The organism is Micromonospora citrea (assembly GCF_049629545.1).
Lineage (GTDB): Bacteria > Actinomycetota > Actinomycetes > Mycobacteriales > Micromonosporaceae > Micromonospora > Micromonospora citrea_A.
The window spans coordinates 1-56,365 of sequence record NZ_JBNADX010000025.1 but is presented as its reverse complement, the minus strand read 5'-3'; the positions used below and the strand labels follow the sequence as shown (position 1 = coordinate 56,365).

51 protein-coding genes, 2 tRNA genes, 2 pseudogenes and 1 riboswitch (1 of these 56 cut by a window edge) are annotated in these 56,365 nt (G+C 72.7%); of the genes and pseudogenes, 23 read left to right on the top strand and 32 right to left on the bottom strand.

The window, feature by feature from the left end; all coding sequences use genetic code 11:
- Positions 1–159, top strand: partial view of a phosphoribosyltransferase gene (locus ACPFP2_RS23640; protein ID WP_424091498.1) — the 3' end only. 390 nt of this gene lie to the left of the window's left edge; 159 of the gene's 549 nt are visible here — the last part of the coding sequence; the start codon falls outside the window, past its left edge; it ends in the stop codon at positions 157–159.
- Here ACPFP2_RS23640 and ACPFP2_RS23635 read toward each other — a convergent pair.
- The gene (locus ACPFP2_RS23635) at positions 147–683 is read right to left on the bottom strand and encodes an alpha/beta hydrolase (protein ID WP_424091496.1); all 537 of its coding nucleotides are present in this window, start codon (positions 681–683) and stop codon (positions 147–149) included. The genes ACPFP2_RS23640 and ACPFP2_RS23635 overlap by 13 nt on opposite strands.
- Before the next feature lie 86 nt (positions 684–769).
- Between ACPFP2_RS23635 and ACPFP2_RS23630 the strand changes: the two genes are divergently transcribed.
- The gene (locus tag ACPFP2_RS23630) at positions 770–1,201 is read left to right on the top strand and encodes an ASCH domain-containing protein (protein WP_424091495.1); all 432 of its coding nucleotides are present in this window, start codon (positions 770–772) and stop codon (positions 1,199–1,201) included.
- Positions 1,202–1,221: 20 nt separating this feature from the next.
- Here the strand turns inward: ACPFP2_RS23630 and ACPFP2_RS23625 are convergent, their stop codons facing one another.
- The gene (locus tag ACPFP2_RS23625) at positions 1,222–2,103 is read right to left on the bottom strand and encodes an LLM class flavin-dependent oxidoreductase (RefSeq protein WP_424091493.1); all 882 of its coding nucleotides are present in this window, start codon (positions 2,101–2,103) and stop codon (positions 1,222–1,224) included.
- Between ACPFP2_RS23625 and ACPFP2_RS23620 the strand changes: the two genes are divergently transcribed.
- Entirely contained in the window at positions 2,102–2,773 is a 672-nt protein-coding gene (locus ACPFP2_RS23620; protein ID WP_424091491.1) for a hypothetical protein, read from the top strand. The two genes, ACPFP2_RS23625 and ACPFP2_RS23620, sit on opposite strands and share 2 nt — an antisense overlap.
- 10 nt (positions 2,774–2,783) lie before the next feature.
- Here ACPFP2_RS23620 and ACPFP2_RS23615 read toward each other — a convergent pair whose 3' ends face one another.
- Complete coding sequence (locus ACPFP2_RS23615; protein WP_424091489.1) at positions 2,784–3,668, bottom strand: LysR family transcriptional regulator; 885 nt, start codon at positions 3,666–3,668, stop codon at positions 2,784–2,786.
- Positions 3,669–3,784: 116 nt separating this feature from the next.
- On the opposite strand from ACPFP2_RS23615, the gene ACPFP2_RS23610 reads away from it, so the two are divergent.
- The 6 genes from ACPFP2_RS23610 to ACPFP2_RS23585 all read left to right on the top strand — a co-directional run bounded on the left by ACPFP2_RS23610 (position 3,785) and on the right by ACPFP2_RS23585 (position 9,793).
- The gene (locus tag ACPFP2_RS23610; protein WP_424091487.1) at positions 3,785–4,150 is read left to right on the top strand and encodes a DUF1801 domain-containing protein; all 366 of its coding nucleotides are present in this window, start codon (positions 3,785–3,787) and stop codon (positions 4,148–4,150) included.
- A gap of 5 nt (positions 4,151–4,155) precedes the next feature.
- Complete coding sequence (locus ACPFP2_RS23605) at positions 4,156–4,539, top strand: VOC family protein (protein WP_424091562.1); 384 nt, start codon at positions 4,156–4,158, stop codon at positions 4,537–4,539.
- 99 nt (positions 4,540–4,638) lie between these two features.
- Positions 4,639–5,211, top strand: a complete 573-nt coding sequence (locus ACPFP2_RS23600; RefSeq protein WP_424091485.1) for a GNAT family N-acetyltransferase — start codon at positions 4,639–4,641, stop codon at positions 5,209–5,211.
- A gap of 158 nt (positions 5,212–5,369) precedes the next feature.
- Complete coding sequence (locus ACPFP2_RS23595) at positions 5,370–6,098, top strand: DUF899 family protein (RefSeq protein ID WP_424091483.1); 729 nt, start codon at positions 5,370–5,372, stop codon at positions 6,096–6,098.
- Between the two features lie 317 nt (positions 6,099–6,415).
- Positions 6,416–8,071, top strand: coding sequence for a hypothetical protein (locus ACPFP2_RS23590; RefSeq protein WP_424091481.1), 1,656 nt, complete (start codon positions 6,416–6,418; stop codon positions 8,069–8,071).
- A 534-nt stretch (positions 8,072–8,605) separates the two neighbouring features.
- Positions 8,606–9,793, top strand: coding sequence for an MFS transporter (locus tag ACPFP2_RS23585; protein ID WP_424091479.1), 1,188 nt, complete (start codon positions 8,606–8,608; stop codon positions 9,791–9,793).
- Positions 9,794–10,127: 334 nt separating this feature from the next.
- On the opposite strand, the gene ACPFP2_RS23580 is transcribed toward ACPFP2_RS23585, so the two are convergent.
- Positions 10,128–10,201: transfer RNA gene (locus ACPFP2_RS23580), tRNA-Gly, on the bottom strand.
- A gap of 235 nt (positions 10,202–10,436) precedes the next feature.
- On the opposite strand from ACPFP2_RS23580, the gene ACPFP2_RS23575 reads away from it, so the two are divergent.
- Positions 10,437–11,429, top strand: coding sequence for a zinc metalloprotease (locus ACPFP2_RS23575; protein ID WP_424091478.1), 993 nt, complete (start codon positions 10,437–10,439; stop codon positions 11,427–11,429).
- 64 nt (positions 11,430–11,493) lie between these two features.
- Here the strand turns inward: ACPFP2_RS23575 and ACPFP2_RS23570 are convergent, their stop codons facing one another.
- Entirely contained in the window at positions 11,494–12,060 is a 567-nt protein-coding gene (locus ACPFP2_RS23570) for a pyridoxamine 5'-phosphate oxidase family protein (RefSeq protein WP_424091476.1), read from the bottom strand.
- 78 nt (positions 12,061–12,138) lie between these two features.
- Here ACPFP2_RS23570 and dcd point away from each other — a divergent pair, with 78 nt between their 5' ends.
- Positions 12,139–12,717: a dCTP deaminase gene (dcd, locus tag ACPFP2_RS23565; protein ID WP_424091474.1), complete on the top strand. Its 579-nt coding sequence runs from the start codon at positions 12,139–12,141 to the stop codon at positions 12,715–12,717.
- Between the two features lie 37 nt (positions 12,718–12,754).
- Here the strand turns inward: dcd and ACPFP2_RS23560 are convergent, their stop codons facing one another.
- From ACPFP2_RS23560 to ACPFP2_RS23535, 6 genes are all read right to left on the bottom strand, one after another.
- Positions 12,755–13,795 carry an NlpC/P60 family protein gene (locus ACPFP2_RS23560; protein WP_424091472.1) on the bottom strand — a complete coding sequence of 347 codons (1,041 nt, stop codon included), beginning with the start codon at positions 13,793–13,795 and terminating at the stop codon, positions 12,755–12,757.
- Between the two features lie 12 nt (positions 13,796–13,807).
- A riboswitch (cyclic di-AMP (ydaO/yuaA leader) is annotated at positions 13,808–13,944 on the bottom strand.
- A gap of 153 nt (positions 13,945–14,097) precedes the next feature.
- Complete coding sequence (locus ACPFP2_RS23555; RefSeq protein WP_424091470.1) at positions 14,098–15,114, bottom strand: NlpC/P60 family protein; 1,017 nt, start codon at positions 15,112–15,114, stop codon at positions 14,098–14,100.
- A 161-nt stretch (positions 15,115–15,275) separates the two neighbouring features.
- Entirely contained in the window at positions 15,276–16,280 is a 1,005-nt protein-coding gene (locus ACPFP2_RS23550; RefSeq protein ID WP_424091469.1) for a hemolysin family protein, read from the bottom strand.
- A complete protein-coding gene (locus ACPFP2_RS23545) occupies positions 16,273–17,580 on the bottom strand; it encodes a hemolysin family protein (RefSeq protein WP_424091560.1) in 1,308 nt (435 codons plus the stop codon). The genes ACPFP2_RS23550 and ACPFP2_RS23545 overlap by 8 nt, the downstream gene beginning before the upstream one ends.
- Before the next feature lie 179 nt (positions 17,581–17,759).
- Complete coding sequence (locus tag ACPFP2_RS23540) at positions 17,760–19,958, bottom strand: heterodisulfide reductase-related iron-sulfur binding cluster (RefSeq protein ID WP_424091467.1); 2,199 nt, start codon at positions 19,956–19,958, stop codon at positions 17,760–17,762.
- 295 nt (positions 19,959–20,253) lie between these two features.
- Entirely contained in the window at positions 20,254–20,517 is a 264-nt protein-coding gene (locus ACPFP2_RS23535; protein ID WP_088976769.1) for a cell division protein CrgA, read from the bottom strand.
- 229 nt (positions 20,518–20,746) lie between these two features.
- Here ACPFP2_RS23535 and ACPFP2_RS23530 point away from each other — a divergent pair, with 229 nt between their 5' ends.
- The 4 genes from ACPFP2_RS23530 to ACPFP2_RS23515 are packed head-to-tail and all read left to right on the top strand — an operon-like array spanning position 20,747 to position 24,298.
- Positions 20,747–21,553, top strand: coding sequence for a DUF881 domain-containing protein (locus ACPFP2_RS23530; RefSeq protein ID WP_424091465.1), 807 nt, complete (start codon positions 20,747–20,749; stop codon positions 21,551–21,553).
- The gene (locus ACPFP2_RS23525; protein WP_424091463.1) at positions 21,550–23,349 is read left to right on the top strand and encodes a class E sortase; all 1,800 of its coding nucleotides are present in this window, start codon (positions 21,550–21,552) and stop codon (positions 23,347–23,349) included. The genes ACPFP2_RS23530 and ACPFP2_RS23525 overlap by 4 nt, the downstream gene beginning before the upstream one ends.
- A 2-nt stretch (positions 23,350–23,351) precedes the next feature.
- Positions 23,352–23,642, top strand: a complete 291-nt coding sequence (locus ACPFP2_RS23520) for a hypothetical protein (protein WP_424091461.1) — start codon at positions 23,352–23,354, stop codon at positions 23,640–23,642.
- Between the two features lie 5 nt (positions 23,643–23,647).
- Entirely contained in the window at positions 23,648–24,298 is a 651-nt protein-coding gene (locus ACPFP2_RS23515) for an aminodeoxychorismate/anthranilate synthase component II (protein ID WP_424091460.1), read from the top strand.
- Between the two features lie 65 nt (positions 24,299–24,363).
- On the opposite strand, the gene pknB is transcribed toward ACPFP2_RS23515, so the two are convergent.
- The 7 genes from pknB to ACPFP2_RS23480 form a co-directional block, all read right to left on the bottom strand.
- Complete coding sequence (pknB, locus tag ACPFP2_RS23510; RefSeq protein WP_424091459.1) at positions 24,364–26,175, bottom strand: Stk1 family PASTA domain-containing Ser/Thr kinase; 1,812 nt, start codon at positions 26,173–26,175, stop codon at positions 24,364–24,366.
- Positions 26,172–27,620, bottom strand: coding sequence for a protein kinase domain-containing protein (locus ACPFP2_RS23505; RefSeq protein WP_424091457.1), 1,449 nt, complete (start codon positions 27,618–27,620; stop codon positions 26,172–26,174). Before ACPFP2_RS23505 ends, pknB begins: the two co-directional genes overlap by 4 nt.
- A gap of 1 nt (position 27,621) precedes the next feature.
- Positions 27,622–29,127, bottom strand: a complete 1,506-nt coding sequence (locus tag ACPFP2_RS23500; RefSeq protein WP_424091455.1) for a peptidoglycan D,D-transpeptidase FtsI family protein — start codon at positions 29,125–29,127, stop codon at positions 27,622–27,624.
- On the bottom strand, positions 29,124–30,557 hold the full coding sequence (locus ACPFP2_RS23495) for an FtsW/RodA/SpoVE family cell cycle protein (RefSeq protein WP_424091558.1): 1,434 nt from the start codon (positions 30,555–30,557) through the stop codon (positions 29,124–29,126). Before ACPFP2_RS23495 ends, ACPFP2_RS23500 begins: the two co-directional genes overlap by 4 nt.
- 86 nt (positions 30,558–30,643) lie before the next feature.
- On the bottom strand, positions 30,644–32,071 hold the full coding sequence (locus ACPFP2_RS23490) for a protein phosphatase 2C domain-containing protein (RefSeq protein ID WP_424091453.1): 1,428 nt from the start codon (positions 32,069–32,071) through the stop codon (positions 30,644–30,646).
- On the bottom strand, positions 32,068–32,553 hold the full coding sequence (locus ACPFP2_RS23485; protein WP_363870858.1) for an FHA domain-containing protein FhaB/FipA: 486 nt from the start codon (positions 32,551–32,553) through the stop codon (positions 32,068–32,070). Before ACPFP2_RS23485 ends, ACPFP2_RS23490 begins: the two co-directional genes overlap by 4 nt.
- A 6-nt stretch (positions 32,554–32,559) precedes the next feature.
- Complete coding sequence (locus ACPFP2_RS23480) at positions 32,560–33,351, bottom strand: FhaA domain-containing protein (protein ID WP_088976758.1); 792 nt, start codon at positions 33,349–33,351, stop codon at positions 32,560–32,562.
- A 225-nt stretch (positions 33,352–33,576) separates the two neighbouring features.
- Here ACPFP2_RS23480 and ACPFP2_RS23475 point away from each other — a divergent pair.
- The 3 genes from ACPFP2_RS23475 to ACPFP2_RS23465 all read left to right on the top strand — a co-directional run bounded on the left by ACPFP2_RS23475 (position 33,577) and on the right by ACPFP2_RS23465 (position 35,666).
- Positions 33,577–33,662: transfer RNA gene (locus tag ACPFP2_RS23475), tRNA-Leu, on the top strand.
- A gap of 127 nt (positions 33,663–33,789) precedes the next feature.
- Positions 33,790–34,863: an NAD-dependent epimerase/dehydratase family protein gene (locus ACPFP2_RS23470; RefSeq protein WP_424091451.1), complete on the top strand. Its 1,074-nt coding sequence runs from the start codon at positions 33,790–33,792 to the stop codon at positions 34,861–34,863.
- Positions 34,860–35,666 (top strand): WecB/TagA/CpsF family glycosyltransferase, encoded by an 807-nt coding sequence (locus ACPFP2_RS23465; protein ID WP_424091449.1) that lies wholly within the window; start codon positions 34,860–34,862, stop codon positions 35,664–35,666. The genes ACPFP2_RS23470 and ACPFP2_RS23465 overlap by 4 nt, the downstream gene beginning before the upstream one ends.
- A gap of 63 nt (positions 35,667–35,729) precedes the next feature.
- Here the strand turns inward: ACPFP2_RS23465 and ACPFP2_RS23460 are convergent, their stop codons facing one another.
- On the bottom strand, positions 35,730–37,592 hold the full coding sequence (locus tag ACPFP2_RS23460; protein WP_424091447.1) for a S8 family peptidase: 1,863 nt from the start codon (positions 37,590–37,592) through the stop codon (positions 35,730–35,732).
- 216 nt (positions 37,593–37,808) lie between these two features.
- Between ACPFP2_RS23460 and ACPFP2_RS23455 the strand changes: the two genes are divergently transcribed.
- The gene (locus ACPFP2_RS23455; protein WP_424091445.1) at positions 37,809–38,417 is read left to right on the top strand and encodes a hypothetical protein; all 609 of its coding nucleotides are present in this window, start codon (positions 37,809–37,811) and stop codon (positions 38,415–38,417) included.
- Here the strand turns inward: ACPFP2_RS23455 and ACPFP2_RS23450 are convergent.
- From ACPFP2_RS23450 to ACPFP2_RS23440, 3 genes are all read right to left on the bottom strand, one after another.
- Positions 38,385–38,789 carry a hypothetical protein gene (locus ACPFP2_RS23450; protein ID WP_424091443.1) on the bottom strand — a complete coding sequence of 135 codons (405 nt, stop codon included), beginning with the start codon at positions 38,787–38,789 and terminating at the stop codon, positions 38,385–38,387. The genes ACPFP2_RS23455 and ACPFP2_RS23450 overlap by 33 nt on opposite strands.
- A 147-nt stretch (positions 38,790–38,936) precedes the next feature.
- Positions 38,937–39,158, bottom strand: a complete 222-nt coding sequence (locus ACPFP2_RS23445; RefSeq protein ID WP_424091441.1) for a DUF397 domain-containing protein — start codon at positions 39,156–39,158, stop codon at positions 38,937–38,939.
- Positions 39,128–40,009: a helix-turn-helix domain-containing protein gene (locus tag ACPFP2_RS23440; RefSeq protein WP_424091439.1), complete on the bottom strand. Its 882-nt coding sequence runs from the start codon at positions 40,007–40,009 to the stop codon at positions 39,128–39,130. Before ACPFP2_RS23440 ends, ACPFP2_RS23445 begins: the two co-directional genes overlap by 31 nt.
- A 624-nt stretch (positions 40,010–40,633) precedes the next feature.
- Here ACPFP2_RS23440 and ACPFP2_RS23435 point away from each other — a divergent pair.
- Positions 40,634–40,918, top strand: coding sequence for a hypothetical protein (locus ACPFP2_RS23435; RefSeq protein WP_088976751.1), 285 nt, complete (start codon positions 40,634–40,636; stop codon positions 40,916–40,918).
- 102 nt (positions 40,919–41,020) lie between these two features.
- The gene (locus ACPFP2_RS23430; protein ID WP_424091437.1) at positions 41,021–41,518 is read left to right on the top strand and encodes a hypothetical protein; all 498 of its coding nucleotides are present in this window, start codon (positions 41,021–41,023) and stop codon (positions 41,516–41,518) included.
- 33 nt (positions 41,519–41,551) lie between these two features.
- On the opposite strand, the gene ACPFP2_RS23425 is transcribed toward ACPFP2_RS23430, so the two are convergent.
- Together ACPFP2_RS23425 and ACPFP2_RS23420 are read right to left on the bottom strand one after the other, a co-directional pair.
- Positions 41,552–42,322 (bottom strand): PASTA domain-containing protein, encoded by a 771-nt coding sequence (locus ACPFP2_RS23425; protein ID WP_424091435.1) that lies wholly within the window; start codon positions 42,320–42,322, stop codon positions 41,552–41,554.
- Between the two features lie 114 nt (positions 42,323–42,436).
- Positions 42,437–43,099, bottom strand: a complete 663-nt coding sequence (locus ACPFP2_RS23420) for a PASTA domain-containing protein (protein ID WP_424091433.1) — start codon at positions 43,097–43,099, stop codon at positions 42,437–42,439.
- A gap of 114 nt (positions 43,100–43,213) precedes the next feature.
- Between ACPFP2_RS23420 and ACPFP2_RS23415 the strand changes: the two genes are divergently transcribed.
- Positions 43,214–44,566 (top strand): hypothetical protein, encoded by a 1,353-nt coding sequence (locus ACPFP2_RS23415; RefSeq protein ID WP_424091431.1) that lies wholly within the window; start codon positions 43,214–43,216, stop codon positions 44,564–44,566.
- A 28-nt stretch (positions 44,567–44,594) separates the two neighbouring features.
- Here the strand turns inward: ACPFP2_RS23415 and ACPFP2_RS23410 are convergent, their stop codons facing one another.
- Positions 44,595–46,073 (bottom strand): glutamate--cysteine ligase, encoded by a 1,479-nt coding sequence (locus ACPFP2_RS23410; RefSeq protein ID WP_424091430.1) that lies wholly within the window; start codon positions 46,071–46,073, stop codon positions 44,595–44,597.
- Positions 46,074–46,316: 243 nt separating this feature from the next.
- Complete coding sequence (locus ACPFP2_RS23405; protein WP_424091428.1) at positions 46,317–46,895, bottom strand: YceI family protein; 579 nt, start codon at positions 46,893–46,895, stop codon at positions 46,317–46,319.
- Positions 46,896–46,995: 100 nt separating this feature from the next.
- Here ACPFP2_RS23405 and ACPFP2_RS23400 point away from each other — a divergent pair, with 100 nt between their 5' ends.
- Positions 46,996–47,505, top strand: a complete 510-nt coding sequence (locus ACPFP2_RS23400; RefSeq protein ID WP_424091426.1) for a MarR family winged helix-turn-helix transcriptional regulator — start codon at positions 46,996–46,998, stop codon at positions 47,503–47,505.
- A 209-nt stretch (positions 47,506–47,714) separates the two neighbouring features.
- On the opposite strand, the pseudogene ACPFP2_RS23395 reads toward ACPFP2_RS23400, so the two are convergent.
- The 6 genes and pseudogenes from ACPFP2_RS23395 to ACPFP2_RS23370 form a co-directional block, all read right to left on the bottom strand.
- A pseudogene (locus tag ACPFP2_RS23395) lies at positions 47,715–50,093 on the bottom strand (ATP-binding protein); the annotation flags it as partial.
- A gap of 95 nt (positions 50,094–50,188) precedes the next feature.
- Positions 50,189–50,435, bottom strand: a pseudogene (locus ACPFP2_RS23390) (helix-turn-helix domain-containing protein); the annotation flags it as partial.
- 117 nt (positions 50,436–50,552) lie between these two features.
- Positions 50,553–51,707 carry an acyl-CoA dehydrogenase family protein gene (locus tag ACPFP2_RS23385; protein ID WP_424091424.1) on the bottom strand — a complete coding sequence of 385 codons (1,155 nt, stop codon included), beginning with the start codon at positions 51,705–51,707 and terminating at the stop codon, positions 50,553–50,555.
- Positions 51,708–51,886: 179 nt separating this feature from the next.
- Complete coding sequence (locus ACPFP2_RS23380; RefSeq protein WP_424091423.1) at positions 51,887–53,419, bottom strand: acyl-CoA carboxylase subunit beta; 1,533 nt, start codon at positions 53,417–53,419, stop codon at positions 51,887–51,889.
- Between the two features lie 278 nt (positions 53,420–53,697).
- Positions 53,698–54,609 carry a hydroxymethylglutaryl-CoA lyase gene (locus tag ACPFP2_RS23375; protein ID WP_424091556.1) on the bottom strand — a complete coding sequence of 304 codons (912 nt, stop codon included), beginning with the start codon at positions 54,607–54,609 and terminating at the stop codon, positions 53,698–53,700.
- A gap of 204 nt (positions 54,610–54,813) precedes the next feature.
- The gene (locus ACPFP2_RS23370; RefSeq protein WP_424091421.1) at positions 54,814–56,151 is read right to left on the bottom strand and encodes an acetyl-CoA carboxylase biotin carboxylase subunit; all 1,338 of its coding nucleotides are present in this window, start codon (positions 56,149–56,151) and stop codon (positions 54,814–54,816) included.
- Positions 56,152–56,365: the final 214 nt, after the last annotated feature.

Here is a 56,365-nt window from a genome sequence, read left to right as displayed (position 1 = left end):
TGGGTGGCCACCGGCGCGCAGGCGCAGGCCGTACGCGAGATCTGCGCGACGCGCGGCGCGGACTGGGTCGGCGTCGCCGCCGTGGTCGCCGACTGCCCGCCCGAGGTCGCCGACGAGCTGAGGGTACGCGGACTGCTCGACGCCGCTCAGCTGCGCTGAACGAACTGCTCCACCGCCGTGCAGACCCGACCCAGCACCTCGGCGGAGCGGGCCAGCGAGCCGGGCACCAGCAGCCCGTGGTCGGCGTCCGGGATCTCCAGCACGTGCGGGGTGAGCCGGCGGGCCACCGCACCGTCCCACGAGGGGTCGGCCGCGCCTCCCACCAGCAGGAACGGCGCTTGCGCCCGACCCAGCGCGTCGACCACCTCGGGCCCGTGCAGCAGCGGGGTGAGCCAGACCGCGGGGAGCTTCCGGTCGGCGGCGAGCGGGGCGGCCATCGAGCCGAGCGACTTGCCGACCAGCAGGCGGGTCGGCGCGTCCAGGGTCGGCTCCACCTGACCCGCGACCCACTCCAGGGCGGCGCCGGGGCCGTCGGCGTCCGGCCCGAAACGATCGGGTACCTGCCAGCTGATCTCGTGGACGTCGAAGCCCGTCCGCCGCAGCGCCTCCCCGACGTACGCGAAGAGCGGGTACCGGGTGTCGTAGCCCCGCCCGGGGATGAGCACCGCGCGCCGGTCCGCCATGGTCGTCTCCTTCCGCCTCCGCTCACCGTAGGCGGGTGGGCGCAATTCCGACGACCGGAAATCGCCCGGTGGGTACCCTCGGCAGGATGTGGCCCCGGATCGGTGGACTTCGCACGCTCGCCCTCGGCACCCCGGGGGAGCTGCGCGCCAGACTCAACACGCTGGTGCTGGCCGGGGTGAAGACCGCCACCGCCGGCCTGGTCACCGAGTACGCCGAGGAGGGCGAGGAACTGGAGCACGTCGGCGAGCGGCTGGCCCTGGTCGACGACGACGACCGGCTGGTCGGGGTCGTCGAGATCACCGGTGTCGAGACCGTGCGCTTCGCCGACGTCGGGTGGGAGTTCGCCCGCTCAGAGGGGGAGGGCGACCGCTCGATCGCCGAGTGGCGGGAGGGGCACGCGGCCTACTGGGCGCGGGTCGGCACCCCGGTCACCGACGACAGCGAGATCGTCTGCCTCCGCTTCCGGCTGGTCTCCGCCGGCGACGGCGGCATCACCACCGGAGACCTCGGCACCTGAAGTACGTTCTTTCGCCCCGCTCAGGCGGAACGCAGCTCCGGCAGCAGCCGCGTCGCCACGTCGACCAGCACCGCCTCGTCGCCCGCGTACCAACTGCTGGCCCGGGGCCAGTGCGTAATCACGTCGGTGAAGCCGAGGGCCGCCGCCCGGGCCACCTGCTCGGCGAAGAAGTCGGCGCTGCTCAACGAGAAGACCGGCGCCGAGTCCAGCGACAGGTACCGGTCCAGGGTGGCCGGGTCCCGCCCGGCCGCCGCCAGGGTGGCGTCGAGCCGGGCGCACACCGCCGCGACCCCGTCCCACCAACTCGTCAGGTCCTCCTCACCGGTGCCGGTGGTGACCCAGCCCTGGCCGAAGCGGGCGACCAGGCGCATCGAGCGCGGGCCGTTCGCCGCCATCACGAACGGCACCCGGGGCTGCTGCACACAGCCGGGGTTGTTGCGGGCGTCCACCGCGCTGAACCACTCACCCCGCCAGGTGGCGCCGTCCTGGCGCAGGATCAGGTCGAGCAGCTCGGCGAACTCGGCGAACCGGTCCACCCGCTGCCGGGGCGGCAGGGTCTCGCCGCCGAGCACGGCGGAGTCGAAGCCGATGCCGCCGGCCCCGAGCCCGAGCAGCACCCGGCCGGCGGAGATGTCGTCGAGGGCGGTGACCTGCCGGGCGAACGCCGCCGGGTGCCGGAAGTTCGGCGAGGCGACCAGCGTGCCGAGCCGGATCCGCGAGGTCACCGTCGCGGCGGCGGTCAGCGTGGCCATGGAGTCGAACCAGGGGCCGTCGACCAGGTCGCGCCAGCCCAGGTGGTCGTACGTCCAGGCGTGGTCGAAGCCCCACTCCTCCACCTGCCGCCACCGGCGCTGCGACTGCGACCAGCGCTGGTCGGGCAGGATCACGATGCCAATCCGCATGATCGCCAGCGTACGGCCCTCAGTCGTCCGGGCACCCGGCCAGAACGCCCAGACCACCGCCGAAGCCTGGTCGCGGGACCTCCCACCGATCCCCTACGAGCAGACCGTGGCCACCGCCCAGCGCCGGCTCGCGGAGACCGGCTGGCGGCTGGACGCGGTGACCACGGGCGAATGGTCCTCCTCCGGCGAGCCGGTCCGGACGACCACGCTCGACGCCCGGCGGGGCGACACCGTGCTCGTGGTGACGGTCAATTCGCGGATGACCACGGAGTCGCCGTACCTCTCGATGACCCTGTGGCGGACCACCCCGCCCGCGGTGGCCCCGGCGGCGGTGGCCGGCGGGCTGCTCGGCGCGCTCGCCGGCTGGCTGGTCTTCGGCTGGGCGAGCCGGCGCACCGAGCGGCCGCACCCGGCCGTCGCGCCGGTGAAGGTCCTGGCCGGGGTGACGCTCTTTCTGTGGTCGGTGCCCGCCCTGTTCGCTCTCCCGCTGATGGCCGTCCACCACCACGACGAGCGGCACGCCCAGTGGCACCCGTTCTGGGAGTGGCTCGGCCAGCCGGTCTACTCGCTGTTCCTCCTGGTCGGGGCGGTGAGCGCACTGATCGGCCTGGCGCTGGCCGCGCTGCCCCGGCGGGACGCCGACCCGATCTCGACCCTCGCCGCCGGCTGACCGGAGCAGGTCAGGAGCGGGCGACATCGGCGGCGGCGCGGACGAACTCGCGTACCCGCTCGGTGGTGTTGGTCTCCCGCCAGACCGGGCCGCGCCGGATCGGCGGCGCGTCGTGGATCGGCACGTACGCCACGTCGGGGCGCGGGTAGTAGCGGCGGGTGTGCTCGCCCACCGGCAGCACGCCCCGCCCCATCGCCACCAGGGAGAGCATCTCCGAGAAGGTGGCGCCCGAGGGACCCTTCGGCACCGGCCGGCCGGACGGCGTCCGCTCGGGTGTGCGGTCGCGCTTGAACGCCGCCGAGGTCACCGCCGGGTACTGCACCACCGGGTGGTCGGCCAGCACCTCCAGGGAGACCGACTCCCGCCCGGCCAGCGGATGCCCCGCCGGCACCGCCAGCATCCGGGCCTCCGACAGCAGCGCCGGGCCGTTCGCCATCCCGTCGAACGGGTACGACGCGATGAGCACGTCGATCGAACCGTCCTCCAGACTCGACCGGGTGGTGGCGAGCTGCGCCTCGCGCACGTGCACCTCGCAGTCGGGGTGCCGCTCGCGGAACAGGGCGACCGCGCGCAGCAGCACCGGCGCGGTCCACTCGCCGAGGAAGGCCACCCGCAGCTCGCCGGTGACGCCGCGCCCCGCCTCGACGGCCCGCCGTACCGCGTCCTCCATCCCGGCGACCAGCGGCCGCAGGTCGTCGGCGAGCCGGCGACCGATCGGGGTGAGGCGGACGACCCGGCTGGTGCGCTCGAACAGCGGCGCGCCGATCCGCCGTTCCAGCTTCTTCACCACGTGGCTGATCCGCCCGGTGGTGACCCCGAGCCGCTCGGCGGTCCGCCCGAAGTGCAACTCCTCGACGAGAGTCAGGAAGGTCTCGACCTCGTGCCGCTCCAGCACCCAGGGCTCCCGTCGTTGAATCCGGCTCAACGATCGTAGTCCGATCGTGGCTTGGTCCGGATCCCCGCCGCGACCAGGCTGGAGGGCGTACTGATCACTTCGGTAGAGGAGCGCCGATGACCACCGTCACCGACTATCTCGACGGACTGGACGAACCACTGCGGGAGATCGGCGCGCGGCTGCGCCCCGTCATCGAGGACGCGCTGCCCGGGGCGACCGGCGCGATGTGGCACGGCCACCCGGTCTGGGGACGGGGTGACCGCCCCGGCCGGGACCCGGTCTGCCTGGTGAAGGCGTACCCGTCGTACCTGACCTTCGGGCTGTGGCAGGGGCGGGAGGTGGACGACCCGTCGGGACGGCTGACGCCCGGCGCGCGGTCGATGGCCTCGGTGCAGCTGCGTACCGCCGACGAGGTCGACCCGGTGCTCTTCGCCGACTGGCTGCGCCAGGCGTACGCGGGCGCCGGACGGGAGGCGGCGTGACCACCATGCGCGTCACCGGCTTCGACCACCTCGTGCTCACCGTGGCCGACGTCGAGCGGTCCCTGGCCTTCTACTGCGGCCCGCTCGGCCTCGCCCCGGTACGCGTCGACGAGTGGCGGGCCGGCCGGGTGCCGTTCCCCTCGGTGCGGATCGACCCGCACACCATCATCGACCTGGTGCGCGGCGAGCGGGGCGAGTCGAACGTCGACCACTTCTGCCTGGTGGTGGCCCCGCTCGACTGGGCGGAGGTGATCGCCACCGGGGACCTCGACGTGGTGGAGGGACCGGTGGGACGGTTCGGCGCGCGGGGCTCGGCCACCTCGGTCTACGTACGCGACCCGGACGGCAACGTGGTGGAGCTGCGCTGGTACCCGCAGGACGCCGCCTAGCCGGCCCGGCTCAGCGGCGCTGGACGAACTGGACCCGGTTGCCGTCCGGGTCGGCGGCCGACGGCCCGCCCTGCGCCGTACGGACTAGCGTCGGACGACGTGACAGCGCCTGAGATCACCATCGCCACCCCGGCGGACCGGGACCGGGTCGTCGGCTCGCTGGTCGCCGCGTTCCCGGCGGATCCCGTCCTGCGGTACCTGTTCCCGGACGACGCGACCTACCCGGGGTACGCCGCCGCCTTCTTCGGACACCTCTTCGACAAGCGGGTGCACCGGGGGTCGATCTGGACGATCGGAGGCGGCGCGTCCGTCGCGATCTGGGAGCCACCCACGGCCGGGGGCGGAGCGTCGGACGACCCGCTCGCCGCGCACCTCCCCGCCGACGTGCTGGCCCGCGTCCACGCGTACGACGAGGCCGTGCACGACGCGCTGCCGACCGACCCGTACTGGTACCTCGGCGTGCTGGGCACCCACCCGGACAGCACGGGTCGACGCTGGGGACACGCGGTCATGCGGGCCGGCCTGCGCCGGGCCGCCGAGGACGGCCTGCCGGCGGTCCTGGAGACCAGCAACCCCGGCAACGTCGCGATGTACCGCCGCGCCGGGTGGGAGGTGGTACGCGCCCTGCCCCGGCCGGTGCCCACCTGGATCATGCGCCGGCCGGCAGGGTGACCGAGCGGTCGCCACGCGTCGCGACCGGGTCGACGGCGGCGCGTCACGGGCACCGATCACCGGCCGGGTCCGGGGTCCGAAACGGGGCGACCGATGACGATCGCCCCGTCCGCTCGTCCATACCTGTGACGGACTCCGACTCCGCGAAGGAGACAGCCTTGACGGTCACCCCAGCCCGCAGCGCCGCCATACCCCCGGTCGTCGACCGGCAGACCTGGCTGCGTGAGCGCGAGGAACTGCTGGCCCGGGAGAAGGCACACACCCGCGAGGGGGACGCGATCGCCGCCGCGCGCCGGCAACTGCCGATGACGCTGATGCCGCCGGTGACGGTGCGCGGCCCGGGTGGGGAGACCCCGTTGGTGGACGTGTTCGAGGGCCGCCGGATGCTGATGGCCTACTTCCACATGTGGCACGACGGCAAGCCGTACGAGGACCAGTGCGAGGGGTGCACCTTCGCGACCTGCCACATGCAGATGCTCGACTACCTGCACGCCCGGGACGTCACCTACGCCGTGTTCTGCCAGGGCTCGTACGAGGAGAGCGCCCCGTTCGCCGAGTTCATGGGCTACCCGTTCCCCTGGTACTCGGCGAAGGACTCCGACCCGGCGCTGGTGGACGGGCGCGGCTTCGGGCTGATCGCCTGCTACCTGCGCGACGGCGACCAGGTCTACGAGACGTACTGGACCACCGGGCGGGGTACGGAGGCGTTGATGACCAGCTACCACGCCCTCGACCTCACCGTGTACGGCCGGCAGGAGCCCTGGGAGGACGCACCCGAGGGCTGGCCGAAGGTCAGCGGGCACCCGTGGCGGGTCGACGGCCGCCCGACCGCGCAGTGGAACCGCCCGGGCGTCGCGTCGGCGCAGTCGTGCTGCGGGCAGTGCTGACGACGGCGGAAGCGGCGCGGTTCACCGAGACGTGACCGCGAAGGAGCGGTCCGCGCGGCGCGGCGATGACGCAGACCGAGGCCCCGGCGGGACGCCGGTCCCGACCGGGGCCCCGGTTCTCACCGCGGGCGCGGCGCGCGTCTCCTCGCGGGGACCGCGCTCCACTGTGTAACGGCTTCGGTTACGAGATCGCCTCAATCACCGAGGCGGCGATCTTGTCGCCCGCCCGGCGTCGACGCCCCACCAACGGGCCGTCGACCTGCTGTGGCATCACGGGGTAGCCAACCGAAGGGAGACCGCACGTGCGGTTTCGCACAGTGATCGGTTCAGTTCTGGCGTCGACGCTGGCCGCGGGGGCCGGCCTCCTCGCCACCACCGCGCCGGCCGCCGCGAGGGACACCACGACGCTGATCGAGGGTGTCACCAGTCTCGCCGACACCGCCGCCGCCGGCGGCAGGGTCTTCGTCTCCGCGAACGACCGGATCGTGATCGCCGACGGCCGCGGCACGATCACCGGCACCGTCACCGGCCTGGCCGATCCGACCGGCCTGGCCGTCACGCCCGACGGCGCCCGGCTCTACGCGGCGTTGACCGGCTCCGACGAGGTGGCCGAGATCGACACGACCACCCGCACCCTCACCCGACGGATCAGCCTGGCCGGGTATCCGTCCCCGGAGAACCTGTCGCTGGCCGGCGACCGGCTCTGGGTCGGCTACGGCGTCAAGGGCAGCTTCGACGGTGGCGTGCTCAGCCTCGACCTGTCCGTGCCGGCTCCCGCTCCGGTCCCGATCGCGACCCGAATGTACGGCGCACCCATGGTCGCCGCCGGCGGTGACACCGTGGTGGCCGGCGAGGCCGGGATCAACCCGGGCAGCCTGCGGGTCTACGACGTGCGCAGCACCCCCGCGACGCTGCGCGGCACCATCAGCGGATCCGAGCACGGCCTGTCCAACCTGACCGACCTCACCGTCACCCCCGACGGCACGACGGCGATCTCCGTCTTCGCCACCTCGGGCTTCGACGTCTGGGACACCACCACCCTGGCGAAGGTGCGCACCTACGGCTCCGATGCGGAGTACCCGGGCAGCCCGGGCGCGGTCGCCCTCAGCGCCGACGGCGCACACGTCGCCGGGGCCTTCTACGGCTCGATGTACAGCCCGTACGCCACGGTGTACGACGCCACCACGGCGGAGAGGACCTACCAGACCAACGTCACCAACAATGCCTCGCTGCGGACCGGCAGCCTCTCCGTCCTGGGGGACGACCTGTTCGCCCTCCAGGAGGACCGGCAGCGCAACCGGTACTACCTGTGGCGGGTGGAGGGCGCCACCCTCCCCGCGTCCACCCTGGTCCTGACGGCGACGACCGGGGCGACGGCACTCGAACCGTTCGCGCTCACCGGCCGGCTCGCCTTCGCCGACGGCTCGGCGCCGGGCACGCAGCCGCTGGAGATCACCCGGACGCTGCCCGACGGCACGACCACCACCCTGCCCGGCGTGACGACCGCCGCTGACGGCACCTTCCGCGTGACCGACACCCCGCCGGTCGGCGGCGCCGTCACCTACGGCGCGCTCTGGGACGGCAGCCCCACGTTCCGCTGGAGCACGGTGACGACCACGGTGGACGTGGCCCGCCACGGCACCGCGCTGACCCTGACCGGGCCGACGATCGGGAGCGCCGGCAGGCCGATCCAGCTCACCGGCGCACTGAGCACCGCCGGCGACGTCCCCACCCCGGCCGGATCGCTCGTGGTGTGGCGGGGCGTCACCAACCGCAGCGGCACCACCTCGACGGACCTGCCGCCGGTACGCCTCGCCGCCGACGGTTCGTTCACGTTCACCGACACGCCACCGGTGAGCGGTGAATACCGGTACTACGTCCGGTTCGACGGCGACGCGACGTTCGCGTCGACGTACGACACCCACGACGTCTCGGTCCGGGGAGCGATCGTCGGCACCTACAGCCACCGCTGAACCGCGCCGGCAAGACTGAGCCCCGGTTCAGGAACCTGTCCTGAGCCGGGGCTCACGCTGGAGCGGGTGACCGGGATCCGACCCGCATCTGTCAGCTTGCGAATTGGACAGGAACAGGCCCTGGCACCGGGTGTCGCCTGGTCCGCAGGGCCGCCGGTGGCCTGCCGTCGGCTGGCGTCGGCTAGGTCGTTCGTCGGCATTGATGTCATCCGCTGCTGTCGGCTCATCTGCACCTCACTCGATTGAGTGAGTTCGGCACAGCCCTGGGCGACCATCCCCGGGATACTGGTCGCCCATGGATGAGGTCGAAGTCGTCGTCGCCCATTCGGAGCGCGCGACCCTGCGCGTCGGCGACGTGTTCCTGAAGGTGGACGCCGATCAGGCGCGCGCCGTGTCGGCCTGTCCGGGCACGCCTGAAGGGTGCCGGGAGAGATGTGGACATTCCGGCGGGGTGCGGCCCTGCCACGCTCAGTCCATCGCTGGGCCCCGCGCCTTGATCCCGCGCCGTAGCGTGGCAGGGTGGCAACACCCCGCATGGCGCCGCCGTCGAAGATGAGCCGTCGGCTGACGTTCCTGTTCGCGTTGGCGGCGGGAGTGGCCATCGGCAACCTGTACTGGACGCAGCCGCTACTCGGCTTCATTGCAGGCGACCTGCGCGCCGCGACCGCGACGGCCGGCTGGCTCGTCACCGCGACGCAGGTCGGGTACGCCGTCGGCGTGCTGCTGCTCGTGCCGCTCGGTGACGTCCTGGACCGCCGCCGGTTCGTCCCGGTGATGCTGCTGACCTCGGCCGCCGCACTGCTGCTGTGCGCGCTGGCGCCGTCGATGGGCGTACTCCTCCTCGCAGTGGGCGTGCTCGGCGTGACGACGATTTCCGGACAGGTCCTCACACCGCTCGCCGGGGACCTGGCCGGCAACGCCCACCGCGGTCGGATCGTCGGCGCCGTCGGGTCCGGGACCCTCACCGGTATCTTGGCCTCCCGCACGATCAGCGGGTTCGTCGCCAGCGCCGCCGGGTGGCGTATGATCTTCGCCCTCGCCGCGGTCGTCGTCGCCCTGCTCGCGCTGCTGCTCTACCGCGCGATTCCACCGCTGGCACCGCGGACGCGCATGCCATACCCGCAGCTCATCGCCTCGGTCGGCGCGGTGGTCATGCGCGAGCGGGCGGCCCGATGGACGCTGGTCCTGGCCGCCACAGGGTTCGCCACGTTCTCGCTGTTCTGGACGGCGCTGACGTTCCTGCTCAGCAGCCCACCGTTCCGGTACCCGGTAGCGGTGATCGGGTTGTTCGGGTTGGCTGGCCTCGCTGGTGTCCTTTCCGGCCTGCACGGCGGACGTCTGCACGACCGCGGTTGGTCGCTTCCGGCCACCGGCACGGCCTGGGTACTGGCCCTCGGCGCCTTCGTCGTCGCGGCGTTCGCCGGCCGCTCCGTCGTACTCGTCATCATCGCGATCATCATGATCGATGTTGCCCTCCAGACGCAGGCCCTCCTCAACCGGGCGCGGCTGTTCGCCCTCTCCCACGAGGCCCGCAGCCGGCTCAACACGGCCCTAGCCACCGGCAACTTCATCGGCGCTGCCATCGGCTCCGCCGCCGCGACCACGCTCTGGTTCGCGGGCGGCTGGACAGCGGTCACGATCACGGGAGCGGCGCTCTGCTGCTTCGCGCTCACCGTGTGGGCGCTGGGACGTCGGGGCCCACTCGTGATCGCTTCGCCGTGACGGACAGTTGCACCGGGCCGCAGCGAAACCTCCCCTCAACCGCGCGACATTCGCACGCAGCGCTCGGAGCGCTCCGGAGTCGGCAGCGCTACAGGCGCCGCAACGTCGTGGAGCGCTGCGTCAACCGGCTCGAGCAGTGCCGCAGCGTCGCGACCCGGTACGACAAGACCGCCACGTCGTACCGGGCCACAGTCACGATCGCCGCGCTACTGCAATGGTGGTGAGCCTTTGAAGACACCGCCTGGTGGCCCGTGGATGGCCCGCCGGGCGCTGCCGGCCCCAGCAACGCCGAAAGCCCTGGCTCGGACTGTCGTCCTGGCCAGGGCCTTTCGCATGGAGCGGGTGACGGGAATCGAACCCGCACTGTCAGCTTGGGAAGCTGATGTTCTGCCATTGAACTACACCCGCAGGCGGCACCACTGTACCTGAGGTCACCACCTCCGTGCACCCAGGTACCCCCGGCGCGTCCGACCCCGCCCCGCAGTGATCATCTCGCCACGCGACGCATAGACGACAGTCCAAAAGTTGCCCAGCGGTAACATACAGCCGTTCTCAAATCTGTCGATCGGTTGTAACGTCACCCCCACGTTTTCGACCACGGTGCGACACACCCCCTGTCGTACCGCGAGAAAGAGGTGGGCCCATGGGACTCCGTCCCAACCTGCTGACCCGGCGTGCCGCCGGTGTCGCGTCGACGACCCTGGCGCTGCTGCTCAGCACCGCCGCCGTGGGTGTCGTCCCCGCTGCTTCCGCCTTCTCCGCCGCCCCCGGCACCGACGCCTCCTGTGAGGAGCCGGCCGACGTCCACTCCGACGCCCGGATCAAGAAGGGCGCGATCGCCGACCACGAGCCCAACGAGCTGACCGCGAAGCAGGTCCGCGAACGGGAGGCCGACCTGGCCGTGGCGCTGCGCGAGCGGGCGAGCTTCCGCGCCGGCGCCCAGGCCGCCGCCCCGCTGGCCAGCGTGAGCATCCCGGTCGTCGTGCACGTCATCCAGGAGAACAGCACCCGGGCCGGCGGCAACATCCCGGACTCGATGATCACGTCGCAGATCAACGTGCTCAACCAGGCCTACAGCGGCGCCACCGGCGGTGCGGCCACCGCCTTCAGCTTCCAGCTCCAGAAGATCAACCGGGTCACCAACCCGTCCTGGTACCCGATCGTCCAGGGCTCCAGTGCCGAGCGGCAGATGAAGAACCAGCTCCGCGAGGGCGGCAAGAACACCCTCAACATGTACCTCGGTGAGCTGAGCGACGGCCTGCTCGGCTGGGCGACCTTCCCGAAGCGCAAGCTCGACAGCATGGACGGCGTGGTCGTGCTGAGCGAGTCGCTGCCCAGCGGCACCGCCGCCAACTACAACCAGGGCGACACCGGCACTCACGAGGTCGGCCACTGGCTGAACCTCTACCACACCTTCCAGGGTGGCTGCTCCGGCTCGGGTGACAGCGTCTCCGACACCCCGGCCGAGGCCTCGCCGGCCTACCAGTGCCCGACCGGCCGGGACACCTGCACCACCACCGGCCTGGACCCGATCACCAACTTCATGGACTACACCTACGACTCGTGCATGTACCAGTTCACCGCTGGGCAGGCGAGCCGCATGCTGACCGCGTGGAACGCCTACCGCGCGGCCTGACCACCGCCTCGGCACCCGGTGCCGGCCCCGCCGCACGGCGGGGCCGGCACCGGCCGTTTCCGGGTCAGGCGGCGGTGCGGCGGGTGTCGAAGCCGTGCCGTCCGCGCCGGGCCGGCCGTTGATCGGGTACGCCTGCGGCGTCGGAGCCGCGGTGGGCCGCCCGGGGATCGAGCCAGACCTGCACGGCCGACCGCCCCGCGCCGTCGCCGGGCTGGACGAGCCCACCCGGGCCGCGGCGGGTCAGCATCGCCACGTCCACGCCGAACTCGAAGAGCCGCCAGTCCACCTGCGGCGCGGCGCGGCCGAGGCGGGCGATCCGGGCCACCTGGGCCGGGTCGGCGACCGGGTGCGCCCGGCCGGCGACGTACGCCTCGTCGTCGCTCTCCTCCGCCGGGAAGGAGTGCAACGCGTAGCGCCCGTCGCGTTCGAGGTCGCGCCGTTTCGGTGAGTCGACGACGAAGCAGAACAGCCCCTCGTCGGTGATCACGGGGCAGACCGGGTGCACCCGGGGGCCACCGTCGGCGCGGACGGTGGCCAGGTAGCCGAAGCCCGGCCCGTACTGCTGCAGGAGAAGGCGGATCCCGTCGGCGAGTCGGGGCTCGTCGGCGGCGAATTCGGACCAGGAAGCCATACGGACATCCTATCGAACACGTGTACGAACACGTAGTCCGACACGCAGGTCACCCGACCCGCTCGATATGGTGTGCCGATGCTGCTCTCCGACCGCGACCTGGTCTCCGAGATCAAGGCGGGCACGCTCGCGCTGGAGCCGTTCGAGCCCACGCTGGTGCAACCGTCCAGCATCGACGTCCGCCTCGACAGGCTCTTCCGGGTCTTCAACAACCACCTGTACACACACATCGACCCGGCCGTGCAGCAGGACGACCTGACCTCGATGGTCGAGGTTCCGGAGGGCGAGCCGTTCGTGCTGCATCCGGGCGAGTTCGTGCTCGCGTCCACGCTCGAAGTGATCTCGCTGGGCGAGCAGCTCGCGGGCCGGCTGGAGGGCAAGTCCAGCCTCGGCCGGCTGGGCCTGCTCACCCACTCGACCGCCGGCTTCATCGACCCCGGCTTCTCCGGCCACGTGACGCTGGAGCTGTCGAACGTGGCGAACCTGCCGATCACCCTCTGGCCGGGCATGAAGATCGGCCAGCTCTGCATCTTCCGGCTGTCGTCCCCGGCCGAGCACCCGTACGGGTCGGCCGTCTACGGGTCGCGCTACCAGGGGCAGCGCGGGCCGACCCCGAGCCGATCCTGGCAGCACTGGCGCACCTGGCCGACCCGCTAGGGCCGGACCGGCGACCGGCCGGGTCCGACAACCAGCGTCAGCCCGGGCGGCCGTAGCTGTTGACCGGCCCGTCGTCGACCCGCTTCATCTTCACCGGCACCCCGGCCCGGGAGGCGTGCACCACCCAGCCGCCGCCGACGTACATGCCGACGTGGTGCAGGTCGGCGTAGTAGAACACCAGGTCGCCGGGGCGCAGGTCGGCCCGGTCGATCCGGGCCGTCACCTGGCGCTGCTGGCGGGCGTTGTGCGGCAGCCGTACGCCACCCTTCGCCCAGGCCGCGAGCATCAGCCCCGAGCAGTCGAACGCGTTCGGGCCCTCCGCGCCCCAGACGTACGGCTTGCCGATCTGGGCGCAGGCGAACGTCACCGCCGCCCCGGCCGGGCCGCCCGGGTAGGCCGCCGGGCAGGGCGCGGGCCGCAGCGGGCCACCGCCACCGGCGTCGTGCAGCTTGAGCCGCAGCCGTTGCAGCCGGTCAATCTCGGCGTCGATCTGCTTCTTCCGGACGGCGAGCTGCGCCTCGGTCCGGCTGAGCTGCGCCACCATCTCGTCCAGCGGGGCCTTCTTCGCGGCGAGTTCGTCGCGCCGGTCCTGGACGGCCCGCACCCCGCGCTGCTGCCGGCTGGCGAACCGGTCGAGCAGTTCGAGCTGGCCGACCAGCTCGCCGGGGGACCGGCTGCCGAGCAGGGCGTTGACGACGGAGATGGTCTCCCCCTTGTACGCCTCGGCGGCGAGCCCGGAGACCTGGTTCATCGCCAGGTCGACCTGGAGTTGCAGCGGGCCGATCCGCCGGCCCAGCGCGTCGGCCCGGCGGCGCTTGGCGGCGAGGTCCTGACGGACCGCGTTGTGCTGCTCGATGAGAGGTTCGAGCCTGTTCCAGTCCCGGTCGATCTGCCGTTCGATCTCGGCGACCGTGGGCTCGGCGTGGGCCGCTGTGGCGCCACCGGTCAGGACGACGGCGGCGCCGGCGAGAGCGGCGAGGACGGTGGTGAAGCGGGACCAGCGTGGGCGCGGCGCAGCGGCACACGTGGCGACCTGGGTCGACCGGTGTGCCGGTGGCCGCGGGGCATGGTGTGCCACCGGGCTCCGTACTCCTTCTTCCGCGACCGCCTACCGGGTTAGCTGACGGGTTCGGGCGGGAAGGGAGCGCCCTACCGCAGTGGCTGCGGATTCACCCCGGCGTACCTGGGTCCCCGGCTCGCCCGGAGGCGACTCGGCGGTGCCGGCCGCCGCCGCCCTGGTGGGACGGAGCTGTCGGCGGCCGACGGTTCCTCAGCGTAGGGACGCGCGTGACCGGACCGCAACCATCCGTGACCGGACACGCCGGGGGCGGATACGCGGAACCCCCGGTCGACGACCGGGGGTTCGGCGGGGTCGGCGGGTCAGTACGGCCGGCGGAAACCGGCGACCGGCATGGTGTTGATGCTGCTGACCTGGACCGGCTTACCGGTCCGTGGGGCGTGCACCATGGTGTCGTTGCCCAGGTAGAGACCCATGTGGTGCAGGTCGCTGAAGAAGAAGACCAGGTCACCGGGGCGCGCCTCGGAGCGCGGGATCGCCCTGCCCTCGTTCCACTGGTCGCCGGTGTGGTGGGTCAGCGAGATGCCGGCGGCCTTGTAGGCGTACTGGGTCAGGCCGGAGCAGTCGAACGAGTCGGGTCCGTCGGCGCCCCAGACGTACGGGTCACCGACCTGCTGGCAGGCCACCCGGATCGCGGTCTGCGCGGCGGAACTCACCACGCCGTTGATGGTCGGGCACCCGGCCACCTTCACCGTGGTCTTCGGCATCGACGCCTGGAGCCGCTTGATCTCCGCGTTGATCTGCGTCTTCTTGGCGGCCAGCTCCTTCTCCTGCTTGACCTCAGCGGCGATCAGCGCGTCGAGCTTGCCCTTCTCGTCGTCGAGCTTCTGCTTGGCGTCGATGACGACCTGGAGTTCCTTGCGCTCCCGCGCGGCGAGCCGGTCCAGGTAGGTCAGCTGCTCGGTCAGGGTGTCCGGCTTGGCGCTGACCAGCAGCGCCCCGATGTCCTGCGAGGGGCCCGTCATGTAGTAGCGGGAGGCCATGTCGCCGACCCGGTTGAGGGCCAGCTCGGTCTGCAGGGCGAGCGGCTCGATCTTCTTCTGCAGCTCCTCGGCCTTCTTACGGTCCTTCTTGAGCTGCGCCCGGACCTTGTTGTACTGCTCGATGGTCGGTTCGAGCTGCTCCCACTGCTTGTCGATGGCCGCCTCGATCTCCTCCGGCGTGGGCGCGGCGTACGCCGGCACGGCGACCATCCCGGTGCCGACGACCACGGCGGCGACGAGGGTGAGCAGGCGGCGGGCGGCCCGGCGCAGGGCGGCCGGACGAGCGGGCGGCTGGCCCTGGGCGTGACGATGAAGGGGCATGGTTGCCACCGGCACCGACTCCTTTGCAACCGACCGCCGGGCGCCTCGCAGAGGGGAAGACGGAGGCAGACGACCCACAGCGGCCGGTGCAACATTAAGGAAACCGGGCAGCGATATCAAGGTGGCCTTTCCTCTTTTCACTGCTCGGCGACCAGTTGCACACAAAGGGTGTTGATTCATTTTCCAACGATGGCTGTCAATACGTCGTCCAATGTCACCACGCCGAGCGGTCGGCGGCCGTCGCTCACCAGCACCATGTGCCGTCGCTCGCGCCGCATCGCCAGCAGCAGGTCGGCCAGCGTACGGTCCGGCGGCACCACGGCCAGCGGCCGGTAGACCTCGGCGGGCACGGGCGCACGACGGGACGCGCCGGCGTACCCGAGGACGTCCTTGACGTGCACGAAACCGAGCACCCGCCGGGTGGCGCGCTGCACCACCGGGAAACGCGAGCGGCCCGTCCGGGTGGCCAGCACCTCCAGCGAGGCCGGCGAGACGTCCTCGGCCACCGTGGTCACCGTCGACCAGGGTTGCAGGGCGTCCGCGGCGGTCCGGTCGTGCAGGGCCAGCGCCCCGGTGATCCGGGCGTGCTCCTCGGCGTCCAGCAGCCCCTCGGTACGCGCCTGCGCCACCAGCCCGGCCAGTTCCTCGGCGGTGAACACGGTCTTCACCGCCTCGGTGGCCTCGACCCCCCAGAGCCGCAGCACCCGGCGCGCCGACCACTTCATCGCCAGCAGCAGCGGCTTGGTGGCCACGCAGAAGGCCAGCATGGCCGGCCCCAGCCAGAGCGCGGACGGCTCCGGCCCGGCCAGGGTGATGTTCTTCGGCACCATCTCGCCGACCACGGTGTGCAGGAACACCACGACGGCCAGGGCGATCAGGAACGAGACCGGGTGGACGACCCCGTCCGGCAGCCCGGCCGCGTGGAACGCCGGCTCCAGCAGGTGGGCCAGGGCCGGCTCGGCGATCGCGCCCAGCCCCAGCGAGCAGACCGTGATGCCGAGCTGCGCCCCGGCGATCATCAGCGGGATCTGGTTCATCGCCGACAGCGCCCAGCGGGCCCGCCGGGAGGTCGCGGCGAGCGGTTCGACCACCGTACGGCGGGACGCGATGAGCGCGAACTCGGTGCCCACGAAGAACGCGTTGCCCAGTAGCAGCGCCGCGGCGACGAGCAGTTCAGTCATCGCCGTCCGGCTCCTCGGGGCGCAGCACCCGCACCTGCTCGATCCGGTGCCGCTCCACCTCCACCACGGTGAACTCGTAACCGGACTCCTCGACCGTCTCCCCGGGCACCGGGATGTGGCCCAGCCGCGCCATCAGGAACCCGGCGAGCGTCTCGTACGGGCCCTCGGGCAGCCGGAAGCCGGTCTGCTCCACCAGCTCGTCGAAGCGGAGCACCCCGTCGACCAGGACCGTACGCTCACCGCCGGGCACGGTCAGCTCCGCCGCGTGGGCGTCGTCCACGGCGGCCGGGTCGAACTCGTCGGCGATCTCCCCGACCAGCTCCTCGACCAGATCCTCGACGGTCACCACGCCGTCGGTGCCGCCGTACTCGTCGACCACGATGGCCAGGTCGGCGCCGGCGTCCTTCAACGCGGCGAGGACACCGTCGAGATCCAGGCTCTCCGGCACGTACACCGGCTCCCGGGCGACCGCCGCGACCGTGGTGAAGGCGCGGCGGGCCAACGGCACGCCGAGCGCGTCCGGCACGCCGGCGACCCCGGTGACCAGGTCCAGCGTCTCCTCGTAGACGGGGAACCGGGTACGGCCGGTGGCGCGGGAGAGGTCGAGCAGCTCGGCCACGGTGGTGGTGGCCCGCAGCGCGACCACGTCGACCCGCGGCGTCATCGCCTCGGCGGCCCGCTTGTCGCCGAAGCGGATGGTGCGGCGCAGCAGCATCGCGGTGTCCGGCGGCAGCGCGCCCGCCCGGGCCGAGATCGCGGCCAGCAGCCCCAGCTCCTCCGGCGAACGGGCGCTGGCCAGCTCCTCCTGCGGTTCGACGCCGAGGCCACGGACCAGCCGGTTCGCCGAGTTGTTCAGCCCGTCGATCAGCCAGCCGAAGGTGCGGGAGAAGGCACGCATCGGTCCGGCGGTGGCCAGCGCGGCGGGCATCGGCCGGGCCAGCGCCAGGTTCTTCGGCACCAGCTCGCCGAAGAGCATCGAGATCAGGGTCGCCAGGGCCAGCGCGAGCAGCGGGCCGAACCGCTCGGCGCCGCCCACCGGGCGCAGCAGCGGGGTGAAGAGCCGGGCCAGCGCCGGCTCGGCGAGGTAGCCGGTGAGCAGCGCGGTGAGGGTGATGCCGAGCTGCGCGCCGGAGAGCTGGAAGGAGAGCTCGCGCAGCGCCCGGCGTACCGTGGTGGCCGCGGCGTCCCCGGCGGCGGCCCGCCGGTCGATCTCCGACCGGTCGACCGTCACGAGCGCGAACTCGGCCGCGACGAAGAACGCGTTGCCCGCGGTCAGCAGGACGAAGCCGACCAGGGGCAGCAGCGTGGTAACCAGCAGGCCGTCGATGCGCGTGATTGTTCCACGGGCCCGCCCCCGGCACGAGAGCGCGCGGTGCTCGTGCCGCCACGGCCGTCACCGTCACCACGGCGTCTCCCGGAACGGCGACGGCGGCGGCACCTCGTGGGTGCCGCCGCCGTCGTGGCTCCGGTGGTACGACCTCAGCCGGCGACCGGCTCGGTCTCCTGTGCGCCCGGCGCGGCGTCCGGCTTGACGGAGCGGAGCAGCACGCTCGCCACGTCGACGACCTCGACCTGCTCGCCCGCGCCCTTGCCGTTGACCCCGTCGTTGAGCATCGTCGAGCAGAACGGGCAGCCGACGGCGACCGTCCTGGCCCCGGTGGCCATGGCCTCCTCGACCCGGTCCACGTTGATCCGCTTGCCGATCTTCTCCTCCATCCACATCCGGGCGCCGCCGGCGCCGCAGCAGAAGGAGCGCTCACTGTTGCGCGGCATCTCGGTCAGCTCGCCCTTGATGGCGTCACCGAGCACCTCACGGGGAGCGGCGAAGACCCGGTTGTGCCGGCCCAGGTAGCAGGGGTCGTGGTACGTCACACCGCCGTCGACCGGCTGCACCGGGGTCAGCTTGCCGGTGGCGACCAGGTGGGCCAGGAGCTGGGTGTGGTGGACGACCTCGAACTCGCCGCCGAGCTGCCCGTACTCGTTGCCCAGGGTGTTGAAGCAGTGCGGGCAGGTGGCCACGATCTTGCGCTTGGCCTTCTCCCGGCCCTCGAACGCCTCGTTGAGGGTCTCGACGTTCTGCTGGGCGAGCATCTGGAAGACGAACTCGTTGCCGATCCGGCGGGCCGGGTCGCCGGAGCAGGTCTCGCCCTCGCCGAGGATGGCGAAGGAGACGCCGGCCTCGTTGAGCAGCGTGGCGACCGCCCGGGTGGTCTTCTTGGCCCGGTCCTCGAACGCGCCGGCGCAGCCGACCCAGAACAGGTACTCGAAGTCCTCGACCTCGCCGACCCGCGGCACCTCGAAGTCCAGACCCTTGGTCCAGTCCTCACGGGTGTTCTGCGGGGCGCCCCACGGGTTGCCCTTGTTCTCCAGGTTGCGCAGCATGACGCCGGCCTCGGACGGGAAGCTCGACTCGATCAGCACCTGGTAGCGACGCATGTCGACGATGTGGTCGACGTGCTCGATGTCGACCGGGCACTGCTCGACGCAGGCGCCGCAGGTGGTGCAGGACCAGAGCACGTCCGGGTCGATGACGCCGCCTTCCTCGGCGGTGCCGATCAGCGGCTTGTCGGCCTCGGCGAGGGCCAGCACGTCCATGTGGGCGAGTTGGGCCTCGGTGGCCTTCTCCTCACCGGTCAGGTCCTTGCCGCCCCCGGCCAGCAGGTACGGCGCCTTGGCGTACGCGTGGTCGCGGAGGCTGAGCACGAGCAGCTTCGGCGACAGCGGCTTGCCGGTGTTCCAGGCGGGGCACTGCGACTGGCAGCGGCCGCACTCGGTGCAGGTGCTGAAGTCCAGCAGGCCCTTCCAGGTGAACTGCTCGACCTGGGCGACGCCGAACTGGTCCTTCTCCGGATCGGCCTCCTCGAAGTCGAGGGGCTTGCCGTCGCTCGTCATCGGGCGCAGCGCGCCGAGGCCGGAGCCGGCCGGCTTCTGCGGGTCCCGCTTGAAGAAGATGTTGGGGAACGCCAGGAAGCGGTGCCAGGCGACACCCATGGTGACGTTCAGCGAGATGACGATCAGCCAGGTCATCGAGATGACGATCTTGATGAGCGCGGCGACGCTGACGCCGGCCTCCCAGTCGGGGAGGGCGCTGCCGACCGCGTGGCTGACCGGGGTGGCCCAGAGCGGGTACTCGAAGTGGTCGGTGGCGACCTTGAAGCCCCGGATCAGGAAGCCGAAGATCAGGACGAGCAGGACGACCCACTCGACGAAGTAGCCCTGCCACATGGTCGAGCCGGTGAACCGGGACCTGCCGCTCGGGCGGGTGGGCCGGTTGCGCAGCCGGATCACCATCAGCACCAGGATGCCGACCGCGCCCAGGACCCCGATGATCTCGGTGACCAGGCCGAAGACCACCCAGTGCCCGATCACCGGCAGTCCGCCGGTGGTGCTGACGACCTCGAAGTACGCCTCCAGCACCAGCAGCGACAGCACGACGAACGCGACCATCACGAACCAGTGCGCGGCGCCCACCACGCCCCACTTGAGCATGCGGGTGTGGCCGGCGGTCTCCACCAGCATCTTGGTCGCGCGGGCGCCCTTGTCGCTGAACCGCTCGGGCGCCGGTTGACCCAGCCGGATGACTGCCACCATCTTCATGACCGCGCGCGCCGCAAGCCACACCGCCACGGCGGTGATGGCGGCCGCGAGGATCGTGGTGACGATCTGGACGCTGCCCATCGAGTTGGCCTCCCGGGGTCTGCTGCCTGTCGAGCGGCTCGGCGACCGGGGGCCGGGTCAGGGCGCGACCGGCGTTACGCCGTTGCCGCACCCTCGACCGGACCGGTCGATGACCTCGCTCCGCTCGGTCATGCAGTGCAGCCTACGCGCAAGGTTACCCAGCAGTAACGTGAGTCTTCTCGCACCAGGCCACGCCGCCCTGCGCACACCATAGGGTGCCCGGCGCCGAAGCGCCGGGCAGGGCTGCGCGACAGTGACCTGGATCGTGTCGCGCGCTACCGCCGGGGCGGCCCGCTCAACGCCAGCGGGAGAGCACGATCAGCGAGGCGACCATCGCGCCGAAGCCGACCGCCAGGTTCCAGTAGCCCCAGGAGGCGACCGGGTACTCCTGCTCGGAGAGGTAGTAGACCACCAGCCAGCCGATGCCGGCCACGATCAGCGTTACCGCCGTGACGGGCAGCCACACCGGGCTAGGCTTGCGCGTCGCCGCCGTCGCCGTCGGACGCACGTCCGTCGGCGGGGTGTACACCTTCTTCTTACGGACCTGAGACTTGGGCACGACGCTCTCCAGAGGGGGTGACGACCTCGTCCGGCCTGACAACCGGGCGCGGGGGCGACGGTCCATGGCCAATAATGTCGACAGCTAGCGTAGTCCGGACGGGCCGTCTGATCCACGAATGGGGTCAGACCGGTGCGCGCAGTGACCGAAAAATGGGGAACCGCCCCGGTACGGGCCCGCCGGCCCGCGCCGCGACGGGGCGAACCAGACGAGGCGGAAGGAACGCTCGGTGGAGTACACATCCGGCGCGGCGTCCTGGCAGAAGGCCATGCGACGCGCCGTCGCGGCGCTCCTGCCACGGCGTCCACGGCAGCGTCGACCCGGCTGGTCGATCGGTGTGCCGCTGATCGCCGCCGCGGCCGGACTGCTCTTCACCACCACCGCCACCACCGCCGGCGGCACCGCCCTGCGGGAGGACCGGCGCCCCGAGCTGACCCAGCTCATCGAGGACCGCCGTGAGCGCGTCGAGGTCAGCGAGCTGCGCGCCGCCCGGCTGCGCGCCGAGGTCGAGAGCCAGACCGCCGCGCTGGCCGACACCGACGGCCCGATCTCCGCGGAGCGGGACCGGGCCCAGGCCAGCGAGCTGTCCGCCGGCTTCACCGCCCTCACCGGCCCCGGGGTGACCGTCGAGCTGGACGACGCGGCCCGACGCAGCGACGGGACGTTGCCCAAAGGTGCCACCAACGACGACCTGGTCGTCCACCAGGGGGACGTCCAGGCGGTCGTGAACGCGCTCTGGGCCGGCGGCGCGGAGGCCATGTCAATCATGAACGTCCGCGTGCTCACCACCAGCGCGGTACGCTGCGTGGGTAACACCCTGCTGCTGCACGGCCGGGTGTACTCCCCACCGTTCAAGATCGTAGCAATCGGCGATCCCGCTGCCCTCCAGCAGGCCCTCGCCGGTTCCGAGGGAGTCCGGTTGTTCAAGCAGGCGGTCGAGCACTACCAGCTCGGGTACTCCGAGCGGGTCTCCACCGTCAGCGTGCCCGCCTTCGAGGACTCGACCGCGCTGCGGTCGGCGACGGTACCGCGATGACCTCCGACGGACGGGACCCGCGCCACCGCGACCGGAGCGACGACCCGACCGCCTTCATCCCCAAGGTCGACCGCTCCGCGCCGCAGGCGCCGGCGCGTCCCGGTCCGTGGCCCGACCCGGTCCTGCCGCCGCGCTCGTCGACCAACCGGCCCCCGGGGCACACCGGGCCGCCCGCCGGCCCCGCCAACCGGCCGGTGACCCGGCCGGTCGAGCCCGCCCGTCCCGGCCCGCCCCCGCCCGTCGACGGCCCTCCGCCGGCCCGCCCACCGATCGACGCCCCGACGCTGCCCGCCGCCGGTCCGGCCCGGCCGGCCCCGCCCGTCTGGCCCGGCAGCGGCGACACCCACCGGGTCGGCCCGCCACCGGCCGCGCCGCCCGTCGCCCACCGACCGCCGCCCGCCGAGCCGCAGCGGCCCGCCGGAGTGCCGTCCGGTCCGGCCCGCGCCGCCGGGCCCCAGCCACCGGCAGGGGTACGCCCACCGACTCCCACGGAGGCGCCGACCGCGTTCCTCCCCACCGTCGCCCACCGGGCGCCGGAGCACCCCGCCGCCCCGCCCGACGGGGCCGCCACCACACAGTCCCCCGCCGACGGGCGCACCACCCGGCAGTCGACGCCCGACGGCGGTTCGACCGGACAGCCCCCGGCCGGCACCACCCACCACGGGCCGCCCCCGGCCGACGCCACCCCCGCCGGACACCCACCGGTCGGTGGCCGGCCCGGCGGCGGATACCCGGCCACGGCCGGGCCGGCGCGTCCCGGCGTACCGTCGGCGGAGATCGGTTCGCGCGGGCCGGGACTGCCCGACGCGACCGCCCGCCACGGCGGCCCGGCGGCTGCCGCGACTGCACGGACGCCCGGGACGGAGCGGCCCGCCGACCCGGCGGCCACCGCGCTCATCCCGGCGGTCACCGGCCGGCCGGCGCTGGACTCGACGGCGCTGATGGGCGCGGTCCCCCCGGTCCCCGAGCACGTCCGCGCGGCCGACGAGGCCCCCGCCGCGGAGCCGCCGCAGCCCCGCCGGGGCGAGCGGGTGGTGCAGCTCCGCCCGGAGCAGACCGGCGAGGGCTACAAGAGCGTCTACTCCGAGCTGACCCGACCCTCCATCGCCTCCCGGCTGCGCACCGGCGTCCGGGTCAGCGGCGAGCTCCTGATCACCTTCGGCCTGGTGGTGCTCCTCTTCGCCGGGTACGAGATCTGGGGCAAGTCGGCCATCGTCGACGCCCACCAGGGCGACCTGAGCAGCCAGCTCGCCCAGGAATGGGGGCCGAGCGGCGACCCGACCGTCGCGCCCAGCGCCGGGCCGAGCAGCAGCCCGACCGCCAAGGCGAAGCCGCCCGTGCAGGGCAGGCCGATCGCCGGGCTCTACATCCCCAAGCTCGACAAGAACTGGATCGTGGTGGAGGGCGTCAGCCAGAAGGACATCCGGTACGCCCCGGGCCACTACCCGAAGAGCGCCATGCCCGGCCAGGTCGGCAACTTCTCCATCGCCGGGCACCGCAACCGGGCCACCTTCTGGCGGCTGGACGAGCTGAACGACGGCGACGAGATCGTGGCCGAGACCAAGGACACCTGGTACGTCTACAAGGTCGTCAAGAACCACATCGTCCGGCCGGACCAGGTCGAGGTGGTGTCGCCGCAGCCGCTCCCGCTCAAGGCCGGCGAGAAGGGCAAAAAGCTGCTCACCCTCACCACCTGCAACCCGAAGTTCGACAACTACCAGCGGCTGATCGTCCACGCCGAACTAATGGAGACCATGCCCAAGTCCCAGGGCCGCCCCGGGGCGCTGGGAGGCTGACGGTGTACGCCTGGATCTGGCGCAAGCTGCCCTTCGGCCTGGCCGGCAAGCTCACCGGCTCGGTGCTGATCGCCGCCGCCGCGGTCGCCCTGCTCTGGTACGTGGTCTTCCCCTGGGCGGAGCCCCTGGTCACCCCCTTCGACGACGTACAGGTCACCCAGAACGACCAGGGCGTGCCCGGTGACGACGGCGGCGCTCCCGGCCCGGCCGGGAACGAGCCCGCCGGCGACGAGCACGACCTGCCGTACGACACCGAACAGAACAACACCCCGCCCCCCTCTCCGGACGAGTGAGCCCCATGCGTGTCCTGGTCATCGACAACTACGACTCGTTCGTGTTCAACCTCGTGCAGTACCTCGGCCAGCTCGGCGTCGACTGCGAGGTGCGCCGCAACGACGAGATCGACGTCGCCGAGGTCGGCCGGTTCGGCGCGGCGGGCGTTCTGCTCTCGCCCGGACCGGGCAGTCCGGACCGCGCCGGCATCTGCCTCGACGTGATCCGGCAGTACGCCGGTGAGCTGCCCATCTTCGGTGTCTGCCTCGGTCACCAGGCCATCGGGGAGGCGTTCGGCGCCACCGTGGCCCGCGCCCCCGAACTGCTGCACGGCAAGACCTCCGAGGTGCGCCACCACGACGTCGGGGTGCTGGCCGGCCTGCCCGACCCGTTCACCGCGACCCGCTACCACTCGCTCGCCGTGCTCCCCGAGACGCTGCCGGAGGAGCTGGAGGTCACCGGCTGGACCGCGTCCGGCGTGGTGATGGCGATGCGGCACCGGACGCTGCCGATCGAGGGCGTCCAGTTCCACCCGGAGTCGGTGCTCACCGAGGGCGGCCACCTGATGCTGGCGAACTGGCTGGCCGCCTGCGGCCACACCGAGGCGCTGGAGCGGGCACCGGAGCTGGCGGCCGAGGTGGACGCGCGGCGGCGGGCCGCCTTCGCCGACGCCTGACACACCCGACGACAGAGGCCCGGTCCAGACGGACCGGGCCTCTTCTCGTCGATGCCGGAGCCGGCTCAGTCCTCGGTGAGGCGGGCCGGGGGCTCGGTGGGGAACGGCAGGCCGCCGCCACCGCCCGGCGTCGTCGGGGTGGCGGTGGGCGTCGCGGTCGGCGACGTGCTCGGCTCCTGGGAGGGCTCCGGGACGCTCACCACGATGGTGACCGTGCTGTTCCGGGTCCGCTTCGAGTCCCCCTTCGGATCCTGGCTGATCACCTTGCCGGCCTCAGCGGCAGGCACCTCCCGACCCAGGTCGACGTTCACCTTGAAGCCGGCGTTGGTGAGCTGCCGGGTGGCTTCTTCCTGGCTGAGGCCGACCACGTCCGGCACCTCCCGGACGTTGCCCTTCGAGACGGTCAACGTCACCTCGGTGCCCTCCGGCACCGCCTGTCCCTCGGCGGGCGACACGTCGAGGACGATCCCGGCGCTCTCGTCGCTGTCCTTCTCCACGATCTTGGGGTCGAGCTTGAGATCCTCGAGCCGGGCCTCGGCGCTCTCCACCCGACTGCCCTTGAGCCCGCTGGGGATCTTCACCTCCGGCTTGCCGCCACAGATGTTGACGGTCACTTGCCGGTTCTGTTCGAGGGTGCTGCCCGGCTCCGGGCTCTGTTTGGCGACGGTGCCCTTCTTGCAGTTGCTGTCGAAGACCTGGTCGCCCGCCACCGGCACCAGGCCGGCCTTCTGGATCTCCGCGAACGCGGCGGCCTGGTCCTGGCCCGCGAGGTTCGGGACCTGGACCTTCTCCGGGTCGTCCGGCTGCAACAGCAGCGCCGCCACCAGGGCGATCACCGCGAGCACACCGAGCGCCGCGAACGCGGCGATCACCCAGGACGAGCTCTTGCGCCGCTGCGGGTCACCGACCCGGGCGGGAATCTGCCGGGTGGCGGGCGCGCCGACCACCTGGGTCGGGTACCCGGCCCCGGCCGCGGCCGGCCCCATCTGCGCCGTCTCGTCCTGCGGCATCACCGGGGTGGCCAGCACCGGCCGACCGGCGGCCGCACGGAGCAGATCGGCGCGCATCTCGCCGGCGCTCTGGTAACGGTTCAGCGGGTTCTTGGACAGCGCCTTGAGCACGATCGCGTCGATCGCCGGGGTGGCGTCCGGGTTGATGTCGCTCGGCGTCGGCGGGGCCTCCCGGACGTGCTGGTAGGCGACGCTGACCGGGCTGTCGCCGACGAACGGCGGGTGCCCGCAGATCAGTTCGAAGAGCACGCAGCCGCCGGCGTACACGTCGGAGCGGGCGTCCACGGCCTCACCGCGTGCCTGCTCCGGGGAGAGGTACTGTGCGGTGCCGATGACCGCGCTGGTCTGGGTCATCGTGGTGGCGCCGCTGGCCAGCGCCCGGGCGATGCCGAAGTCCATCACCTTGACCTGACCGGTCTGGGTGAGCATCACGTTGCCGGGCTTGATGTCCCGGTGGATGATCCCGTGCCGGTGGCTGAACTCCAACGCCGCGCACATGTCGGCGCAGATCTCCAGCGCGCGGCGCGGCTGGAGCCGCCCCTCGACGCCGAGGACCTCCTTCAGCGTCCGCCCGTTCACGAACTCCATCACGATGAACGGGAGCGTCTCGCCGGTCGGCGCGGTCTCCTCGCCCGTGTCGTAGACGGCCACGATCGCCGGGTGGTTCAACGATGCGGCGTTCTGCGCCTCGCGGCGGAACCGCATCTGGAAGGTGGCGTCCCGGGCCAGGTCGGCGCGGAGCATCTTGATCGCGACGTCCCGGCCCAGCCGGAGGTCACGTCCGCGGTGCACCTCCGCCATGCCGCCGTAGCCGAGCAGCTCGCCGACCTGGTACCTGCCACCGAGCAGGCGGGCCTGGGCTGTCATCGCGTTCGTCGTCCTTCGCTCGTCGTCGTCTCGCCGCCACCCGGTCGGAGCCACTCCGTCCGACGGTACGACGTCCGGGCCGGATCGTCGCGTCCGTCGGCGCTCAGCGCGCCGGCCGTCACGTTCGGCGGAACGGGCGCACCGAAGTCGCCGTTCCGCGCCTTGTAGGAAATCACGCCGGAGCAGACCAGAACCAGTACGGCCAGCAGGATGGCGACCGTCACCGTGCCTGACCTGGAACGACGTGCCGGAACGGAGGTCGGGACCGGCTGCCGGGCGTACCCGACGGGACGGTCGGAGCGGGTGGGGGCCGGCGGCACCGGCGCGGCACCCCGGGGACCCATCGGCGGCCGGGCCTGCGGCACGGCCGGGACGGGTGGCCGCTGCGCCACCACGGGCGGCTGCGGCTGACGTGCGGTGACCGGCGGGCGGGCCAGACCGGCCGCCGGCGGGCGGGACTGCTGGGGCGGCGGATGCTGCCGGGACGTGGCCGGGACCTGGGCCCGGGCCATCGGGGCGGCCGGCGAGGCCGGCGCGGCGGAGACCTGCGCCCGCGCGACCGGGCCGGCGGGCGAGGCCGGCGCCGCCGACACCGGGCCGGCGTGCCCACCGGATCGTGCCTGCTGGGAGAGCGCGGCCTTCGTCTGCCGGGCGACCGAGGCCAGCGCGGCGGCGCTCGGCCAGCGGTGGTTCGGGTCCTTCGCCAGCGCCCGCTCGACGATCACCTTCACCTGCGGCGGGATGTCGCCGGGCAGCGGCCGGGGCGTCTCCCGGACGTGCTTCATGGCGATCTCCAGGGGGTTGTCCCCCTCGAACGGGCGGCGGCCGGCGAGGCACTGGTACGCGACCACGCCCAGGGCGTACACGTCGGAGGCGGGCGTGGCGACCGCCCCGCTGGCCTGCTCCGGGGAGATGTACGAGGCGGTGCCGAGCACCGAGCCGGCGGCGGTGAGCTGGCCGACGAGGTCGGAGCGGGCGATGCCGAAGTCGGTCAGCACCAGCGTCCCGTTCGGCCGGACGAGGAGGTTGCCCGGCTTGACGTCCCGGTGCACGATGCCCTTCTCGTGGGCGGCGTGCAGCGCGTCGGCGGCCTGCGCGACGAGCGCCATGGTCCGAGCCGGGGTGAGCCGGCCGACCCGGCTCAGGGTCGACGAGAGGGCGTCGCCCTCGACGTACTCCATCACCAGGAAGGCGATGTGCTGGTCGCTGCCGAAGTCGTAGACGTCGACCACGCCGGGGTGGTTGATGGTGGCCATGGTCCGCGCCTCACCGCGGAACCGCTCGGCGAAGCCGGGCTCGTCCAGCAGCGCCGGGAGCAGGCTCTTCACCGCCACCGTACGGCCGAGCACCTGATCGGTGCCGCGCCAGACGTCGCCCATGCCACCGCTGGCGATCCGCTCGTCGAGGCGGTAGCGGTTGCCGAGCTGGACGCCGGGAGAGAGCATGTCAGCGGCTCCCGGAGTCGGCGGCGGCCGCCTGCATGATCCGGCCACCGATCCGGGCCGCCTCGGCGCTGCCGCCGCTGCCCGCCTCCTCCAGCACCACGCAGACGGCGGAGACCGGCTTGCCGTTCTTGTCGAGGGCGAAGCCGATGAACCAGCCGTGGTCGGGGGTGTCCGGGCCGGACTGCGCGGTGCCGGTCTTGCCGCCGACGGTGTAGCCGCTGAACTGGGCGTTACGGCCGGTGCCGTTGCGCACCACGCTGACCATCATCTCCCGTAGGTCGCCGGCCACCCGCTCGTCGACCGGCCGGCGCAGCTCCCGCGGGTCGGCGTTGTAGTAGCTGGTGGTGCGGTCCGGGCCGAGCAGCTGCTTGACCAAATACGGCCGCATCTGCTTGCCGTCGTTGGCGACCGCCCCGGCGATCATCGCACCCTGCAGCGGAGTCATCTTGACGTCGCGCTGCCCGATCGAGGACTGGGCCAGTGCCGCCGGGTCGGTCGCGCCGCCCGGGGCCTCCATCGCGCCGGTCCGGCTGGGGGCCACGATCAGCCCGCCCTCGCCGAGCTGGCCGACGGTGAGGTCGTCCTGCTCGAAGCCGAACTGGCGGGCCTTCTCCTTCACCGTGTCCGCGCCGAGCTTCACCCCGAGCTGGGCGAAGCCGGTGTTGCACGACTCGGTGACCGCGTTCATCAGGGTGACCTGCGCCTCGGGGCAGATCGACGGGGCCGCGTTGCGGATCGGCGTGCCGGAGGTCGGCGGGGTCCAGCTCGCACCGGCGGGGATCTGGGTCTCCTTGCCGACCCCGTTCTCCAGGGCCGCCGCCGCCACCACGATCTTGAAGGTGGAGCCGGGCGGCAGGACCTCCGACAGCGCCCGGTTCTTCAGCGGGCCGTCCGGGCTCCGCTCCAGCTCGTTGTACGCCGCCTGAGCCTTGGGCGTGTCGTGGCTGGCCAGCGGGTTCGGGTCGAAGCTGGGCATCGAGACGAGCGCCTGCACCGCCCCGGTACGCGGGTCGATGGCGATCGCCGCGCCCTTCTTCACCCCGTTGTCGTTGTTGCGCAGCTGCTCGTACGCGGTGTCCTGGGCGCGCTTGGAGATGGTGAGCAGCACGTTGCCGCCGCCCGACTCGTCACCGGTGAACATGTCCTTGACCCGGTTGGCGAAGAGCGCGTCGCTGGTGCCGGCCAGGAAGTCGTTCTCGACCCGCTCGATGCCGGTGTCGGCGAGGTTGACCGGCTTGTAGCCGAGCACGTGCGCGTACTTCGCCCCGCCGGGGTAGGTGCGCAGGTAGGTCAGCTTGCCGCTGGTCTCCTTGCTGGTGGCGAAGGCGGTGCCGCCGGCCTCGATGTTGCCGCGCTTGCGCTTGTACTCGGCCACCTGGACCCGGCCGTTGTAGTCGCTGTTGCGGTATTCGTCCGCCTTGTGGAACTGGATCCAGTTCAGGTTGGCGAAGAGCAGGCCGAACAGGACCATGACGACGACGCCGACGCGGCGCAGGGGTGCGTTCACGGGCGGATCACCTCCGTGGGGGCACCGTGCAGCTGCTCGGGCGGGCTGCCGGCGGGCCGGGCCGCCGAGCCGCCGCCCTGCGTGACCGGCCGGCGGGCCGCGTCGGAGACCCGCAGCAGCACCGCGACGAGCAGCCAGTTGGCCATCAGCGACGAGCCACCGGCGGAGAGGAACGGGGTGGTCTGGCCGGTCAGCGGGATGAGCTTGCTGATCCCGCCGATGATCACGAAGACCTGGAGCCCGAGGGTGAAGGCCAGGCCACCGGCGAGCAGCTTGCCGAACGAGTCGCGGACAGCGAGCCCGGCCCGCAGCCCCCGCTCGACGATGAGCAGGTAGACCACGAGCAGGGCGGTGAGTCCGAACAGGCCGATCTCCTCGCCGATGCCGGCGAAGATGAAGTCGTTCTGCACCTCCGGGATCTCCAGCGGCTCACCGGCGCCCGGCCCGGTCCCGAAGAGGCCGCCGCTGCCGAGGCCGAGCAGCCCCTGCACCAGTTGGTAACCCCGGTCGTACGGCTCGGCGAACGGGTCCAGCCAGATTTCCGCGCGGGTGTAGAAGTTCGCGAACGGCCCACCGATCGTCCCGCCGAGCACGTACGCGAGGTACGCGCCGCCGAAGAAGAGCACCAGACCGATCAGCAGCCAACTGACCCGCTCGGTGGCGATGTAGAGCGTCACCACGAACATGCCGAAGTAGAGCAGCGAGGTGCCCAGGTCCTTCTCGAAGACCAGGACCAGGAGGCTGATCAGCCAGACCACGACCACCGGGCCGAGGTCACGGCCGCGCGGGAAGTCGATGCCGAGGATCCGGCGGCTGGCCAGCGAGAGCACCTCGCGCTTGCGGACCAGGTAGTAGGCGAAGAAGACCAGCAGGGCCAGCTTGGCGAACTCACCGGGCTGGATGCTGAAGCCGCCGACCCGGATCCAGAGCTTCGCGCCGTTGATCTCGGAGAACCGCCCGGGCAGCACCGCCGGGATCATCACCAGCACGATGCCGGCCAGCCCCAGGGTGTAGGCGTACCGGGAGACCGAGCGGTGGTCACGCATCAGGGCGAGCAGCCCGGCGGCGAGCACCACCGAGGCGAGCGTCCAGGCGAGCTGGCGGCCCCCGGTGCCGGCGAAGATGGCCAGCGTCTCCCGGTCCGCCGGGGCGGCCTTGCCCAGGTCGAGCCGGCGCAGGAAGCCCACCCCGAGGCCGTTGAGCAGCGCCACCGCCGGCAGCAACGCCGGGTCGGCGAAGGGCGCCAGCCAGCGGATCACCAGGTGCATGCCGACGAAGACGAGAGTCAGCACGGCGGCCGGCATCCAGAAGTCCCGGGTGACCGTGTCGAGCATGTTCGCCTCGACGATCGCCCCGTACGCCGCCACCAGCACCATCGCCAGCAGCAGCAGGGAGAGTTCGGCGTTACGCCGGGACCGCGCCAGGCGCACGCCGGGCTGCTCGCCCGTCGTGGCGGGCGAGGCTGCCGGTGCGGCGGCTGCGGTCACGGATCGGTCCTCGGACTCTCAGCCGGCGTTCACTCGGGCGACCGGCAGCCCGCCGGGTCCACGACCGGCGGGACCGCGTCGGAGGCCGAGGCGTCGGGCGTGGTGGTGGGCGCCGGGGCGGCGGTGACGAGCGGGGCGCGGGTGCCCGCCGGGGTGGCTGCCACCGTCGGGCTGCCGGTCGGCGCGACCGGGGAGGCGGTGGCCGCCGCCACTGTCGGACTCGGCGGGCAGATCGGCTTCAGGTTGGGGTTGGTCGGGTCGTCGCTGGTCAGCTCGGACAGCCGACGCAGCGCGTCCGACTCGCTCTTGGCCTGGATGCCCTGCTTGACCTGCTCCTGCGCGGCGAGGGTGAGGTCGTCGAGCTTGGCCGGGCTGGTGGAGTGCACCTGGGAGAGGTCGAGGCCGGCGACCTGGCCGGGGACCCCGCGGAAGACCGCGAGCTGCCCCTGTTCGGTCGCCCCGACGTAGTACTGCCGCTGGGTGTAGCTCCACCCGGCGAAGAGGCCACCACCGAGGATGACCAGCAGCGCCACCAGCATCGCCACGGTACGCAGCGGCCGGCGACGGGGCCGCTCCAGCTCGTCGTCCCGGTTGGCGGCCGGGTCCTCCTCGGGCGCCGCCGGGCGCGGGGCCGAGAGCGCCGAGGCCCGGGCCGCCGGGGTGGAGACGTCGGCGGAGGTGGCCATGCCGCGATCGCGGGAGGCGGCGCCGCCGACGATCGGGCTGGCCTCGACGATGTCCTGGTCGGTCGCGTCCGCGATGATCACGGTGATGTTGTCCGGCCCGCCGCCGCGGAGCGCGAGCTGCACCAGGCGCTCGACGCACTGCTGCGGATCGGTGTACTCGCGCAGGGTGTCGGCGATGGTGTCCGCGCTGACCACGCCGGAGAGGCCGTCGGAGCAGATCAGGTACCGGTCGCCGGGGAGCACCTGCCGGACGCTGTACTCCGGGTCGATGTCCCGGCCGTCGAGGGCGCGGGTGAGCAGCGAACGCTGGGGGTGGCTGCTCGCCTCCTCCGCGCTGATCCGTCCCTCGTCGACGAGCATCTGGACGTAGGTGTCGTCCTTGGTGATCTGCGCGAACTCGCCGCTGCGCAGGAGGTAGGCCCGTGAGTCACCGATGTGGACCATGCCGAGCTTGCTGCCCGAGAAGAGGGTCGCGGTGAGCGTGGTGCCCATCCCCTCCAGCTGCGGGTTGGCGTCCACGGTGTCGCGGAGCTGCTGGTTGGCGGTGCCCACGGCGGAGCGCAGCGCGTCGACGAGAGCGTCCCCGGGGACGTCCTCGTCGAGCGGTGCCATGGCACCGATGACGATGTTGCTGGCGACGTCACCGGCGGCCATGCCGCCCATGCCGTCGGCGACGGCGAGGAGCCGCGGCCCGGCGTAGACGGAATCCTGGTTTCCGTCACGGATCAGACCGCGGTCGCTGTGGGCCGCATAGCGCAGGGTCAGAGTCATGGCCGTAATTCGAGGGAAGTGCGGCCGATACGGATCGGCACGCCGAGGGGGACGGGGGTCGGTCCGGTGACCTTAGCGCGATCCAGGTACGTGCCGTTAGTCGAACCGAGGTCCTCGACGAACCACTGCCCGTCGCGTGGCACGAGCCGGGCGTGCCGCGCCGAGGCGTAGTCGTCGGTGATCACGAGGGTGGAGTCCTCGGCCCGACCGATGGTGATCTGCGCTTCGCCGAGGGTGATCCGGGTGCCGGCGAGCTGGCCGGCGGTGACCACCAGCTGGTGCGCGGCCCTGCCCCGCTTCACCTTCGCCGGCTTCCCCGGCTGCTGGGTCGAGGCGCCGACCCCGCGTGGCGCGGCGACCAGCCGGCCCGACCGGGCTCCTGCGAAGAGGTCACGGCGGATCACGCCGACCACCGTGAACACGAAGATCCACAGCAGGATGAGGAACCCGAACCGGGCGACGGTGATCACGAGCTCCGGCAAGGCGGGTCAGCCGTCCACGCGGAAGGTCAGGGTGGTGGTGCCGAGCTGGATCATGTCGCCGGGGTTGAGGGCGACCGCGGAGACGCGTTGGCCGTTGACCATCGTGCCGTTGGTCGACCCGAGGTCGGTCAGCACGACCTGACCGCCGTCGAAGTCCAGCCGGGCGTGTCGCCGGGAGATGCCGACGTCGGGCAGGCGCAGGTTGGCCTGGTCGCCGCGGCCGATCACGGTCGAGCCCATCTGGAGCGGGTAGGTGCGGCCGTCGCCGGAGACCAGCCGGACGTTGCGCCCACCGCCGTGCCCCGGCGGCGGGCCGTAGCCGCCACCCTGGTCGTACGCCGGGTAGGCCGGCGGGCCGGCGTCGTAGCCGCCGGGCGCGGAGACCGGGGCGACCTCGCCACCGGTGTAGACCTCGGCGGTGACCCGGAACATGCCGGTGTCCAGCCCCTCGCCGCGCTCGATCTCGACGATCACGTCGCCGTAGACCGTCCAGGCCTGCTCGCCGATGAACTCCGCCTGCGACTGGGCCAGCTCCTGGGCCAGCGCGGCAGCGTACGGCGCCAGCCGACTGTGGTCGTACGGCGAGAGATCGATCACGTAGCGGTTGGGCACCAACGTACGGCCACCGGCCAGGATGGCCTTGTGCGCCTCGGCCTCCCGCTGCATGGCGTTGAGGATCTCCACGGGGTGGACCACCCCTTTGAAGACCTTGGCGAAGGCCCCCTCGACCAGGCCTTCCAGACGCTTCTCGAAGCGTTGCAGCACGCTCACCGGCTCCTCCTCGGGTCCCGAGGACATGATGGTATCCGGCCGGGGCGCATGCAGCTCGCGCGCCGCTCGGCGGCCTCGTGGCGGCCCGTTCTCCGGGGGCGCTCCGGGCGTGCTAATGTTTCGTCCGCCGCGAACGGTGACCGCTGAACGGAGCGTAGCCGAACGGGGCATGACGGAGGACACCTCGGTCGTCCCGGGCCGCTGGCGACAGCGACCGCCGACACAGGCTAGAGTGTTCGAGGTCGAAGCCACGGGGATGTGGCGGAATGGCAGACGCGCACGGTTCAGGTCCGTGTGTCCGAAAGGACGTGGGGGTTCAACTCCCCCCATCCCCACCAGACGACGAGGGCTCCGCGATCGCGGAGCCCTCGCTTCGTATCCGGAGCGGGCCGGACGGATCGGGGCGTGCCGGACGTCACGCTATGCTCCGATGGTTTCCAGCCTCCTATTGACCAGGAGTGGCGTGTGAGTGTCGCGTTGGTGACCGGGTCGGGCGGTCTGATCGGCTCCGAGGCGGTCCGGCACTTCGCCGGTCTCGGCCTGGACGTGGTCGGCATCGACAACGACATGCGGCAGGAGTTCTTCGGCGCCGAGGCGTCGACCGCGTGGAACGTCCGGCGGCTGACCGACGAGCTGGGGTCGGCGTACTCGCACCACAGCATCGACATCCGCGACCGGGACACGCTGGCGAAGCTCTTCACCCGGTACGGCCGGGACATCGCCGTGGTGATCCACACCGCCGCGCAGCCCTCGCACGACTGGGCGGTCCGTGACCCGTTCACCGACTTCGACGTCAACGCCGGCGGCACCCTCAACGTCCTGCAGAACGTGCGGGAGCACTGCATCGAGGCGCCGGTGATCCACTGCTCGACCAACAAGGTCTACGGCGACCGGCCCAACAGCCTCCCCTACGTGGAGCTGGAGACCCGCTGGGAGATCGAGCCGGGCCACCCGTACGAGCAGGGCATCCGGGAGGACATGTCGATCGACTCGTCCCTGCACTCGATCTTCGGCGCCTCCAAGGTCGCCGCGGACGTGATGGTGCAGGAGTACGGCCGCTACTTCGACATGCGCACCGCCTGCTTCCGGGGCGGCACGCTGACCGGCCCGGCGCACTCCGCCACCGAGCTGCACGGCTTCCTCGGGTACGTGATGCGCGCCAACATGGAGCGCCGGACGTACAAGATCTACGGCTGGCAGGGCAAGCAGGTCCGGGACGCGATCCACAGCTCGGACGTGGTCTCGGCCTTCGAGGCGTTCTTCCGCAACCCGCGCTCGGCGGCGGTCTACAACCTGGGCGGCGGCCGGCACTCCAACACCTCCATGCGGGAGGCGATCACCCTGGCCGAGCAGATCAGCGGCCAGGAGATGATCTCCGAGTACGTCGAGGCGAACCGGGTCGGCGACCACAAGTGGTGGATCGGCTCGAACGAGGCGTTCCAGGCCGACTACCCGGACTGGAAGCAGGTCTACGACGTACCGATGATCATGCGGGAGATCCACGACGCCAACGTCGACAAGTGGGTGCCGGGAGCATGACCGCCACGGGCAAGCGCAACGTCCTCGGCGTCCTGGTCGACGCCACCGACTACGCCTCGGCGACCGAGCAGGTGGTGGCCGCGGCCCGGGAGCGGCGCCCGCTGGCGCTGACCGCGCTGGCCGTGCACGGCGTGATGACCGGGGTGCTCGACCCGGCGCACAACGCCCGGCTCAACTCCTTCGACGTGGTCACCCCGGACGGGCAGCCGGTCCGCTGGGCGCTCAACCTGCTGCACCACGCCGGCCTGTCGGACCGGGTCTACGGCCCGACGCTCACCCTGCACGTGCTGCGCCGCTTCGCCGACGAGGGGCTGCCGGTCTACCTCTACGGCTCGACCGAGGAGACCCTGGCGAAGCTGATCCCGGCGTTGGAGCGGATGTTCCCCGCCCTCAAGATCGCCGGCGTGGAGCCGTCCAAGTTCCGTGAGGTCCGGCCGGGCGAGGACGTCGAGATCGCCGACCGGATCAGGGCCAGCGGCGCGCGGCTCGTGCTGGTCGGGCTCGGCTGCCCCCGCCAGGAGGTCTTCGCGTACGCCATGCGGCCGCTGCTGGACATGCCGCTGATGGCGGTCGGCGCGGCCTTCGACTACCACGCCGGCCTGCTCAGGCAGCCGCCGCCGTGGATGCAGCGGGCCGGGCTGGAGTGGTTCTGGCGGCTCGGCCTGGAGCCGAAGCGGCTCTGGCGCCGGTACGTCATCCTCAACCCCGCCTACCTGGCCCGGCTCACCGGCCAGAAGACCGGCCTCTGGAAGGCCCGGCCGCCGGCGCCGGCCACCGAGCGCCCGCCGACCTTCGCCGTCTGACCCGACGCGCACGAGGCCCTTCCCACCACACCGGTGGGAAGGGCCTCGGCCGTCACGCGGGCCTCAGAGGGTCAGCGTCCAGGTGTTGATGTAGCCGGTGTCGCCGGCGTAGACGTCGCGCACCTGGAGTCGCCAGGTGCCGTTCGCCGCCTCACCCGACAGGTTGACGGTGTAGGTGGTGTTGATGTTGTCGGTGCCGTCCCAGAAGCTGCTGTTCTTCAGCCGGTACGCCGAGCCGTCCGGGGCGACCAGGTCGACCACCAGGTCACCGCGGTAGGTGTGCACGATGTTCACCGCGACCTTAGAGCTCGACGAGGCGTTCCGGTTGCAGTCCACGATCGAGATCGAGCTGCTCACCGTGGCGCCGTCCTGGATCGCCACGTCGGTGCCGTTGGTGCCGGAGCAGCCGCCGCCACCGCCACCGGTGACGGTCAGCGAGTACGTCGCGGTCTTCGAGCCGGAGGCCGCGGTGCCCGTGACGGTCACCGCGTACGTGCCGGACGGCGTGCTCGCCGAGGTGGCGATGGTCAGCGTCGACGAGCCACCCGAGGTGACCGTGGCCGGGTTGAACGAGGCGGTCGCCCCGGCCGGCAGCCCGCTGGCGGAGAGGCTCACCGACTGGGCGGAGCCGTTGGTGGTGGCGGTCGCCACGGTGGCGGTGACGGAGCCGCCCGGCGCGGTGGAGCCGGAGGTCGGCGACACCGACACGGAGAAGTCGTTGGTGGGGGGCGGGGTGCTGCCGTTCACCACGTACAGCAGCTTGTTCGGCGAGCCGGTGCCGGGGTTGCCGACCACGTTGCTGGTGGCGTTGTTGACCAGGTAGTCGCGGACCTGCTGCGCGGTCCAGGACGGGTTCGCCGAGGCGACCAGGGCCGCCGCGCCGACCACGTGCGGGGTCGCCATCGAGGTGCCGCTGATGGTGTTGGTCGCGGTGTCGCTGTTGTACCAGGCCGAGGTGATCGACGAGCCCGGGGCGAAGATGTCCAGGCAGGTGCCGATGTTGGAGAACGACGACCGGGCGTCGGTGTTGGTCGTCGAGCCGACCGTGATGCCCTCGGCGGTGCGGGCGGGCGAGGTGTTGCAGGCGTTGCCGCCGGAGTCGTTCCCGGCCGCCAGACCGTAGGTGACGCCCGAGTTGATGGAGTTGCGCACGGCGGTGTCGAGCGTGCTGTTGGCGCCGCCACCGAGGCTCATGTTCGCCACGGCCGGCTTGACGGCGTTCTGGGTCACCCAGTCGACGCCGCCGATGACCCCGGCGTTCGTGCCGCTGCCCTGGCAGTTCAGCACCCGGACGCCGACGAGCCGGACGCCCTTGGCCACCCCGTACGCGGTGCCGCCGACGGTGCCGGCGACGTGCGTGCCGTGACCGTTGCAGTCGTCGGCGGAGCCGCCGTCGACCGCGTCGTAGCCGGAGACGGCCCGCCCACCGAAGTCGCTGTGGCTGAACCGGATACCGGTGTCGATGATGTACGCGTGCACGTTGCTCGCCGTGTTCGGGTACGTGTAGGAGTTGTCCAGCGGCAGGCTTCGCTGGTCGATCCGGTCCAGGCCCCAGGACGGCGGGTTGGTCTGGGTGCCGGCGATCGAGACGGTGTGGTTCTGCTCCACGTACGCCACGGCGGGGTCGGCGGCGATGCGGGCGGCGGCCCGCGCGTCGACCCGGGCCTCGAAGCCGCGCAGCGCGGCGCCGTACGTGCGGGCGACCGAGCCGCCGTGCCGGCCGACCAGCCGCTGGGCGTCGTCACCGACGCGGGCGCGGGCTACGGCGCTGTCCTTGAAGACGACGATGTAGCTGTTCGTCACGGCGGTGGGGCCGCCTGCGGCGCGGATCGTTCCGACAGGTTCGGCCGCCATCGCCGGCGTGGCGGTCGCGACCATGGCCAGCGTGGCCAGTCCGACGAGTAGGGACCTGCGTGCAAGTGCCATCCTCTACCTCCCTCGACCAGGTGGCCGGCGTCCGCCCACCCACGACGGGCAGATCGACGGCCACCGATCGATCAAGAGTAGGACCTGGATAACGCCCCGATAAACATGCCGAGTTACCCATAACACCGGAGGGATGGCCCCCTACGGGTGCGATGGGGGACGGACAGGGGACGACCCTGGATTCGTCACCGTCGAAATTGGGCAAGGCTGTCCGACATGGAGAGCGAACTCGCCGCCCTGGTGCCGATCGCCGTGCTCTGGTCGGCCGCCGGGATCGTGGCGGACGGACTGCCCCGGCTGGACCGCGCCCGTGCGCTGCGCCGGCGTACCGGATGGTTGCTCGCCCTCACCCTGACCGGCCTCGGCCTGACGGCGACGGCGCTGGCCGCCGGCCTGACCAGCGCCGGAGACACGCCGCTCGACCGGACGGCGGCCGGCCTGACGCTGGCGGCCGCCCCCGCGCTCGTCGTGGCGGTCTGCACGGTACGCCGGACGCGCCGGCTCCGGGCCGGCACGCGCGCGTTCGCCACCGCGCCCGGGACCCCCGCGCCGCACGGCCTGCGGGCCGCCGCGGCGCACCCGCTGATCGGCCTGCCGGTGCAGGTGACCGCCCTGGCCACGCTGCCGCCTGCGCTCTCCGCCACCGGGCTCGATCTCGCCGCCGGCGCCGGCCCGGCCGTCACGGTCGGCGGGCTCGTGGTCGTCGCGATCGGGGTGCGCCACGCGCTCCGGCACAGCCGGCTCGCCGAGCGGGCGCTGCCGGCGGCACCGGCCCCCGCCGCGTCGGCGGTGTCAGCGCGAGCGACCGGCCCCCTGCACGTATAGCAGTTCGAGGATCGCCCGGGTCGCCTCGAACCACCGGTCCAGCCAGCCCGGGGGCGGCACGCTCCCCCTCGGCGGCAGCTCCAGCAGCAGGCCGCGCAGCAGCGGATGGTCGACCAGCGAGTCGGCCGGCCCGACCGGCCAGCCGGCGGGCGGGAACGACGGCTCGGTGAGCGGGTTCGGGTCGAGCGAGGGCAACGACAGCGGGGTGGCGTGCTCCTGGGCGGCCGTGCCGGAGTCCCGCCCGCCGATCTCGGTGTCGGTGGACACGACCTCCGTCAAGACGGTGTCCCGGCGGGCACCCCGGTACTTGCCCCCGAACCGTTCCGCCTTGCCCGGGCCGTTCGTGAGGTTGTCTGAACCGATCGTCGTCATCCGTCTCGCCTGCCTCGCTCGGTCGTCGATCCGTGCGGCGGGTCGTCTACCAGCGCCGTACCGAGGGTTCAACGAGACGGGGCGGATGTGGCGACGGGCCGGCCGGGAGATCCCGACCGACCCGTCGTCAACGCCACGCTGCGTTGCTCAGTGCTGCATGAACGCGCCACCCCGCGCGCCGGCGACGAAGGCGTGCCAGTCGCCCGGAGCGAAGATCAGGGCCGGGCCTGCCTTGTCCTTCGAGTCCCGGACCCCGACCGCCCCCGTCACGTACGCCACCTCGACGCAGTTGTCGCAGTTCGGCCCGCTCTTCGAGCTCTTGAACCACGTCGCCCGCGTCAGGTCCACGGGGTACTCCTTGGTCGCCATTTCCACAGCGGCTCCTCTACCAGTTTCGCGATGTGAGCTATGGATTCCTCCGGGCGAATGGCCGCTGCTCGAATGTGATCGAAGATGAAGCTGTACTTCTGCAGTTCGTCGCTCTTCTCCAGGAAGAGCCCACCCGTGGCGTTCTCCGCGTACACGACATCGGGATCACTCGGTTCGGGAAAGCTGAGAATGGTGAACGTGCCGTCCATGCCGGCGTGCGCGCCCACCTCGAAAGGCAGGACCTGCAACGTCACGTTCGGCAGTTCGGCCACCTCCACCAACCGTTTGAGCTGGCCACGCATCACGTCGTCGCCACCCACCGGCCGGCTCAGCACCGCCTCGTCGAGCACCACCCACAGATCGACCGGATCGTCCTGGGTCAACAACGACTGACGCCCCAGACGGACACGCACCCGTTGTTGCACCTGGTCGACGGTGAAGTCCGGACGGGCTGCCCGGATCATGGCACTGGCGTACTCCTCGGTCTCCAGCAGTCCCGGCACCACCTGCTGCTCGTACGCCCTTATCGAACTGGCCGCCGCCTCCAGTCCGACGTACGCCCCGACCAGAACCGTGCTGTACGGGTGCCACCACCCCTTCTGCCGGGCCTCCCGCGCGATCTGCACCAGCTCGTCGCTCTCGGTGCCCACCACGCCGTAGATCCGCAGCATGTCCCGGACGTCGCGCGGGGTGGCCGAGGTGTGGCCGGTCTCGATCCGGGAGATCTTCGAGGCGGAGCACTCCAACTGCTCGGCGACCACCTCGATGGTGATCCCGGCGGCCTCCCGCTGGCGGCGAAGTTCCGCCCCCAGCCGGCGACGCCGGATGGTGGGGCTGCGCCGCTCGCTCACCGCGTCACCCCGCGGATCGCTGGACGGCGACGGCCTTGCCTCGCGCTCACCCGGTTACCTCCGGTCGCTCGCGCCTGCGTCCACACCCGCCGAGGGCGCGACCGGATGGCGGGCGATCGTTCGCGGCAGGGGTGGTGCCGGTCGTCGACCGGCCGCGACGGGCGAAACCGGCGTCCAGTGTGCCGCCCCGGGGTCGGCGTCATCAAGCGCCTCGTTCACGTGTCGCACTCACGTATCGGCAAAACTCGACGTGCAACTTGCATGTCGCACGACGCTGATGCAGTCTGTCCGTATGGCTCGGATCACTCACCGTCTCCGGACGCTTCCCCGCCGTGGCGAACCCACCGGCACCGGGGCGACGGTCGGGTGGCCCGCGCCGGCTGCGACGACGAGACCTGCCCCGGGGTGAGGACCCCGCCGCTGCACGCCGGACGGCTGCGGCGGCGGGAGCGGTACCCGGGAGCAGCCGGGTGATGGTCGGGTGGCGGTCCGCCACCAGCGGGTACGGCCCGACCAGCACCGACCGATCCACCGGTCCACGGGGCACGACCCGCCCACGAGACCGAACACTTCCCCCGATCACCTCCGGTCGGCACCGCCGGCCACATCTCCACAGGAGCCCATGTGCTTCCCCGCTCTGGTGACGTACTGCACGTGACTCGCGCGGCGAGTGTCCAGTTCCTCAGACCCATCACGTTCCGGGTCATCCGGGTACTCGACTGGCCCACCTACGACGGTTGGCTCTGGCTCGACGGTTACGAGTTGAACGCTTCGGGGGACGCGGTCAACCGACGGTCGATCTTCGTCCAGCAGGCCGGCCTCCGGACGCTCCAGGCCGCGCCCGCGCCGCGCCCGCACACCGTACGGCCCCGACGGCCGCTCAACCGGACCCCCGTTCCGGTGGGCTGAGCTGCGCCATTACCCGGTCGGGGGGCGCGCCGTCGCCATAGACTCGGTACGCCCACCCCGGCGAACGTCTCCACCCCGCGCGTCCCGGACCCTGAACCTGGGATGGCCATGCTTCCTATGCCCGCCGCGCGGCGGCACCACAGGTCCCGTACCGGTTACGCCTTCGGGCTGATGGCGCTGGTCGGCGCCGCCCTCACGCTCGTCGTGGTGGTGCGGTACCCGGCGGAGTCGGCGACCCGGCTGGCCGAGCCGGTGCCGGCCCCCGAGATCACCGTCGCCGAGGCCCCACCCGACCTCGCGAATCCGGGCGACCCCGGTGACCCGGACGACTGGAGCCTCCCCGCCGACGTCGGGCGGGGCCCCGAGGCCGGGACGGAGCCGGACACCGCGGGCGACCCGGCCGGCGGCACCGACCCGACGACCGGCACCGGTCCGGGCGCCGGCGGCGGCGAGGGGGCGCTCGCCGGCGCACCGGCCGGCCGGTCGTCGACCGACCAGCGACAGGCGCTCAGCCAGTCGCTCCTCTGGTCGGGACTGCTCGGGCTGGCGATCTCGCTGGCCGGGCTGGGCCTGGTGGGGACCAGACGCCGGATGTGGTGACCCGGGGACGCGGTGACCCGGGCGTGCCGTGACTCAGGGGGTCGGGCTCGGCTCGGGCGTCGGCTCGTCCGAGTCGGTGGCCGACGGGGAGGGCGACGGAGCGGTGGCCACCACCAGCGTCACCTCGTCCTCACCGGGGCGGACCGGCTCACCCGCCTCCGGGTCGGTCTCGATCACGGTGCCCGGCGCCTGCTCCGCGGACTCCCGGCTCTCCACCCGGTACGACAGGCCGATCCGGTCCAGGATCCGTTCCGCGGTCGCCCGGGACTGCCCCACCAGGGGCGGCATCGGCACCCGGGCCGCCGCCGTGGTCGGTGCCGTGCTCGGCGGCTCGGTGGTGGGCGCGGCGCTCGTCGGGGCGGCCGTGGTCGCCGGAGCACTGGTCGGCAGCGGGGGCGGGGTGGGGTCGTCGTCCCGCTCGTCCGCCGCTCGCAGCGCCAGCCAGATGCCCGCGCCGAGGGCGCCGAGCAGGAGCAGCGCCAGGATCCCGAGCAGGATCGGCATCCACCAGCGGCCCGGGCGCTGCTCCTCGCCGTACCACTCGGCGGGCTGGTATTCGGCCGGACGGGGTGGCGGCACCCCCGCCCGCCCGGACCAGACGGTCGGGGCGGGCTCCGTCGAGGGCCCGGCATCCGTCGGAGGCAACGGCCGGGTCCGGTCGATCGGCTCCTGGGGAGCCGTCGCGTCCAGCGGCTCGTGCCGGGCCGTCGTGTCCGCCGGCGGTGGCGCGGCGGCGGCACGGTCCTCGGGCGGGGGCAGCGGGCGTGTCGCGTCGTCGGCGGGCTCCTGGCGGTCGTCGCTCATCGCACGTCCTCTCCCACCGGGCAGGCGTCGTGGCCCTCGCCCGTCCACGGTAACGGGCGCGGTCACCCCGCACCGGGACCAGCGCCGCGACCCGCCCGCGACCCGGGCCTGCGGTCAGTCCTGCTCCTCGCCGCAGGAGACGGCGACCTGGTCGTTCCAGCGGGCGGTCGCGCCGGCCGCCGGGACCTGGGCGGTCACCGTGCCGGCGCGGCCCGTCGGGTAGCGCGGGTAGAGGCCCCGCTCACCGAGGTCCTCGGCGACGTCGGCGCAGTCGTCGTCGACCAGGTCGGGGACCTCGACCTGCGGGGCCGGCCCGGCCACGTACACGTGGACCGTGGTACCCCGGGCGACCGGGGTGCCCGACGCCGGATCGGTCCGCACCACGTCGCGTCCCGACCCGCTGCCGAAGACCAGCCGCCAACTCAGCTTCCGGTCCCGCAACTCCGCACGGGCCTTCTCGAAGTCCGTGCCGACGAGCGCGGGCACCGTCAGGTCGGACGAGGTGCGCGACGGGGCCGGCGAGGTGGTCCGTGGACCGGCCGGCCGGGTGGTGGCGGGCGGCGCCGGAGCCGGCACGGTCGAGCGCGACGGGACGCCGGTGGTCGGGGTGGCCGCCGACGGCACGGTCGGGGACTCGCCCGGGTCGGCCAACAGCCACCCGACGGTCGCCCCGACCGAGGCCAACAGGACCAGCGCCAACGCGCCGCCGAGCACCGGGGACGCCCGACCCGGCCGCCCGGGCGCCGCACCGTCCGAAAGGGTGTGTCCGTCGCTCATCGCGCTCCCGCCTCGTCACCGGCGACCGTACCGGGTGCCGCCAACCCGTCACCGCACGTCGAGCGGCATCGCCACGGCTCGCCGGACCGACCAGGGGACGCTACGCTGCCCCGCATGGCCAGACGAGGCTGGGGAGCATCCGTCGCCACCGCGGTCGGCGTGGCTGCCGGCGTGGGCGCGGCACAACTGGGCTTCGCCTACGGGCTGGGCATCATCGACTGGGCGCCGGCCGAGGCCGCGCGGACCGAGGCGGCGTGGTTCGCCAGCCTCGCGTGGGCGACCTGGATCGCGGCCGTCTCCGGCGTGCTCGGCGCCGTCTGCGCGCAGCGACTCGACGCCCGGAGCGCCGACGCCGACGCGCCGCCGGACAGCACGCTGCGCCGGGTGACGCTGGCGGTCGGCGGGGCGGTCGGCGCGGCGCTGACCGTGCTGCTGGTCGCCGTGCCGGCCCGGGCGGCCACCGTGCCGGACATCTTCGCCCCGCAGACCGTCGCCGCCGGGTACGCGGCCGTCGGGGTCCTGCTCGGGCTGTTGGCCGCCCTCTGGGCGCTCTCGTCGCGGGCCGCCGCGACCAACGTGGTCGCCACCGTCGGCTGGCTCTGGCTGCTCGCCGTGGTCTCGGTGGTGGACGGCGTGCTGGCCGGACGCGGCCTGGCCACCGCCCAGCTCGGCATCTGGCAGATCAGCGGCGACCGGCCCGGCTTCTGGCTCCGCGACTACGTGTACTGGCCGGGAGTCCTCCTCGCCGCCGGCTCGGCGCTGGTGATCGGCACGCTGACCGCACGGCGTACCGCCCGGGTGGCGGAGCGCCGCCTCGGCGCAGCCGTCTCCGGGGCGGCCGGACCGCTGCTGGTCGCGGTGGCCTACCTCCTCGCCGTGCCCCGGCTCGCCTCGATCACCCCGGCGCAGGTGTCGGCCCAGCTCTTCGCCCCGTACGCGGTGGTGATCGGTGCGGCCGGCTCGATGCTGGTGGCGGCGCTCGCCCAGCGCGCCGACCGCCGCGCCGCAGTCGGGCAGCAGGTGACCGTGCCCCGGCAGCGCACCGGCGAACCCACGATCGTCGACGAGCACCCCACCGACGACCCGGGCCGGGCCGAGGCACCCGCACTCACCGGTGCCCGGCGCACCGGCCGTACGCCGAGAGCGGGCGCCACCACGGCCGGCCCGACGCTCAACGTGGCGGATCCGACGCTCGCCGAGGCAGGGGCCGAGCCCGGCCGGGCGACCGAGCCCGCCGGCCCGGCCACCGCTCCCCGGCCGCGCGGCGTCGCGGCCCGGCGTGGCCGCACCTCGCCCGACTCCACCGGAGCCGGCCCGACCGGAGCCGGCCCGACCCCGGTCGATCCGGCGACGGGCGACGCCTCCGCCGCCGAGCCGGCGTCCGGCGGCACGTCCGCGGGCGAGCGATCGGACGAAGCGGCCCCCGGCACCGGCCCGAAGCCCCGGCCCGGCCGCCGCACCCGCTGACCGGCGGCCGACCGGGCACGGCGTCGGGTCAGTCGACCGGCCAGGTGTGCACGGGCTCGTTGCTGCGCTGGAGCTGCGCGTAGCGGCCGGCCATGTGGTGCAGCGCGGCGTCCCGGTCCAGGCCGTGCCGCCGCTCGGCCGCCCAGACCGCCTCGGTCTGCCAGACCGCGCCGTTGCGGCCGGTACGGCAACGCTGCTCGATGATGCCGAGCAGCCGGTCCCGCTCGGCCGGGGCGACGCCGAACCGGTCCAGGCCGGTCGCGGCCGTCGGCAGCAGGGTGTCCAGGACCAGCTTGGTCACCGGTACGTCGCCGAGGCGGGGCCAGTGCAGGACGGCGTCCATGCCCCGGCGCGCGGCGGCGTGGAAGTTCTCCTCGGCGGAGCTGAAGGTGAGCTGGCTCCAGATCGGTCGGTCCGCCTCGGCGAGCCCTCGGGCCAGCCCGAAGTAGAAGGCGGCGTTGGCCAGCATGTCGACCACGGTCGGGCCGGCGGGCAGCACCCGGTTCTCCACCCGCAGGTGGGGGCGACCGCCCATGATGTCGTAGACCGGGCGGTTCCAGCGGTAGACGGTGCCGTTGTGCAGTCGCAGCTCCGCGAGCTGCGGTACGCCGCCGGCGTGCAGTACCTCGACCGGGTCCTCGTCCTCGCAGATCGGCAGCAGGGGCGGGAAGTAGCGGACGTTCTCCTCGAACAGGTCGAAGATCGAGGTGATCCACCGCTCACCGAACCACACCCGGGGGCGTACGCCCTGGGCCTTCAGCTCGTCGGGTCGGGTGTCGGTGGCCTGCTGGAACAGCGCGATCCGGGTCTCCGCCCAGAGCTGTCGCCCGTACAGGAAGGGGGAGTTGGCGCCGACCGCGACCTGGACGCCCGCGATGGCCTGGGAGGCGTTCCAGTAGTCGGCGAAGCTGTCCGGCGCGACCTGGAGGTGGAACTGCAGGCTGGTGCAGGCGGCCTCGGGGGCGATCGAGTCGGTGTGGGTCTGGAGCCGTTCGACGCCCCGGATGTCGAGTTCGATGTCCTCGCCCCGGGCGGCGACGATCTGGTCGTTGAGCACCCGGTAGCGCTCGTTGGTGGAGAGGTTGTCCGCCACCAGGTGCCGTTCGGTGAGGGTGGGCAGGATGCCGACCAGGACGATCCGGGCGTCGGACTTCGCCGCCCGCTCGTCCGCCCGGGTCAGGCTGCTGCGCAGGTCCTGCTCGTAGTCGGCGAAGCCGGTGCCCTCGATCAGTCGGGGCTTGGCGTTGAGTTCCAGGTTGAACTGGCCCAGCTCGGTCTGGAACAGCGGGTCGGCGATGGCGGCCAGGATCTCCTCGTTGCGCATCGCCGGCTCGGCCGCCGGGTCCATCAGGTTGAGTTCGATCTCCAGGCCGGTCATCGGTCGGTCCGCGTCGAAGCCGAAGTCGTCCAGCATCAACGCGAAGACGTCCAGACAGCGCCGGACCTTCTGCCGGTAGCGGACCCGGTCCTCCCGGGAGAAGGCGCCCTGCTCGACGTCTCTGCCCATGTGCCCTCCAGGCGCGAGGCGCGCGGAACGGGGTCGTTCCGTCGCGCGTTGTGAACAACCACGGTAAGAGCGACATCTCGCCAGGGCCAGGGCCATGGGTCGGCGGCGCTGCGGGCCTCTCTACCCATCTGCCACCCGTCGGCACCGGTACAGGTTGCCACCATCACGTGACGATTCGCACCCGGATGTGGCGAAGGCCCCCACCCTCGGGGAGGGGGCGGGGGCCTTTCGTGCCGAGGTGGCTCAGGCCTGACGGACGGCTTCGCCCTCGATCTCGATCTTGATCTTCTTGCCGACCAGGACGCCGCCGGTCTCCAGGGCCACGTTCCAGGTCAGGCCGAAGTCCTCCCGGTCGATCTCGGTGCTGGCGGAGAACCCGAAGATGTCCTGCCCGAAGGGACTGCGGCCGACGCCCTCGAACTCGACCTCCAGCTCGACCTGGCGGGTGACGCCCCGGATGGTCAGGTCACCGAGCAGGACGAACTCGTTGCCGTCGCGGGACTTCACCGCGGTGCTGCGGTACTCCAGCGTCGGGAAGGTCTCGACGTCGAGGAACTCGGGGCTGCGCAGGTGCGCGTCCCGGTCGGCCTGCTTGGTGTCGATGCTGGCCGCCTGGATGGTGGCGGTGACCGCGGACTGCATCGGGTCCTCGGCGACGGTGATGGTGGCGGAGGCGTCGGCGAACTCGCCACGCACCTTGCTGACCATCATGTGTCGCGCCACGAAGCCGACCCGCTTGTGCGCGGCGTCCAGCAGGTAGGTGCCGGCGGTGGGGATGGTAAGGCCTTCCCAGTCGCGGGTAACCGACTCGGTGCTGGTCATGAAGCTGCCCTCCGGAGAGAATGTTTAGTAGTCCAACGACTGACTGAGCAACTATACCCACAGCAATATTCCCCGTGTCAACCACTGATAGGATGACCAGGTGGAGAAGAACGTGTTCGACGACCCCCGGATCACCGCCGTCGGCCTGCTCGTCGAGGCGCACGCCGGGCTGTCCGCCCGGTTCGCCGCCCAGTACGAGGAGCACGGCCTCTCGGCCGTCGAGTTCGAGGTGCTGATGCGCCTCGCCCGCTCTCCCGGCAACCAACTGCGGATGACCGACCTCGCCGCCCAGACCTCCCTCTCCACCAGCGGCGTCACCCGGGTCGTCGACCGGATGGAACGCGACGGACTGCTCTGCCGGCGCGCCTGCCCGTCCGACCGGCGCAGCTCGTACGCCGTGGTCACCCCGTCCGGGCTGCGCCGGCTGGACGACACCCTCCCCGGCCACCTGCGGATCATCGAGCAGTGGTTCACCGGCCAGCTCGAACCGGAGGCCCTCACGGCGATGCTCGACGGCCTGCGCCGGGTACGCGACGCCGTCCACCCGGGCGCGACCGCCGGCAGCACCGACACCGCCCCGGCCGACGAGCCTCCCTCGCCCCTGACCTGAGTCGCCGGAGCCACCGGCAGAACCACCGGCAGAACCACGGCAGCCGGTCAGGACAACCCCGGGAAGACGCGCAAAGCGGACGCCTCGGCTGGCTAACGTTCGACCCGCGCGGGGGAGCACCGGGGGGTGCAGGGCGCGAGCGATGCAGCGAGGGGTGTCAGGGGGCTTCTTCGCTCGCGCCTCCCCCGCCCTCCGGCCGCGCGGGGGTCTCAGGTGCCCGCGCGGGAGTCGTGGAGCAGCCCGATCTCGTACGGCAGGAGCCGGATCCCGCTCTCCCGGCAGGCCCGGTCCAGACTGTTCCGGACGGCCGGATCGCCGGTACTCGCCGCCAGGCCCACCAGCGCCTCGACCACGTCCCGGCGGTCCTGGCCGCCGTCGCCGGCCTCCACCGCCACGCCGAACCACTCCGCCGCCAACTCCCGGTCACCCCGGTGCAGCGCCACCGTCCCCTCGATCAGGGCGCAGATCCCCTCCTCCGGCCGGACGGCCGCGGACGCCGCCACCCCGGGCGGCAGGCCCTCCCACGGGACGCCCCCGGGCGGGGCGGCCACGGCGGGCGACGTCGCCCGCGCCGCGAGCCCGGACACCGCCCGGCCCCCGAGCGCCGTGGCCGGCCGGTCGGCCGCCACCGGCCCGGGGCGTCCCGACCCGGACACCGCACCGTCGGCCCGGCCCGCGTCCGCGCGCAGCTCGGCGAGGACCTCGGCGGCCTCGTCCGCCCGGCCGTCCCGGGCCAGCGCCAGCCCCACCGTGCCGAGCACCCGGCGGCGGTGCCCCGGATCGCCGAGCTCGGCCAGCGCCGCCGCCACCCGCCGGCCCAGCTCCACCGCCTCGGCGTACCGGCCCTGGTGGCGGGCGACCTCGGCGAGGTTGGCCCGGGCCAGCAGCCGCAGCCGCCGCTCACCGCACTGGGCCGCCAGTCGATCCACCCGGGCGAGTCGGCGTCGGGCGCCGGTCAGATCGCCGAGGCGGATCTCGTGCCAGGTGAGGTTGTTCTGGGCGACCGCCATGTCGCGTACCCGGCCGTGCCGGGTGGCCAGGGCGAGCACCGCCCGCGCCTGGTCGCGCGCCTCGTCGTACCCGCCCGTGGCGATGAGCAGCGCGCAGAGCACCGTACGCGCCTCCAGCTCACCGGTGACGTCGGCGTGCGCGGTGAACGCGTCGAGCGCCGCCCGGGCCGACGGCAGCTCCTGCGCCCCGGCGCCGTGCTCGGCGGCCAGCCGGGCCACCCCGAGCAGCGCCCACGCCCGCAGCACCGGGTCGGCGTCGGCGGTACGCGGGTCCGCCAGCAGCCGCCGCAGCCACTGCCGACCGGCGACGTCCCGGCCACGCAGCCGCCACCAGCGGGTCAGCGACGCCGCCAGCCGCAGGGCGGTGAGCGGGTCGTCGGTGGCCGCGTGGGCCAGGGCGGCGCTGATGTCGCTGGTCACCTCGTCCAACTGGCGTACCGCGTGGGACAACTCCGGACCGACCAGCTCCGGCGCGGTACGCACCACCAACCGGGTCACCACCACCGCGTGCCGGCGGCGGATCGCGGTCAGCTCGCCACGGCCGGCCGCCCGCTCACCGGCGAAGTCGCGCACCGCGTCGAGCAGCCGGAACCGGAACGACCCGGTGCCACGGACGCTGAGCAGGCCCAGCTCCACCAGCCGGTCCAGCAGTGGAACCGGGTCGGTGACGGTGCCGGTCCCGTCGGCCAGCAGTTCCTCGGCCAGCTCCACCGACCACCGGTTGGCGAAGACCGAGAGCCGCCGCAGCGCCGCGCGCTCGGGACGGGCGAGCAGGCGGTAGCTGGTCGCCACGGCCTCGCGCAGGGTCACCGCCACGGCGGCCCGGACGGCGGAGCCGGCCGGCTCCCATCCGCGCCGGCCCAGGTCGGCGCTGGCCAGGTCGAGGACCCGGTCGCCGTACCGGTCGAGCAGTTCGCCGAGGTCCAGGATCCGACCCCGGGCCGCCATCAGCTCGATCGCGAGCGGCAGCCCGCCGAGGCGGCGCACGAGCGCGGCCAGCGCCGGCAGCTCCCGCCGGTCGGGCGGCTCCCGGCGGACCCGGGCGAGCCGGACCGTGAAGAGCGCCGCCGCCGGGTAGCGGGCCAGCTCGGTGGCGTCGACCACGTCGGGCGGGGGAACGTCCAGCGGGGCGACCGGCCGGACCAACTCCCCCGGTACGCCCACCGGGTGCCGGCCGGTCACCAGCACCCGCAGGGTGGGCACCGCGTCGGTGAGCCGCCGCAACGCCTCGGCGACCGGGTCCGGTGCGCGTTCCACCGCGTCCACCAGGATCAGCGCCGGACGGCCCCGCAGCCGTGCCGCGAGGTCGGGCAGGCGGGACGCGCCGAGGACCGCGCTGACCGCGGCGAGCACGTCGGCCGGGTCGGAGCCCTCACCGACCAGCACCCCGGCCACCCCGCCCGGGTGCGCGTCGACCGCCTCGTGCGCCACCGCCAGGGCGAGCGCCGTCTTGCCGACCCCGGCGAGCCCGACCAGGCTCACCACCGGTGGCCCCGCCTCGTCGGTGAGCAGCGCGGCGAGGTCGGCCCGGTCCTGCTCCCGGCCGATCAGCTCGACCGGGGGCGGGAGCGCGAACGGCGTACCGGCGGAGGCGGCGGGAGTGGAGGCGGCGCCGGCGGCGACCGCGTGGTGCCCGCCCTCGGCGGCGGCTCGGCCCGTGGTCCGGCCTCGGGCGGCGGACAGGAACGTGGCCCGGGGGCCGTCGGCGAGGCCGAGCGCGTCGGCGAGCAGTTCGACGGTGCTGCGCTGCGGCCGACTGGCCCGGCCGCGTTCCAGGTCGCGGACCGTCCGCACGCCGATCCCGGCCCGTTGGGCCAGCTCGGCCTGGGTCAGACCGGCGGCCGACCGGTGCCCCCGCAACAGCTCCCCGAGGGGGGTACGACCACCCGGGCCCAACTGGTGATCATGAGCCGGAGTCATGGGCAGGAAGGGTACGGATGGGATACGACGGCGGACACCGGTACGTCGTATCGCCGACGCCCCGGAATACGACAGGTCCCCGCCACCCGGCGAGCGTGGCAGGGACCCGTCGACGCCTCAGACGCCCAGGTCGCGGGCGATGATCATCCGCTGCACCTCGGAAGTGCCCTCGCCGATCTCCAGGATCTTCGAGTCCCGCCAGAAGCGCGCCACCGGGTACTCGTTCATGAAGCCGTAGCCGCCGTGGATCTGGGTGGCCTCGCGGGCGTTGTCGACGGCCACGGTGCTGGCGTGCAGCTTGGCGATCGCGGCCTGTCGCTTGAACGGCTCACCCGCCAGCATCCGGGCGGCGGCGTCGTAGTACGCGAGCCGGGCGGTGTGCGCCTTCATCTCCATGTCGGCGATCTTGAACTGGATCGCCTGGTAGTTGCCGATCGGCTGGCCGAACGCGTGACGCTCCTTCGCGTACTTGATCGACTCGTCGACGCAGCCCTGGGCCAGGCCGACGGCGAGCGCGGCGATGGCGATCCGACCCTCGTCCAGGATGCGCAGGAACTGGGCGAACCCGCGGCCGCGCTCGCCGAGCAGGTTGGCCACCGGCACCCGGCAGTCGTCGAAGGTCAGCTCGTGGGTGTCCGAGGCCGTCCAGCCGACCTTGGAGTACCCCGGCGCGACCGTGAAGCCTGGCGTACCCGACGGCACGATGATGGTGGACAGTTCCTTGGCACCGTCCGGCCGCGTGCCGGTGACCGCGGTGACGGTGACCAGCGCGGTGATGTCGGTGCCCGAGTTGGTGATGAACGCCTTCGACCCGTTGATCACCCACTCGTTCGTCGCCTCGTCCAGCACCGCCCGGGTCTGGGTGCCCCCGGCGTCGGAGCCGGTGCCCGGCTCGGTCAGCCCGAAGGCCGCCAGGGCCTCGCCGCTGAGCAGCTTCGGCAGCCACTGCGCCTTCTGCTCGTCCGTGCCGAAGCGGTAGATGGGCATCGCGCCGAGCGAGACCGCCGCCTCCAGGGTGATCGCCACGCTGGAGTCGACCCGGGCCAGTTCCTCCAGGGCCAGGCAGAGCGCGAAGTAGTCGCCGCCCATGCCGCCGTGCTCCTCACCGAAGGGCAGGCCGAACAGGCCCATCTTGCCCATCTGCCGGACGATCTCGTACGGGAAGGTGTGCTTCTCGTAGTGCTCCCCGATCACCGGGGCGATCACCTCGCGGGCGAACTCCCGCACGCTGGACCGCAGCGCCTCTTGTTCCTCGCTGAGCCGGAAGTCCATCTCATCCTCCTGTGTGGACGGGCCGCCGGGCGCTCGTGACGCCGGGACGGGTCGTGCTGGCCGGTGCGGTCCGGGCCTTGCTGGTCGGGTGTTGCGCTTCGGGTGTTGCGGGACGGATGGGGATCTGCGCATCCAGGGGAGCGGCGGCGCCGGTGCGGTGGCCGGGCCGCCGGTGCGGGTCAGACCGGGGTGACGCCGTGCCGACGCCGGGAGAAGTGCCGCTCCTTGGTGCGGGCGGCGGCGAACCGGCGGACCAGCTCGGCGCGGAGTTCGTGGGGCTCGACGATCGCGTCGACCACCAGCTCGCTGGCGAGCCGGACGACGTCGATGTCCCGCTCGTACTCCGCGCGCTTCGCGGCGACGAAGGCGGCCCGCTCGGCCTCGTCCGAGATCGCGGCGATCTTGTTGGCGTAGACGGCGTTGACCGCGGCCTCCGCGCCCATCACCGCGATCTTGGCGGTGGGCAGCGCGATCGTGGCGTCCGGCTCGAACCCGGGGCCGGCCATCGCGTAGAGGCCCGCGCCGTACGCCTTGCGGACCACCACGCAGATCTTCGGTACGGTCGCCTCCGAGATCGCGGTGATCATCTTGGCGCCGTGCCGGATGATGCCCTGCTTCTCCACCGCGCTGCCGACCATGAACCCGGGCACGTCGCTCAGGAACAGCAGCGGCACGTTGAACGCGTCGCAGAGCTGCACGAACCGGGTCGCCTTGTCGGCCGAGTCGACGAAGAGCACCCCGCCCTTGAACATCGAGTTGTTGCCGACCACGCCGACGACCTCACCGTTCAGCCGGCCGAAGCCGATGGTCAGCTCCTTGGCCCAGAGCGCCTGGATCTCGAAGAAGCTGCCGTCGTCGAGCAGGCCCTTGACGTACCGGCGCATGTCGAACGCCTGCCGCTCGCTGGCCGGCACCAGCGCGGCCAGGTCGACCTTCTCGGACGCCGGCACCGGCTCGACGGCCGGCGGCTGCTGCTGCCAGTTCGCCGGCAGGTACGACAGGTACCGCTTCACCACGTCGAGCGCGTCGGCCTCGGTCTTGCAGAGGAAGTGCCCGACGCCGGACTCGGCGCAGTGCACCTTGGCCCCGCCCATCGCCTCCAGCGTGGTCTTCTCACCGGTCACCATCTCGACCATGCGGTCCGAGCCGAGGTACATGCTGGCGTTGCCGTCCACCATGGCCACCACGTCACAGAACGCCGGGATGTACGCCCCGCCCGCCGCACTCGGCCCGAAGAGCGCGCAGACCTGCGGGATCGAGCCGGAGGCACGGACCTGGTTCCAGAAGATCTTCCCGGCGCCACGCCGGCCCGGGAAGAGATCGACCTGGTCGGTGATCCGGGCGCCGGCCGAGTCGACAAGGTAGACCATCGGCACGCCGGTCGCGTACGCCCGCTCGATGATCCGGATGATCTTCTCGACGGTACGCGCGCCCCAACTGCCGGCCTTGACCGTCGAGTCGTTCGCCATCAGGCAGACCTGCCGGCCGTCGATGGTGGCGGTGCCGGTGACCACCCCGTCGGCGGGCAGCCCCTCGGCCATCGCGTTGGCGTAGAGGCCGTCCTCGACGAACGACCCCTCGTCCACCAGGAGCGCGACCCGCTCCCGGGCGAAGAGCTTGCCCTTGGCGGCGTTCGCCGCGTGGTACTTGTCCGCACCGCCGGCCCGGGCGCGCTTGCGCAGCTGCTCCAGTGCCTCACCGTCGAGCGTCACGCCGACTCCCTCGCCCCCTGCGCCGTCCGCCTCGTGAGCGGACCCGCCTGACCTGAACGATCGTTAGGCTAGCGCATCGTCGCCCCCTCCGGCGACCCGCCGCACACCCTCCCGCCATCCCGCGCGGGGTGCCCCTCCGCGCGGGACGCCACTGGCCATCGCACGTGATCGACTCCATGTCGGCGACGTGGCGGTGTCCGACGGGCCGGACAGCGCCATTTCCGCGACATGGAGTCGATCATCGGTAGGGCCGCCGCAGGTCGGCCGTGAAGGCGGGCTCAGGCGGGCAGGGGCGTGAGGCGGGTGCGGGGGCCGGCGCGCAGGACACCCGAGGGCAGGCGCTTGCCGGTCAACTCCTCGGCCAGCTCGGCGGCCTCGATCAGCGCGTCCAGGTCGATGCCGGTGTCGATCCCCATGTCGTGCAGCATGTGCACGGCCTCCTCGGTGGCCAGGTTGCCGCTGGCTCCGGGCGCGTACGGGCAGCCGCCCAGGCCGCCGACGCTGGCGTCGAACTCGGTGACGCCGAGTTCCAGGGCGGTGAGCATGTTCGCCAGCGCGGTGCCCCGGGTGTTGTGGAAGTGCAGCAGCACCGGGACGTGGGCGTTGCGGTCGCGTACGGCGGTGAGCAGTTCGCGGACCCGACGGGGCGTACCCATGCCGGTGGTGTCACCGAACGCCACCCGGTCGGCGCCGTCCCGGACCACCCGGTCGACGATGCCGGCGACGCGCCGCGGGTCCACGTCCCCCTCGTACGGGCAGCCGAAGCTGGTCGCCACGATCACCTCGGCCCGGGCTCCCGCGCCGTGCAGCAGGTCGATCAGTTCGGCGATGTCGTCCAGCGACTCGTCGGTGGATCGGTTGACGTTGCGCCGGTTGTGGGTGTCGCTCGCCGAGACGACGACCTCGATCTCGGTGAAACCGGCGGCCAGGGCGCGCTGCGCACCCCGGGTGTTCGGCACCAGGGCGGTGTAGCGCACCCCGTCCGCCTTCGTGGCCCGCTGCCACACCTCGTCGGCGTCGGCCATCTGCGGGATCGCCTTCGGGTGGACGAACGACACCGCCTCGATCCGCCGTACGCCGGTGCGGGACAGGGCGTCGAGCAGTCGCACCTTGGAGTCGGTCGGGATCGGCTCCTCGTTCTGGAGCCCGTCCCGTGGCCCGACCTCCCGGATGGAGACGAAGTCCGGCAGTTCCGCCATAAGGGGTCACCTCACTGTGACGGGTTTACGTGTTGGGGTACCTCCACTCTCCCACCCTCCCACCCCGCCCCCTCCCCACCTGCGTTGATCATGAAGTTATTGCCCGCCGTGTCGGCATGTCGCAGCAATAACTTCATGATCAACGGCGCGGCCGCGCGGGGTGGGGTGGGGTGGGTGGGTGGGCGAGCAGGGGGGTCAGCGCATGCGGGAGACGATGCCGGTGTCGTAGTCGCCGGAGAGGAACTCGGCGTTCTCCAGCAGCTCGGCGAAGAAGGGGAGGTTGTTCTTCGGGCCGGCCAGGTCGAAGGCGGCCACGGCTGCCTTCGCCCGCTGGATCGCTTCGGCCCGGTCGCTGCCGCTGACGATGAGCTTGGCCATCAGGCTGTCGTAGAACGGGGTGACCGTGTTGCCCTCGACGTAGCCGGAGTCCACCCGGACCCCCTCGCCGGTCGGCTCCACCCAGGTCTTGATCACACCGGGGCCGGGCAGGAAGCGCTTCGGGTCCTCGGCGTTGATCCGCAGCTCGATGGCGTGCCCGCGCGGGGCGAGCGCGTCCGGGTCGAAGGTCGGCGCGAGGCCGGCGGCCACCCGCAGTTGCTCCTCGACCAGGTCGACGCCGTAGACCAGCTCGGTCACCGGGTGCTCCACCTGGAGGCGGGTGTTCATCTCCAGGAAGAAGAACTCGTTGGTGGCCGGGTCGAACAGGCACTCGACCGTGCCGGCGTTGCGGTAGCCGACCGCCTCACCGGCGCGTACCGCCGCAGCCAGGAAGCGCTCCCGCAGCTCCGGGGAGACCGCCGGGGAGGGCGACTCCTCGACCAGCTTCTGGTTGCGCCGCTGCACCGAGCACTCCCGCTCGCCGAGCGCCACCACCCGACCGTCGGCCAGGCCGAGGATCTGCACCTCGACGTGGCGTACCCGGGGGAAGTACCGCTCGATCAGCACCGAGCCGTCGCCGAACATCCGCTCGGCGAACGAGCGCACCTTGTCGTACTCGGTGCGCAGCGCTTCCTCGTCGTCGGCCACGCCCATGCCCATGCCGCCGCCACCGGCCGCGGCCTTGACCATCACCGGATAGCCGATCTCCGCCGCGGCGGCCACCGCCGCGTCCAGGTCGGCCGCCGGGTCGGTGGTGCCGGGCGCGACCGGGACCCCGGCCGCCGCCATCAGGTTCCGCGCGTTGATCTTGTCGCCCATCGCGGAGATCGCGTCCGCGCCGGGGCCGACCCAGATCAGCCCGCCGGCCTCGACGGTACGGGCGAAGTCCGCATTCTCGGAGAGGAAGCCGTAGCCGGGGTGGATCGCCTGCGCGCCGGTGGACTTCGCGGCGGCGAGGATCGCCTCCACGTTCCGGTAGCTCTGCGCCGGGTTGGCCGGGCCGACGCAGACGGCCTCGTCCGCCTCGGTGACGAACGGCAGGCCGGCGTCGGCCTCCGAGTGCACCGCGATCGCACGGATGCCGAGCCGCCTGGCGGTACGGATGATCCGGCGGGCGATCTCGCCCCGGTTGGCGACCAGCAGCGACTCGATCATGTTTCCTCCCGACGTCCAGGGGTGGGGACGGCTGCCAGGTAACCACAACCCCCCGCTACTCACGACTCCCCACCCCACCCACCCCCCACCCACACCCTCACCACACCCCACCCCCGCGATCTTGCAGTTTCGGTGGCGACAAAAGGTGCACGGCACGCATATCAATAACCCATAGTGCAAGATCGACCGCGGGAGGGTGGGGCGGCGGGACGGG

Coding starts and splice junctions, on each gene's coding strand:
- ACPFP2_RS23635 (WP_424091496.1), bottom strand. CDS start 683: ATGGCGGACCGGCGCGCGGTGCTCATCCCCGGGCGGGGCTACGACACC.
- ACPFP2_RS23630 (WP_424091495.1), top strand. CDS start 770: ATGTGGCCCCGGATCGGTGGACTTCGCACGCTCGCCCTCGGCACCCCG.
- ACPFP2_RS23620 (WP_424091491.1), top strand. CDS start 2,102: ATGATCGCCAGCGTACGGCCCTCAGTCGTCCGGGCACCCGGCCAGAAC.
- ACPFP2_RS23625 (WP_424091493.1), bottom strand. CDS start 2,103: ATGCGGATTGGCATCGTGATCCTGCCCGACCAGCGCTGGTCGCAGTCG.
- ACPFP2_RS23610 (WP_424091487.1), top strand. CDS start 3,785: ATGACCACCGTCACCGACTATCTCGACGGACTGGACGAACCACTGCGG.
- ACPFP2_RS23605 (WP_424091562.1), top strand. CDS start 4,156: ATGCGCGTCACCGGCTTCGACCACCTCGTGCTCACCGTGGCCGACGTC.
- ACPFP2_RS23585 (WP_424091479.1), top strand. CDS start 8,606: ATGGCGCCGCCGTCGAAGATGAGCCGTCGGCTGACGTTCCTGTTCGCG.
- ACPFP2_RS23575 (WP_424091478.1), top strand. CDS start 10,437: ATGGGACTCCGTCCCAACCTGCTGACCCGGCGTGCCGCCGGTGTCGCG.
- ACPFP2_RS23570 (WP_424091476.1), bottom strand. CDS start 12,060: ATGGCTTCCTGGTCCGAATTCGCCGCCGACGAGCCCCGACTCGCCGAC.
- dcd (WP_424091474.1), top strand. CDS start 12,139: ATGCTGCTCTCCGACCGCGACCTGGTCTCCGAGATCAAGGCGGGCACG.
- ACPFP2_RS23550 (WP_424091469.1), bottom strand. CDS start 16,280: ATGACTGAACTGCTCGTCGCCGCGGCGCTGCTACTGGGCAACGCGTTC.
- ACPFP2_RS23540 (WP_424091467.1), bottom strand. CDS start 19,958: ATGGGCAGCGTCCAGATCGTCACCACGATCCTCGCGGCCGCCATCACC.
- ACPFP2_RS23525 (WP_424091463.1), top strand. CDS start 21,550: ATGACCTCCGACGGACGGGACCCGCGCCACCGCGACCGGAGCGACGAC.
- ACPFP2_RS23515 (WP_424091460.1), top strand. CDS start 23,648: ATGCGTGTCCTGGTCATCGACAACTACGACTCGTTCGTGTTCAACCTC.
- pknB (WP_424091459.1), bottom strand. CDS start 26,175: ATGACAGCCCAGGCCCGCCTGCTCGGTGGCAGGTACCAGGTCGGCGAG.
- ACPFP2_RS23505 (WP_424091457.1), bottom strand. CDS start 27,620: ATGCTCTCTCCCGGCGTCCAGCTCGGCAACCGCTACCGCCTCGACGAG.
- ACPFP2_RS23490 (WP_424091453.1), bottom strand. CDS start 32,071: ATGACTCTGACCCTGCGCTATGCGGCCCACAGCGACCGCGGTCTGATC.
- ACPFP2_RS23480 (WP_088976758.1), bottom strand. CDS start 33,351: ATGTCCTCGGGACCCGAGGAGGAGCCGGTGAGCGTGCTGCAACGCTTC.
- ACPFP2_RS23465 (WP_424091449.1), top strand. CDS start 34,860: ATGACCGCCACGGGCAAGCGCAACGTCCTCGGCGTCCTGGTCGACGCC.
- ACPFP2_RS23460 (WP_424091447.1), bottom strand. CDS start 37,592: ATGGCACTTGCACGCAGGTCCCTACTCGTCGGACTGGCCACGCTGGCC.
- ACPFP2_RS23455 (WP_424091445.1), top strand. CDS start 37,809: ATGGAGAGCGAACTCGCCGCCCTGGTGCCGATCGCCGTGCTCTGGTCG.
- ACPFP2_RS23450 (WP_424091443.1), bottom strand. CDS start 38,789: ATGACGACGATCGGTTCAGACAACCTCACGAACGGCCCGGGCAAGGCG.
- ACPFP2_RS23445 (WP_424091441.1), bottom strand. CDS start 39,158: ATGGCGACCAAGGAGTACCCCGTGGACCTGACGCGGGCGACGTGGTTC.
- ACPFP2_RS23430 (WP_424091437.1), top strand. CDS start 41,021: ATGGCCATGCTTCCTATGCCCGCCGCGCGGCGGCACCACAGGTCCCGT.
- ACPFP2_RS23425 (WP_424091435.1), bottom strand. CDS start 42,322: ATGAGCGACGACCGCCAGGAGCCCGCCGACGACGCGACACGCCCGCTG.
- ACPFP2_RS23420 (WP_424091433.1), bottom strand. CDS start 43,099: ATGAGCGACGGACACACCCTTTCGGACGGTGCGGCGCCCGGGCGGCCG.
- ACPFP2_RS23415 (WP_424091431.1), top strand. CDS start 43,214: ATGGCCAGACGAGGCTGGGGAGCATCCGTCGCCACCGCGGTCGGCGTG.
- ACPFP2_RS23410 (WP_424091430.1), bottom strand. CDS start 46,073: ATGGGCAGAGACGTCGAGCAGGGCGCCTTCTCCCGGGAGGACCGGGTC.
- ACPFP2_RS23405 (WP_424091428.1), bottom strand. CDS start 46,895: ATGACCAGCACCGAGTCGGTTACCCGCGACTGGGAAGGCCTTACCATC.
- ACPFP2_RS23385 (WP_424091424.1), bottom strand. CDS start 51,707: ATGGACTTCCGGCTCAGCGAGGAACAAGAGGCGCTGCGGTCCAGCGTG.
- ACPFP2_RS23370 (WP_424091421.1), bottom strand. CDS start 56,151: ATGATCGAGTCGCTGCTGGTCGCCAACCGGGGCGAGATCGCCCGCCGG.